Origin of the sequence: Streptomyces glaucosporus (assembly GCF_039533345.1) — a bacterium.
In the GTDB taxonomy this organism is placed as follows: domain Bacteria; phylum Actinomycetota; class Actinomycetes; order Streptomycetales; family Streptomycetaceae; genus Streptomyces; species Streptomyces glaucosporus.
Window position 1 is genome coordinate 280,692 of record NZ_BAAATJ010000004.1, and the last position, 56,508, is coordinate 337,199.

Sequence of the window (56,508 nt, forward strand, 5' to 3'; positions counted from 1 at the left end):
AGGGGGCGGCCCACACGGGAGAACCACGCACGGGCGCCCCCGCGGTCCACCGCCCCCGCACCAACCTGCCGGCGCCCGTCACCGATCTGATCGGCCGCTCCGACTCCGTCGACGCGTTGCGCGCCCGCGTACGCGCGAGCCGCCTGGTCACGCTGACCGGTCCCGGCGGCGTGGGCAAGACCCGCCTGGCCGCGGAGGTCGCGGCCCGGCTCGCCCCCGAGCACCGGGACGGGGTGTGGCTGGTGGAACTGGCGAACCAGGCACTGGCGGGACCGTCCGGCGACGAGCTGGCCGAGCTGGTGGCCGCGACACTCGGCGTACGCGACGACGCCGGCTCCGGCCCCCCGACCGGCGGCCGGCCGTACACCCTGCCGGACAGGCTCACCGACGCGCTGCGCGGCCGCCGTCTGTTACTCGTCCTGGACAACTGCGAGCACGTGATCGAGGCGGCGGCGGACCTCGCCCGGGCGCTGCTGCGGCACGCCCCGGGCGTCCACATCCTCGCCACCAGCCAGGAGCCGCTGGGCGTCGCCGGTGAACAGGTGTGGCCCGTCCCGCCGTTGGACCTGCCCGATCCGGCCGCGCCGACCGCGGTCCTGGCCCGCTCCAGCGCGGTGCGGCTGTTCCTTGCCCGCACTCGGGCGGCTCTTCCGGCCTTCGAGCTGACCGACGACAACGCCTGGGCGGTGGCCGCGGTCTGCCGCCGTCTCGACGGGATCCCGCTCGCCCTGGAGCTGGCCTCGGCCCGCGTCCGCGTCCTGGGCGTACACGAGCTGGCCGAGCGCCTCGACGACCGGTTCCGGCTGCTCACCACCGGCCGGCGGGGCGCGCCCGCCCGCCAGCAGACCCTGCGCGCGATGATCGACTGGAGCTGGGAGCTGCTGACGGCGGCCGAGCGGACGGTGCTGCGGCGGCTCGCCGTCCACGCGGACGGCTGCTCACTGGAGGCTGCCGAGGCCGTCTGCGCCGGGGACGGCGTCAAGCCGCCGGAGGTGCTGGACCTGCTCGCGCGTCTCGTCGACCGTTCCCTGGTGTCCGTCACGCACGAGGCGTACGGGCCGCGCTACCGGCTCCTCGAATCGGTGGCCGCGTACTGCCTGGAGCGGCTGCGGGCCGAAGAGCACGACCGGGTGCGGCGCGCCCACGCCCACTACTACGCGTCCCTGGCCGAGCGCGCCGACTCCTTCCTGCGCGGCGAGCGGCAGCAGCAGTGGCTGCGCCGCCTGGACGCGGAGACGGCGAACGTGCGCGCCGCGCTCGACGGCGCCGCCGCCGACGGCGACGGCCGCCTGATGCTGCGCCTCACCCGGGCGATGGTCTGGTACTGGTTCCTGCGCGGTCGGCTCGGCGAGGCTCGGCGCTCCCTCACCCGGGCCCTGGACACGGCAGGTGCCCTCGCCCCCCATCGGGCCGCCCCCACCGACGTCGACCGCGCCCAGGCGATGGCGTGGCGCACCGGGATGAGCCTGCTGTCCGGCGACCCGGACGGGCTCGCGGGCCACAGCCGTTACGCGCTCACCCTGTACGAGGACATCCCTGACCCGCGGGAGCGCACCAGAGTCGGCTGGTTCCTGGGCTTCGCCGTCACCCGGTTCGGCGACCAGGGCGTCGGCGAGGAGCTGCTGGACCGCGTACTCGCCGAGTCCCGCGCGCTGGGGGACCGATGGGGCATCGCCGCGGCTCTGGGCACGCGCGGCATGCAGACGTACGTACGCGGGGACCTCGGCTCGTCACGCCGGGTCGGCGAGGAGAGTCTCGCGCTGTTCCGTGAGATCGGCGACCGGTGGGGGCAGCTCCAGGCGATGGCGGTACTGGGGCGGGTCGCCGAGATCGAGGGCGACTACGCGGAGGCGGGCCGACTGCACCGCGAAGGACTGCGCGTCGCCGAGGAGCTGAGCCTGTGGACGGACGTCTCCGTGCGCCTGTCCGAGCTGGGCCGGATGGCGCTGCTGGCCGGGGACCACTCCCGGGCCGACGAACTGCACGAACGCGGCCGGCGCCTGGCCGTCGAGCAGGGCGACAAGCCCGCCGAGGAGTACGCCGAGATCGGCCTCGCCCTGAGCGCGCGCCGGCAGGACAGGCTGGACGAGGCGGAAGGCCGTCTGCGCCGCTGGCTGGATTGGAACCGGCAGTTCGACGCGGCGAACGGCGCCGCTCTCATCCTGGCCGAACTCGGCTTCGTCGCCGAGCTGCGCGGCGATGTGGAGGCGGCGCTCGCCTGGCACCGGGAGGGGCTGGCGGCCGCCCGCGCCACCGGCGATCCGCGCGCGGTCGCCTTGGCCTGGGAAGGACTGGCCGGCGCCCGTGCCCTTGCCGGACGGCACGAGCACGCCGCCGTTCTGCTGGGCGCGGCGGCCGCGGCGCGCGCGTCGGTCGGAGCCCCGCTGCCCCACGGCGAGCGGAGCGACGTGGACCGCATCGAGTCCGCGGTGCGCACCGCCCTGGGCGACGCCGCGTTCTCGGCGGCGTACGGGCACGGCGGCACGCTCAGCGCGAACGCGCCGGATCTTTCCCGGCCGACCGTTTCCGAATGAGTCCGGCGCAGGCGCTCGGCAGCCGGTCGCCGGGGCGGCGGAGCGCTGCGGGCGCCGGACGATCCGGTGCCCGACGACCTGTGGGAACGCCCCGCTCCGTTGCCGCCGTCCCGGCCGCCGAGGCAGCGGGACGAACACGTCCGCAGCGAACTCCGCCAACCCACCGCGGAGTCGTTCCACCTCTCCCGGCTCCGCGCACAGGCAGACGCCCACCGCCGGCCGGGATCACCCGACGCACGGTCCGCAGCAGCCGCCGCCCCTCGTCGTCATCGATCTCACGTGCCCGTACACGCCCAGTCACGAGGACAGCGGCGGACACGCGCCGCCCGGGCCCGTACTCCGGAAGGCGTGTCACGACAGGGCGGACGTTGGTTGGTGCGCCACCAGGCTGTTTCACTTCTGCCCGCACACCCTTCGGTACGGCACGTCCGCCAGGTACGCCCGCCACTGCTGTCGCGTCAGCGTCCCCCCTGCTCGGTGGCACGCCGCTTCGGCCACGCGGTCGGGGTCGACGGTGTACCGCTGGAGGGGCACGTGACGGCCGGCTGCGAACAGGGTGCCGCCGTCCGGGGAGAACGCGAGGGACGTGATGCCGTCGCCGGCGGTGGCCAGGCCCGCGCCGAGGGGCCGGCGGGAGGCGACGTCCCACATTCTCAGGGTTCCCTGAGAGCCCGCCGCTGCCAGAACCGTGCCGTCCGGGGAGAAGGCCAGCGCGGTGGGCGACTCCTCCTCCCCGGTCGCCGGGCCGTTCAGGGAGATCCCGCCGGCCAGCGTGCCCAGGGACGTGCGTCGCCGGACGTCCCACAGGGTGATGCGGTCGTTCAGGTCGGCCAATGCCACGGTGTCGCCGTCCGGGCTGAACGCGGCCAGGGCGTGAGCGTCGAGCACCGCCTTCCCCGCGGGGCGCCCGGCCGTGGGGATCAGCGACCCGTCGTCACTCAGGAGTACACGGCCGTCGGCGGAGATCGCGCTGACGAAGCCGGTCTCCGCGGACTCGTCCGGCTGCTGCGAGCCGGTGACGCGGCGCAGTATGCGGCCGTCGTCGGCGTTCCACACGGTGAGATTCGGGTCCATGCCGCCGGAGGTGATCAGTTCGCGGCCGTCGGGACTCAGGGCGAAGTCCCCGAGGCTGTCGGCGGGCAGCCGTACCGTGCTCAGCAGACGGGTGCGGACCGTGTCCCAGACCGCGAAGCGCACGGAGTCCGTCCCGTCCTCGCTCTGCCCCGGGGTGAAGGCCAGGCGGCGTCCGTCCGCGCTCAGCGCCAGGCCCGGTGTGGTCCAAGGGTGGTCCTCCCGGACGGCCGGAATGCCGGGTATCTCCGACCGCAGCCGTCCGGTGCCGGTGTCGTACAGGGCCAGGCGCCCGCTCCGGCCGCCCCGGTTCCCCAGGACGGCCAAAGTGCCGCCGTCGGCGCTGAGCACCGCTTCGCCGGCCGCGTCCCGGTGCCACGGGGGGCGCACCACCCGGCTGATGTCGACGGTGCGGACGACGCCGGTGTCGCGCGTCCCCCGCGCGATGTAGCGGAGCACACCCGCCCGCAGGTCGAAGGCGAGCTGCTCCGGTACGTGGTCGTCCAGCTCGTGGCGCAGGAGGGGGGCACCGGACCGGTCGGGGTTCCACAGCAGGAGCGCGCCGTCGCTCACGCCCGCGACGAACCGGCCGTCCTCGCTGAACACATGCCGGTCCATGGCCACGTCGTCGATTCCGGCCAGCTGCTTGCCCGTCGCGGCGTGCCAGCGGCGCAGGCCGTCGGAACCGGAGACGGCAAGGACGCGTCCGTCCGGCGTGAACTCCAGGCTGTCGTCCGGCCCGCACACGGGCCGACCGGACCAGTCGGCGCTCCGGCCGCGCTGCGTGCGCAGATCCCACAGACGCAGCCCCTTGGACGTGCACACGGCGAGCGTCCGGTTGTCCGGGGCGATGTCGTGGGCGGCCGTGTCCCCGTCGGGCAGGGTCCTGTCGAACAGGCGCCGTCCCCCGGGAACGTCCCACGCCCGGAGCCGGTCCCCGTCCTGCGAGGTCCATGCGCGTCCGCTGGAGCTGAAGCCGCGGACGACCACGGTGCCGGTGACCGCGCCGGACCCGGACGACGGTTCGCCGGAGTCCGGGACGGGCTGGTCCGGCAGGAGGGCCGCTTCCCCGCCCTCCCACGAGAGGTCGGCGACCCACGGCCCGAGGAAGCGCTCCGCGAGGACGTCCCACAGACGCAGGCGTTCCCCCTCGATGTCGTGGACGATCAGATACCGGCCGTCGGGACTCGCGGTGGGCACGGGCTCCTCGCCGGGCGGTGACCGGTGGCCGCTGATCCGGCGGCGGGTGGCCAGGTCCCACCGGGTGGTCCCGTCGGGCCCGTCGACGCTGGTGAGCGTACGGCCGTCCGCGCTCAGCACATATCCGTCGACCGCGCCGGCGCGACGGGGGGCGAATGGGGGATGCTCGTTCCGGCCCACGGCGCCGAGGAGCGCCGAGCGGGTCTCCGGCCCGGGGTTCAGCCGCCAGGCCGCCACCGCGAGCCGGAGGGCGAGCACCGGGTCGGAGGAGCGCAGGGTGTCGGCGGCGGTCGCGGCGCGGCCGGCGGCGGCCTCCAGCCGGCGGCGGTCGGAGGTGCGGTTCTGCTGCCAGGCGACGACTCCCGCGACCAGGGCGAGCACGAGCAGCAGAGAAACGGAGGCCACCCATCCCCTCAGGCGCCGTCGTTCGCGGGCGAGGGCGGAGCGGCTGGCGGTGAGGAACTCCTTTTCGGCCGGGGTGAGATCGGCGGCGGTGTCCGTGCCGGTGAAGATCTCCTCGGCCCGCGCCAGTCGCGCGCCCCGGTACAGAGCCCCGGGATCCCGGTTCAGCCCCCGCCACGCGAGGGCCGCCTCGGTGAGCTGCCGCAGGACGTGCAGTCGGTGCCGGTCCTCCTCGATCCAGCCGTGCAGCCGGGGCCAGGAGGTGATGAGCGCCTCGTGTGCGAGCTGGACGGTGTCACCGTCCAGGGTGACGAGCCGTGCCCGTGCCAGCCGGTCGAGGACGGCGTCGGTCTGCTCCGGGGAGTCCGGCCCCGCTGTGCGCAGCTCCGCGCGGTCCACGGGACGGGAGGTGTCCGCGGTCCCCTCGCCCGGCGCGATCAGCCGCAGCAGGATGCGCCGTACCGTGGCGGCCTGTTCGGGGGCGAGTCCGCCGTACAGCTCCTCTGCCGTCTGTGCGACGGCGCCTTGTACACCGCCGGCCGCCTCGTACGCCCGTAGCGTCAGCATGCGGCCAGACCGTCGGCGCCAGGTCTCCAGCAGTGCGTGCGACAGCAGGGGCAGTCCGCCCGGTTCGTCCGCCACCTCGTCCAGGAGCCGGGCGGTCAGCGCCCGTTCGACGGTCAGTCCCCGTACGGTGGCGGGCCGCACGATCACTTCGCGCAGTTCCTCCCGGCTCGGCGGCCCCACCGGTATGCCGGCTTCCCGTACGACCCGGACCAGTCCGGGGTGTTCCAGGCAGCGGCCGTAGAAGTCCGCGCGGACGCCGAGGACGACCCGCAGTCTGCCGGCCGGTTCGCGGGAGGTGAGCAGCAGGTCGATGAACTCGGCGCGTTCGGCCGGGTCCGGGCAGAGGGTGAACACTTCCTCGAACTGGTCCACGAGCACGAGGGTGTCCCCGGGCTCCTCGGCGGGCCGCAGCCGCTCCGCGTGGGTCCGCACCGGATGCGCGCCGGGTGTCAGGATGCGGAGCGCGGCGAGCGGCGTGTCCGGCCCGGCACCCTCCCGTAGACGCGGGACCAGCCCGGCCCGCAGCAAGGAGGACTTGCCGCTGCCGGAAGGGCCGAGCACCACCGCGCAGCGGTGGGTGCGCACCAGCTCGACCAGGCTCTCCACAAGCTGGTCACGCCCGAAGAACACCTCCGCGTCCCGCGGTTCGAACCGCATCAGCCCCCGGTACGGCGACTCCTCGGCATCGGCGTCCCCCCTCGGCGCGGCCGCCGTTTCCTCGGCGACGGCCCGCCAGCGTTTCTCCCAGTCGTCCGGGTCGCCGCCGCACGCCGCCGCGTAGGCGAGGGTGACCGCCAGCGTCGGCAGCCTCTCCCCCGCGGCCGCCTGTGACAGCGCGGGGGCCGAGTACCCGGTCCGCCGGGCCATCGCGCGGTACGTCGGCAGACCCGCCTCGGCGCGCAACGTCCGTAAGTCCGCCGCGAACCGCTGCACCGGACCCGCGTCCGGGTCCAGCGGCTTCTCCTTGCGCCCCACCCCGTGTCCTCCGTTCCCCCCCACCCGCCCCCGGCGGTGCTCCGGCAACACAGCCCGGCGCAGCCACCGTAGAACCCGCCCCGTGGCGGGTAAAGCGGCTCCCCGCGCCCGACGAATTGTTCACCTGCACAAATGCGGGCTGCTTATCAATGCCCGGCCCGCTGGACTCGGTGTCGAGCGGCACCGCGACGGCGCCGCCCACTCCGATCACGCGATCACGCGCTCGGGATGGACCCAGACCTTCCGACCCGAAAGGGACACGCACATGACCAAGACGAAACGTCGTCTCGTCCCCGCCGCCCTTGCCGGCGCGCTCCTCCTGGGCGGAGCCGCTCCAGCCACCGCGGTGCCGGCGACACCGGCCCCGGTGAGCGGCCGGACCGTTCCCGTCCCGGCAGTGAGCAGCCTCGGTCCGAACACCATCCAGGCCAAGCCGGCGCCGCTCCCCGACGCCGGCCCGCAGGCGGCTGCCGCCGCAGCCGGCCTGGGAACGGCCGCCGGTGACAAGGCGGTCATCAACGGCCCCGTGTTCAACGATCCGCTGTCCGGGCCGGGAAGCGGGACGCCGTCCTCCGGTCAGTCCGCGGTCCTCGACCAGCTGGTGAAGCTGATCGACGCGGTACCGGCCGGCGGTACCATCCGTCTGGCACTGCACGAGTTCAAGGCAGACACCACTCAGGTCGTACCCGCCGTGGTGAACCGGCTGATCGCCGCTCACCAGCGCGGCGTGTCGGTGAAAATCATCCTCAACAGCACGGCCAAGAACGAGCCGGTGCGGCAGCGCCTGGCCGAGCAGCTGGGTGAGGAGGACACCGGCCGGTCCTGGGTGCTGGGCTGCGGCACCGGGCGAGGCTGCCTGGCCAGGAACTACCTGCACGCCAAGTTCAGCACCTTCTCCAAGGTCATCTGGCCCGACGGCAGCTCGAACGAGAACGTGGTCTTCCAGTCCTCGTCCAACCTGACCGACTGGTACCTGTTCAACTCCTACAACGACGCCTACACGCTCTCCGACGCGGAGATGTACGCCGCCTACAACCGGTTCTTCGAGGACCTGCGCAAGGGACGCACCCTGCCCGTGAATCCCGGGTACGGGTGGACCACGCCCACCGGCTCCACCTACCGGGCGCTGTTCCACCCACGCCAGAAGGCCGGCGCGGATCCCATGGTGAACACGCTGCGCTCGGTGAAGTGCTCCTACACCGAGAACGGGCAGCGGAAGCAGACCGACGTCCGTATCGCCATGCTCCACTTCAACCAGAACCGTGCGGCCGTGGCCGAGGAACTCCTGCGTCTGCGCGGGCAGGGCTGCTGGATCGACATAGTCCATGCCGAAGGCGGCGTCGACGCGACTGTCGCGTCCATTCTCGACCGGGCCGCCTCCAACGGACAGCGCATCCAGCGACGTTCCTGCCGCATCACCACCAGTGGACGCGACATCATCCCGCACACCAAGGCCATGATGATCGACGGCGCCTACGACGACGACACCATCCCGCGCGTCTACACCGGAAGCGCCAACTTCACACACCTGGAGAACTCCGACGACTCCCAGCTGCGCATCATGGGCCGTGACGCACACAGTGCGTACCTGAGCTGGTTCTACAAGCTCCGGTCGGCCTGCGGCGGCTGACACACCCGGCGGCGCACCGCTGCCGGCACCGAGGCCCTCGCGGACGGCGACGGCCTCGGTGCCGGACGCCCGGAGCCCGCCGACCACGGGTTTCCAAGGGAGCCGCGCCGGGGTGTACCGCCCGCGCTGTCAGGGGAATGGACACCGAGACCGGAGGAGGGGGCAGGAGGCACAGCCCCGCCGGAGGCGGAGCAGGGGAACGCAGGAGGTCCCTGCCCCCTGGAGTCGGTTCGAGAAGGAAAACCGGAGAAACGATGGTGGACACCGAGGAGACGGACGGCTTACCCGATGAAGGGCCGGGCCAGACCGCGCACGGGCGTACGGACCGCCCGCCGGAGACACCGCCGGCCGCGGAGTCACAGGAACAGAAGGGCGGGTTCTGGGAGAAGCAGCAGAAGATCTTGGAGTTCGCCGGGGGGACGGTGGCCCTCATCGGCGGAATCGTCGGGTTGGTCTTCGTGCTGTGGCCCGATGCCCAGCCCGAACCCGAGCCGGACCCGTCCCCCGTCGAGTTGGTCGACTCCGACGTCGACCGCGAGGAGAACGTCGCCGCCGACGTCGTGTTCGACGGCCAGGTGACCAACCGCTTCCAGGACCGTGCGTCGGTCGTCAGCGCCACGCTGAGAAACAGCGGGGACAACCCCGTCCTCATCACACACGCCGAGGTGCGCATCACCGCACTGCACGTCGTGGACTGTGGCTACGGAGCCGGAGCAACCGACATCAAGGCACGATATGACATCAAGGTGCCGGACGGAGCGACCAAGGGTTCGAAGATCTCCAGAAAGATGAAGTACACCCTTCCCCCTCACACGCAGGAACGTGTGGCATTCACCGTCGGTCCCCGGCGTTACGGGGAAGGCTCAGTACCACGGGTCTACACGTTCACCGTCGCCTTGCACCTGGACGACGGGTCGGAAGTCGTGATTCCAGAGATCAGTTATCTCTCTCCTCTGTCCCTCGCCGAGGAATTCCTCGCGCATGCCGAGCAGGCGATCAACCCCGAGCCGGGGATCGGCGCCGGACTGATGGACCCCTCCTGTGTGTCCCGTCAGGCCAGGTCGCTGGAACAACTGGTCCGCTCAGCCTCCCGCCCATCGCCTGAGCTTCGCGAGTTCAGCAAGGAGCTGTCCGGCATCGCCACCGCCCATGAATGACAGGGCCGGCAGCACACGAGTGAACGCTTCCCGTTCTGTGGTTCCGAGGGTGACGGCGGCTGACAGCGGGATCCTGTGGCGCGGCAGGGCCCCTGGCCGTCGCGGCCGGCGGTCCCGCCCGTCGGCGTCCCGGCACAGGGGCCGCGGGGGCTGGAATGCGAGCTGCCGCTGGTGCCGCTGCCGGGCCACTCAGCGGACACTGACGCTCGCGGCGCGGGGCCTCACCCCGCCAGACGCGCGAGGTCTTCGGCGACGGCGATGCCGAGCGGAACCTCGGTGGGTTTCCCGTTGTGGGTGACGATGACGGCGGTCAGCGGCCTGCCCTCCTCGGCGGCGGCGGTGAACCGCCGGACCGCCTCGGGGACGGTCGTCTCGCGGGACAGGTGCTCGACCCGGTCGATGCCCTCGGAGAACGTGAGCACCTCCTCGACGGGGGCGTCCTCGGCCAGGCCGTCGTGCCGGCGCATCTGGTCGGCCACCCACCGGGCGACGGTGTTCGTCGTCAGCAGCCCGACGTAGGTGGTGCCGTCGTACACCGGCACCTGGGAGAAGTCGTTCTCGTACATCATGTCCAGCACCCGCCGCACGGACTCGCCGGGAGCCGCGGTCACGGGCCGGTCCCGTCGCCTGAGAGCGGCCAGCAGGCGCTTGGGGCGGGTGAGCTCGTCCCGCAGCCGCTGTATGGCCGAGACGGCGGCCTCGGTCGGCTCCGCCAGCGGTTCGCCGTTCAGCCGCCGGCCGTGGGTGAGGGCGTTCCGGAGGTCCGCGAGCGGCAGGAGGTCCTCGTACTGCTGCGGGTGGAGGTGTGCCCGCCGGGTCCGGTACTCGTCGAGCATCGCGCGGAACCCCTGGTGTCCGTCCCGCTCCCCGTACAGGCTGTTCCTGAGGTGCGCCTCGATGTCGTTGAACGCCGCCATGAAACGGTCGTACGGGCGCTGGGACATGGGGAAACCGCCTTCTGCCGTGCTCACCGGCCGCCTCCTGGCGCCGGATGACCGGAGGCTATCCTTCCGGCTGTTTCCGCGGCCCACCGCCCCGGTGGGAACCGGTGCCCGCTGACCGCGGCACCGGGCCGGGCGCCGCCTCGGCGGGGAATGCCACCGGGGCGGTCCTGCTCACGGGACCTGCGGGGAAGGCGTGTGTGCGGGTCGGCGGCCTCGCGCGCGGGAGGCTGCGGACGCGCGAGGCCGCGGCGTCAACCTTCCGGACTCACTTCACGCACGCCCGCGCGCGTCCGCGTGCACGAGCCGCCTCGCGGGTCGTCTCGTCGAACGTGATCGGCGGTCCGCGGGCGGGGCGGACGACGTGTCGTGCGCCCTCCCCGGCCAGCGCAGGCGACGCCGCGCGCCGGCGCCTGCCGCGCCCGTGAGGTATCCGCTCGTCGTCCCGGCCGGGGGCCGGCCCGGGGGGTGCTGCCCCGGGCCGGTTCACCACCGCCACCGTGGCGGACCCGGCCGTCCGGCTCCGCGCGCGGTCGCCCGGACGAGTCCCGGCCGGGGCCGGATCCCGCCTTTCTATCTCCAATCCGTGTTGTTCCTAGAATGGCCGGGTGAAGGACATCGACGCGATCGCGGCGTTGCAGGATCCGGTGCGGCGCCGTCTGTACGAGTACGTGGCGGCGCAGGGCCGTGAGGTCGGCCGCAACGAGGCCGCCGAGGCGGTCGGGGTGGCGCGCACGCTCGCTGCGCACCACCTGGACAGGCTGGTGGAAGCCGGGCTGCTGGAGAGCGGCAGCCGCCGCCTGACGGGCCGCTCGGGGCCGGGGGCGGGCCGCCCGGCCAAGGTGTACACGCGGGCGCGGACCGAGCGGGCGGTGTCGCTGCCCGCCCGCGACTACCGCACCGCCGCCGAACTGCTCGCCGAGGTCGCCGAGCGGGCCGGACTGGACGCCGAGCTCTATGCGGCCGCGCGCCGCCGGGGCGAGGCTCTGCGCGGCTCGGCGGCGCCCTGCGGCGGCCTCGAAGAGGCCGTGGAGATGCTGGCCGCCCGTGGCTACGAACCGCGCCTGGAAGGTGCCGAGGAGGCCGAGGGCGTCGGGGACGATGGGAGCGCCGGGGCGGCGGCATGCGTCGTCCGTATGCGCAACTGCCCCTTTCACGCTGTCTCCGAGCGTTTCCCGCCGCTGGTCTGCGGCATGAATCTCGCGCTGCTGGAGGGGCTGCTCGGTGCGGACGGTCCCGTCCGCGCTCGCATGGACGCCCGTCCGGGGGAGTGCTGCGTGGTGGTCGAGGACTCTAAAAACAATTCTCGTTGACATAGAGAAGCGGGTCGTGCTGGGATGAGGCCATGACCGCGCCCGCGCATGCCGCCCACCTCGCCCAGCTCAACGTCGCCACGCTCCGCCATCCCCTCGACGACCCGTGCATGGCGCCGTTCGTCGAGATGCTCGACCCGGTCAACGCCGCCGCCGACGACGCGCCCGGCTTCGTGTGGCGGCTGGTGGAAGACGGGGCGGCCGACGCCACCGGCCTGCGCCCGGCCGGCGAGGACGTCATCGTCAACCTGACGGTGTGGGAGACCCAGGAGGCCCTGTGGGACTTCACCTACCGCAGCGGACACCTGGAGGTGATGCGGCGGCGCCGCGAATGGTTCGAGCGGCACGTCGAGGCGCACCTGGTGCTGTGGTGGATCCCCGCCGGCCACCTCCCGACCGTCGGCGAGGCCCTGGAGCGGCTGGCGGACCTGCGGGCGCACGGGCCGTCCCCGCGCGCGTTCACCTTCGCCTCCTCCTACACCGCGGCCGAGGCGATGCGGCATCTCCGGGCCCCGTGCTCCGGACAGGATGAACAGGCCGCCCGGAGCACGGGGTTGACGCCAACCGGGGACGCGACGGCGGTGTAGGGCGGGGACGGTCGGTCCAGCCCCGCTCCCGGCGTCCGCACCATGGGTGGGGCGAGGGGACGACGCCCTGGCCGTCCCCTCGCCCCGCGCCGCCCGGTGGACGCTGCCCGAGAACCACCTCCTCGACCCCTCCGTCGCCCATCTGCTCACCGCGTGCCACGAGCCCCCGGACGGGTGCCGGACCGGCGACCTCCCTCGACACGTCCGCCCGCCGTGCGGCCGGCCGTACCGGCACCGGTCAGTCGAAGCCGGCCTCGTCGAACGAGCAGCCCCCGCGTTCCCCGGGGAGCAGGGAGAGCCGGGACACGAGCCGGGGAGCCCGCCGGAGGTACTGCCGGTAGCCGGACGCGCGGAACCTCAGGTCGAAAGCGTGCCCCTGGACGTGCCACAGCGGCAGGTCCCGGTGTTCGTCGTCCGGCTCCAGCCGGTGGAGGGCGTCGATCCGCAGGTCCGGTACCTCACCCTTGAACCCGAGGTCCCCCTCCAGGTCCCAGACGCCTTCGAAGACGAGCGTCGCCGGGGAGATCCAGAAGCTGAAGTACTTCTCGTCCGGAGCGGGATGGACCCACCGGACGATGTAGTCGAGGTCGAGCAGCAGGCGCGGCAGGACGTCGTCGGTCTCCTGCACGTACAGGCCGTGGACGGTGTTGTCGTGCCACCCCATCTCCTCGAAGTCGGCGTCGCTCCACACACTCCTCGAAAGCCCCGACTCCGGGTGCGCCCCTTTGCTCACGCCCCTGATCCAACCAGACCCGGACGGGTGCCGGCGCACGGCCGCCGGGATGATCGCGGCGGCGGATCAAAGGAGTTGTCCGCCGATCACCGGGCCTGGACAATCCGACCGGTCGACGGTGGGGAGGGACGGATGGCCGACGTGTTCGCGTGTTCCCGGTGCGGCACCGTGCTGACCGCCCCCGTGTCGAAGGTCGCGCTCCCCGTCCACGCCCACCACGGGTACGGGCACGAACTGCTTCCCCCGCTGATGGAACCGGGAACGTACGCGATCGACCCGGAGCCCTCCGGGCCGCCGTGGCGGCCGTGGAGCGAGATCGCGCCGGAGGAGGCGGAAGCCCGCGGGGTGTTCGCGCCGGTCCACGCCCTGTCCTTCGGAGCGCCGGGAGCGATCGTCGTAGCGCCGGGCGACGTCCGCGGCACCGTCGTGATCCCGGAGCGGTGCGACGGCTACTGCACGGGTCTGGACGGGCGGGACGGCCCGAACCTGGCGTGCGCGCGGTGCGGGCGGCCGGTGGCGACCCGCATCGACGACTGCTCGCTCTGGCAGGCGGTGTGGCTCGTCCCGGACGCCGTACGCCGCCTCCCCACCGGCGGTCCCGCTCCCCGGACGGCCGACTGGGAGGCGCTGGCGGAGGAGTACGAGGGCACACCGCCCATCGAGCCGCCGGGGAGGTGGAGCCCGCTGTGGGAGGCGGCGGTCGGGGAGGCGCTGGCCCACCTGCTCGCCGCCTCGGGGGGCGCGCCCGTGGCCGTTCCCGGCGGCCTCGCCGCGGACACGTTCGGCCGCGCGCTCGACGCGCTGCTCCCGCCCGGGCCGGCGGCCCGCGGAGCGGTCCTGGCCGGACCCGGTCTGCCCGCCTCCGGCCCGGCCGCCGACATCGTCCTGGTTCCGCGGCATCCGCGGACGGGGGAGGCGTGGCGACCGCCGGGCGGCACGGGGAGTCCCCCGGCCGTGCCGCTAGCCGCCTACGTGTGGGTGCACCTGGCCTTCCAGCACGAACGGTCGTTGCTTCCCGTGACCGGCCGGCTGCCCGACGGAGTCCTCCGCGACGATCCGCTGCCGATGCACCCGTGGGGGCCGTTCCGGCCCGACTCGGGGGTGTTCCTCGCCACGCTGGCACGGCTGCCCGCCGTCCGCCGGCCGTGGCTGCGCAGGATCCACGACCGCGTGACGAGCCACCCGTACACTCACCCGTTCTGAGGGCTGTCGCAGCGGCCGCGAGCGGAGCCGACGGCGGGGAAGCGGGAGGAGAACCCGGCGGGGGCGTCGAACGACCCGCGCGGTGACGTGCCGCGGGCGCTTCGACTGCCGAAGGCCGCGAGGCCGGCCCGGGAAAGTCGCCCGCGGGCCCCGCGGCATCCTCCCCGTCCCCCGAACTCGTAACACGGTCTTGCGAGTCGTCGTCGGCGAGGTGCGAGCTTCCCCCACAGCCGCGGGACCGCCGGACCTACCATGGCGGCATGGCCCTCGACCTGTACGCAGGCATCCCCGTCAGCGACTACGCGGTGGCGCTGGCCTGGTACGAACGACTGCTGGGTTCCCCGCCGACCTACATCGCGAGCGACACGGAGGCCGTGTGGGAACTCGCGGAACACCGGTCGGTGTTCATCGAACACCGGCCCGAGCACAGCGGTCACGCCATGCACACCGTCTTCGTCGACGACTTCGACGCCCGCGTCGCCCGGATCGCCGATCGGGGACTGGAGCCCACCAAGCGCGAGACCTACCCGAACGGCGTGCGCAAAGCCGTCTACCGCGACCCGGACGGAAACGAGATCGGGTTCGGCGGGGCCCCGCTCTGACCGCGACCGGCTTGCGCGGTGGCCCGCGGTCGCCCGGTCCAAGTCCGCCATGAGCCCACCGGGCACTCGCGCGCGGGCCGCCTTCAGGCGTCCCCGGCGGACGAGGGAGCAGGCGAGGGAGACGAGGGCGTCGTGCGGGTCGGGGCGGCTCTCCCGGCGGAACGGCCAGGCGCTCGGAGTGGTGCGGCAGCGAGAGGGTCTGCCCGGCGACGTGGTGGGGCTCGCCCAGGCCCTGGACGGTCGGGGCACCCCTGCGGGAGAGCACCGGCACGGCGCCGCGCCGGACTCGCGGTACGACGGCCCCCGCACCCGCAACGCCTGGGACGCGTCCTCCCCGGGAAACACGGAAGGCAAGGAGAGCGCTCTCCTTGCCACTCTCAACTTATAGCGCACCGGGGGGCTTGCCACAAGGCCCCCGTCAGGGCGGAGAATCGGCGGCCGATGCCCGACAACCTGCGGAAACGAGGGCGCGAGGTGTGCGTGCGGTGGTCGACGTGTGGGGAAGCGGCGGTGCGGTGGTCCCGGGAGGCGGCGCGATGAACGAGCAGTACGTGGTGGATCTCGAAGAGGCCGCCGGGGCCCGGGTCGCGGTCGTCGGCGGCAAGGCGGCGCACCTGGGCGAGCTGTCACGGATCGAGGGGATCCGGGTGCCGGCCGGCTTCTGCGTGACGACGGACGCCTTCCGGCGGGTCGTGGCGCACGTGCCGTCGATCGACGAGCAGCTCGACGAGCTGGCGCGGGTCGACCCGGACGACCGGGAGACGATCCGCACGCTCGGCGCGCGGCTCCGCCGTGCCGTCGAGGGAGCCGCCGTCCCGGGCGACGTCGCGGAGGCGATCACCTCCGCCCTCGCCCGGTTCGGCGAGCGGGCCGCCTGCGCCGTCCGCTCCAGCGCGACGGCGGAGGACCTGCCGACGGCCTCCTTCGCCGGCCAGCAGGACACCTACCTGAACGTCGTGGGGCCGGCGGCGGTCCTGGAGCACGTGAGCCGGTGCTGGGCCTCGCTGTTCACCGAACGGGCCGTCGCCTACCGGCTCAGGAAAGGCATCGACCACCGCACCGTCCGCATGGCCGTGGTCGTGCAGCGGATGGTCTTCCCGGAGGCGTCCGGCATCCTGTTCACGGCCGACCCCGTCACGGGCCACCGGAAGACCGCCACCGTGGACGCCGGGTTCGGCCTCGGCGAGGCCCTGGTCTCCGGACTGGTGAACCCGGACGTCTTCACGGTGCGGGACGGCGAGATCGTCGACAAGAAGATCGCCGTCAAGCAGCGCGCCGTCCACGCCCTGCCGGCCGGCGGCACGCGGGACGTCGCCGTCGACGCGCGGCGGCAGGAACAGCCGGCGCTGACGGACGCCCAGGTCGTGCGGCTCGTACGGCTCGGGCGGCGGATCGAAGCGCACTTCGGCCGCCCCCAGGACATCGAATGGTGCCTGGACGGCGACGACTTCCACATCGTGCAGAGCCGGCCCATCACCACGCTGTTCCCCGTCCCCGAGGCCGACGACCAGGAGAACCGCGTCTACGTCTCCGTCGGACACCAGCAGATGATGACCGACGCCATGAAGCCCCTCGGCCTCTCACTGTGGCGGATGACGGCCATGGTCCCGATGCAGGAGGCCGGCGGGCGGCTGTTCGTGGACGTCACCCCGCGCCTGGCCGCACCCGCGAGCCGCGCCGCCCTCCTGGACATGATGGGGCGGAGCGACCCGCTGATCGCGGACGCGCTGCGGACGCTCCTCGACCGCGGCGACTTCGTCCCGTCGCTCCCCGACACGGGACCCGGCGGGCCACCGGCCGGCGGCGCCCCCGCCCCGATCGACACCGATCCGGCCCTCGTCACCGAACTGGTCGAGCGCAGCGAGGCGTCCGTCGCCGCGCTGGAGCGCGACATCCGCACGAAGACCGGACCGGAGCTGTTCGACTTCCTGCTGGAGGCCTTCGAGGACCACAAACGCGTCCTCGGCGATCCGCTGAGCATGCAGGTGATCACGGCGGGCATGGAGGCCACCTGGTGGCTCAACGACCGCTTGCGGGACTGGCTGGGGGAGAAGAACGCGGCCGACACGCTCACGCTGTCCGCCCCCGGCAACGTCACCTCACAGATGGGACTGGCGCTGATGGACGTCGCGGACGCCGTCCGCCCGCATCCGGAGGCGGTGGCGTTCCTGCAGGGCGTCGAGGACGACGACTTCCTCGACGACCTGGCGAAACTCCCGGGCGGACCCGAAGCGCGCGACGCCATCGAGGCCTACCTCGACCGCTACGGGATGCGCTGCGTCGGCGAGATCGACATCACGCGACCGCGCTGGCGGGAACAGCCCGCCGCCCTCGTGCCCGCGATCCTCGACAACGTCCGGAACTTCCCGCCGGGCGCCGCCGCACGGCGTTTCGAGGAGGGCCGGCGGAAGGCGCTGCGGAAGGAACAGGACGTACTGTCCCGCCTGCGGGCCCTGCCGGACGGGGAGCGGAAGGCCGACGAGACCAAGCGGATGATCGACCGGGTGCGCACCTTCATCGGATACCGGGAGTACCCGAAGTACGGCATCGTCAGCCGCTACTTCGTCTACAAGCGGGCCCTGCTCGCCGAGGCCGAACGGCTCGTGCGGGCCGGCGTGCTCGCCGAGCAGGAGGACGCCTTCTACCTCACCTTCCAAGAACTGCACGAGGCCGCGCGCTCGCACCGGGCGGACGCCGAGCTGATCCGGCGGCGCAAGGACGCGTTCCGTGCGCACCAGGCGCTGACCCCGCCCCGGGTGCTCACCTCGGACGGTGAGGCCGTCAACGGGGCGTACCGGCGCGACGACGCACCGGCCGGCGCCCTGCCGGGCCTGCCGGTCTCCGCCGGGACCGTCGAAGGGCGGGCCCGCGTGGTCCTGGACATGGCGCGGGCCGATCTCCAAGAGGGCGACATCCTGGTCACGGCCTACACGGACCCGAGCTGGTCGCCGCTGTTCGTCGGGATCGCGGGCCTGGTGACGGAGGTGGGCGGCCTGATGACCCATGGCGCGGTCATCGCCCGGGAGTACGGCCTGCCGGCGGTCGTGGGCGTGGAACAGGCCACCCGCCTGATCCAGGACGGCCGGCGGATCCGCGTCCACGGCGCCGACGGCTACATCGAGCTGCTCCCCTGACCGGCGGCGCCCCTCCGCGGTGCCGGCTGCCGGCGACGAGGTCAGCCGGCGAACCGGCCGGAACTCCGCGCGTCCACCGTGCCCCGCACGAATCGCCGAAGGTGCGCACGCACGGCGTCGGGCCGCTCCAGCCAGGGTTCGTGCCCAGCACCCTCGATCCGCGTCAGCGGAAGACCGAGCCGGAGCGCGAGTGATTCGAGAACTGCCATGGGGCGGGGATCGCCGGCCCCGCCGAGCAGCTCCGTTCGCGTCGGCAGGCACGCGCGCAACTCGGCGAGATGCTCGTCGAGGGGGTCTGCCCGCCCGTCCTTGCCGAGTTCACCGTTCATGGCCCAGTTGACGGGGCGCCGCCGCCGGGCGCTCTGCGCGGCCCAGTGCCACCCGCGTTCGGGATCGGCGTGGTCGGTGAACCACGCCAGCGTGAGCAGCTCGACCTCCTGCTCCTCTGTGCGGTCCGGTAACTCCTCCAATTCGCGCAGCCGCTCCTGCTGTGCCGCGGACATGCGGCGATCGCGCTCCGCCCGGTACCCGGTGCGCCAGTCACCGATGAACGGCCCGCACATCAGCAGCACCGCGGCGACTCGGTCAGGGTGCGTCAGGCAGAACCGGCTCGCCAGGTCGGCGCCGTAGGAGTGCCCGATCAGTACGGCCTTGGACACGTCCCATGCGTCGAGCAGCTCGGCGAGATCGTCGACGTGCCGGGTGAGGGAATGGCACCCCTGCCACGGGGACCGGCCCGTGCCACGCTGGTCGTACCGGTACACGGGCGCGAGGTCCGCGACCATGGCAGCGACATCGCCCAGGTAGTCCGGCAGACCCGGGCCGCCGTGGAGCATGACCACGGGCGGCTGCCGATTCCCGTCCCCCAGTGCTGTCCAGTGCAACCGGGCCTCGTCCGTCATCGACACAAGGCCCTGCGTCTCCATCGAGGTCACCGCAGACAACCTACCGGTCCCACCGAGGGCTTTCACGGGTTCGGCTGCTTCGTGTAGTTGTAGACGGTGGCCCGGGAGACGCCGAGTCGGTCGGCGATGAGTTGTGCGGAGTTCCGGGTCGCGAAGAAGCCCTCGCTGTGCAGCCGACGTACCAGTTCGCGTTTCTGGTCACGGTTGAGGCCACGCGGGGTGCTGGAGCGCTGCGCCGCGAAGGAGTCGATGGCCGAGCGGAGTTCGCGTTCGCCGCGGCCGCGCGGCGTCCCCAGCGTCTCACCCTGGTGCTCGACGTCCGTGGCGACGAGGTTGGCCAGGGTCAGGGCCAGCGGGGACAGCGTGCTGACGTCCAGGTTCAGGCACAGGGCCGCGATGTAACGTCCCTGGGCGTTCCTGATGCCGATCGAGGTGCTCTTGGCCGGGCGTCCGTCGGGGAACCGGTTGCTGTAGTTCTGGATGACACTGGGGTGGTCGGGGTCGGCGATGCGGCGCAGGCCCAGTTCGGTGGCGGGGTCGCCGACCTGCCGTCCGGACAGGTTGTTCTCGATGACGCGGACGGCGTTGTCGGGCCGGCGCAGATCGTGCAGGACGACCTCGCACAGCCCCGGGAACATGCGCCCGACGGCGACAGCGATGCGCTCGGCTTCCCGTACGAGGTGCTCGTCTTCCGGCGCGAGGTGCTCGTCTTCCGGTACGGCGGGCTGATCGGCGGGTTCCCCGTTCGGTCGGCCGGTGGAGTGGGTCATCGCGCGCTGCCCGGTTCCTGGGCGCCGTCACCGTGCCCGGCGAACACCGCGGCCATCTTCTCGGCGGACTTCAGTCCCGCACCGGTGAGCACGACCACGGTCGTCTCGTCCGGAGCGATCTCTCCGGTCGCGATGAAGTGATCGAGGGTTGCCGCGGCGACGCTGCTGGTCGGCTCGGCGTACAGGCCGCGCGCGCTCAGGGCGCGGACCGCGGCGTGGATCTCCGACTCGGGGACGGCGTAGGCGGCGCCGTCGGAGCGGCGGATGGCCTCCACCGCCTCGGGCAGCCGGACCGGGTGGGCGATGGACGCGCCCTCGGCGATCGTCGGCATCCGCTCGCCGCGGCCGGCCGGGCCGATGCCGTTGAACGTGTCGGCGATGGTCGCCCAGTGCTCGGGCTGCCCGACGAACAGGCGCGGGCGCCTGTCGATCTGGCCGGCGCCGAGCAGTTCGCCGAACGCGAGGTCGCATCCGATGACGTTGCTGCCGGCCCCGGCCACGAGGACGACGTTGTCGGGCGCGGTGAAACCGAGGGATTCCCACATTTCGTAGGCGATGGTCTTGGTGCCCTGGATGAACATGGGGTGCCAGTTGTGGCTGGCGTAGGGGATCCGCTCCGACTGCCGGATCGCCTCGTCCGAGACCTCGTCGCGGGTGCCGCCCACGAGCTCGATCTCGGCTCCGTGGGCGCGGACCTGGAGGATCTTGGCCGCCGAGGTGGCGGCGGGAACGATGATCTTGGCGCGGACACCGGCAGCGGCGGCGTAGGCGGCCACCGCGGAACCGCCGTTGCCCGAACTGTCCTCCAGTACGCGGTCGGCGCCGTGCGCCACGAGGTGGGACATCATCACCGATACGCCCCGGTCCTTGAAGCTGGAGGTCGGGTTGAACCACTCCAGCTTGAAGTGGACGCGCCGGCCGGCCCAGTCGACCGGGACCATCGGCGTACACCCTTCGCCCAGGCTCACCCGGCGGGCGGCCGGAACGGGCAGGACCGCGTGGTAGCGCCACAGGGACCGTTCGGCGGTGTCGATCTGCTCGGGACGCAGGCCCGGCAGCGCACTGACGGCGAGGGGACTGCCGTCCTCGCCCCGCCAGCGGGGGTCGTCCAGGGAGTAGCGCTTTCCGGACCGGTCGTACAGGTGGGGGGTGGCGACGGCTGAGTGCTGTTCGGCGGCCATGGGCGGCTCCGGCTTCCGCTCGCTCGACGTGCTGCCGTGTCGCTGGGTCTCGCGGCCCGGCGGGCACCCTGCCGTCCCACCTTAGATGTCTTGTCCAGATGTGAACAATGGGTCTAAGTATTCCTCGGTGCGCCGCACCGCGCACGACCGGGAGCCGGCCGGGCCCGCGAGGCCCGGCAGGGCGATCCAGGCCGGGACGGTGAGCAGCTCCGACCGCGCCGGCTGCGGGCCTCCCGTTGGGCACCGGCCACCGGCACCGGCTCGGCCGGCGGCGTCGATGCGCAGCCCGAGGACTCGAAGCGGATCGCCGGAGCCGTCGCCGTCGGCGAGTCGCCACGATCATCGACTCCCGGTCCGTGGAAGCAGCCTCCACCGTCGCCCTGACAGGCCGCCCTCCGCGACCGCACCGGCCGCCCACGGCACTCGACGAACCCGCGGACCGGAAACGCCCTCTCATCCCCGTGTCCTCGACGACCGTGCGGACGGTGCCGCCGTCACCGGCCCGCAACGCCCGGATGGAGACGAACGATGCGGTGACGGTGTTCTCGGGCATGACGGGGATCCGTCGGCAGCGCCGGCAGCCCCGGTCGTCAACAGCCTGGGCAATAAAACTCAATCGGAGTAACCGATCAACTGTCTTGCTGATAATTCACCGTGACCACGCCCATGCCGATCAGCTCCTGCGTCGTTGTGACGGGTGAACCGGCCGACACGGCCGGAACAGCGGACAGGAGGGAACCAAGTGCAGATGAGCGGTGTGCGGGGTATTGCGGTGATCGCTTCGGTGGTGGGGATGATGCTGGTGGCGCCCGTGGGGACGGCGGCGGCGCATGCCGGTGACAGCGACGCGGGGCCGGGTGGCGTGCTGTCCAACCTGTCCGGCAGGAACTCCTCCGGCCACGCCAACCTCTGCGGGACGGGCAAGGTGGCGCTTTTCAAGGACCGTACCTGCGTGACCGAGGACACCGGTAAGGGCAGCGGCGGCGATCAGGCGGGCCCCAGTGGCGGGATCCTGTCCAACCTGCTGTTCGCCCGTAATGCCTCGGGCCACAGCAACAACTGCGGCAACGAGACGGTCTCGGTGATGAGCCGGACCACGTGCGTCACCGTGGACAGGTCCGGTCACTGACCGGACCTGTCCCGGCGGGGCCGGGGAACCGCGGCGTCGTCCATCGCCCCGGTCCCCGGCCCTTTCCCGGCGAACGGTGAGGGAACGGGGAGCACAGAGGGGGGCCTCCTCGGCGCGACCGGCGACCGGCGCGGTGGCGCCGTTGGCGGGGCGCCGGGCGAGCCGCTGTCGTACGTCCCGAAGACACCGGCACCGCGGCTGGAGCACGTTCGCGGCGCCGGTGTCACGTCGTTCCGGGGGGAAGGCCTGGGCGGCGGTGACGAGGGCGACGTGGTGGTGCCGGCCGCGCCGGGCGCGGCCTTCGAAGTGGGCCGGGCCCGGGCCCGTGTTCGGGCTCGCGGCAGCCGTGCCCGACGCGGCGGCGCGTCCTCGCCCACCGCACCAGGCCGGCTCACGGCGTGCCGGACACCAGTCCGACCCGGTAGGCGAGGACGACGGCCTGGACGCGGTCGCGCAGGCCGAGCTTCGCCAGGATGCGCGACACATAGGTCTTGACGGTCTCGGGCGTGATGAACATCGCCGCGGCGATCTCCGCGTTCGACAGCCCCTCGGCGATCAGCCGGAGCACCTCCAGCTCGCGGGGGGCCAGCGCACGCACGACGGCCTGCCTGGCCGGCAGGGAGGTGTCGGCCGGCCGCAGATGCCGGGCGAAGTGGCCGATGAGGTTGCGGGTGACGGCGGGCGCCAGCAGGGCCTCGCCCCGGGCGACGGTCCGGATGCCGCCCACCAGCTCCGCCGGAGGCGCGTCCTTGAGGAGGAAGCCGCTCGCTCCGGCGCGCAACGCCTCGTAGACATAGGCGTCGACGTTGAACGTGGTGACGACCAGTACCTTCGGCGCGCCCTCCGTATCGGGACCGGCCAGTTGCCGCGTCGCCTGGATGCCGTCGAGCAGGGGCATCCGGATGTCCATCACGACCACGTCGGGACGCAGCCGCCGCGCGGCCCGAACCGCCTCGTGGCCGTTCTCGGCCTCCCCGACGACCTCCATGTCGGGCTGCGCGGAGAAGATGGTGACGTAGCCGGTCCGCACCAGCGCCTGGTCGTCGCAGACGAGCACACGGGTCGGTGGCGGCGCATCGCTCACGGGATCACTCCTGAAGGGGCCTGGACGGAATCGTGGCGCGGACCTCGAACCCGCCCTCGGGCCGGGGACCGGCCTCCAGTTCACCATCGAGCGTCCGCACCCGTGCGCGCAGTCCGGCCAGCCCCCGCCCGCCCGCGGGACCCGGTTTCCGCGCAACCGGTGAGGCGACCGGTCCGCCGGTGGTCACCTTGATCTCGATGTGCTCGTCGCCGTGCCGGAGCAGGACCCGTGTCGGCTCCCCGGCCGCGTGCTTCATGGCGTTGGTGAGCGCCTCCTGCACCACCCGGTACGCGGCCAGCTCCACGTCCACGCTCTGCGGCCGCCGCTCACCCCGCTCGCCGAACTCGACCGGCTGACCCGATCTGCGGGCCTGCTCGACCAGGTCCCCCACCCGTCCCAGGGCGGGTGCCCGGCCGGCAGGCGCCAGGTCCGCGGACGCCGACTCGCCGGTCGCCTCCAGGACGCCGAGCAGGTACCGCAGTTCCGTCAGCGCCCGGCGGCCGGTGTCGCTGACGGCCGTCAGTCCCTCGCCGGCGCGTTCCGGCGCGGACGTGAGCAGGAACTGCGCCGCGTCGGCCTGGACCACCATGGCCGTCACGTGGTGGGTGACCACGTCGTGCAGCTCGCGGGCGATCCGCGCCCGCTCGGCGGCCGTGGCCACCTCGGCGGCCAGCCGCCGCCGCTTCGCCTCTTCCGTCCGCCGCGTGCGCACCGTACTCCCCGCCAGCCAGACCGCGGCCAGAGCCAGACCGAACGCGAGGTAGTCCGGTACCGACTGCGGTGAGCCGAGACGGTCCAGGACGACGGCCAGCACGGTGTAGCCCACACCCGCCACGACGGCCAGACCGTGGCGGAAGCGGACCTGATGGGCCCCGGCGGAGTACAGGGCCAGATACAGCCCCACACTCGCGAACGTCGTCGCGAAGCCCAGCGCCTGGTGCACGGCGAACGCGCCCGCGACGACGGCCAGACAGGCCGCGGGCCACCTGCGGCGGACCGCCAGCGGCAGGGTTTGGGCCAGGACCAGCCCGACGCTCAGCACGCTCGCCGGCCGCTCGGGCAGGTCGCCGATCTGCGCACCGAGGTTGGACAGGGTCGGCACGAAGGCCAGCAGGCTGAGCGTCAGGGCGAGGACGCCGTCCTTGACGGAAGCATCCCGCTCCCGCCACCAGCCGAGCGGCGCCTGCGCCAGCGGGAGACCCCGGAACACCTGACGGGACTTCACTTCCGTTTCCTCCGATCGGCCTGTCTCAGCGGCCCGCGCGCCGGCGGGTCCCGACTCCACCGTTCCGGCGGGCGAGGACGAGCATCGGGACGGCGAGGACCACGCCGATGAGGACGGGCACGATCGACGCCTCCAGGCCGAAGCCGCCGCCGGTCAGGAGGGCGGAGCCGTGGACGTCGACGGTGAACAGACCCTCGGGGGTGTGTCCGGAGACCGGGATGCCGAGCAACTGCTCCGTGGTGTTCCAGGCGAAGTGCAGACCCGCGACGAACCAGATGCTACGCCGCCACAAGAACGCGGCTCCGAGCAGGACGCCCGCCTCCAGAGCGATCGCCAGTCCGCTCCACGCGCTCGCCCCCGGGGTGCCCAGGTGGGCGACACCGAAGAACAGCGAGGTGATCACGATGGCGGCCCGGCTGCCCCACAGCTGCTCCAGGGCTTGCAGGGCAAGACCGCGGAACAGCAACTCCTCGGTGACCGCGGCGCCGATCTGCACCACGACCGCGGTCCAGACGACCGGCAGGAAGCCGTCTCCCGCCCAGGAGAACGCGTAGCCTCCGAACGCCGTGATCAGGAGGGCGGAGACGAGGATGAAACCCAGTCCGATCCCGCCGCCCAGCAGCGCCTCCCGGCCGGCCCCGAACCGGGCGATCTCCGGCGTGGCGCGTCGTGCGACACGGCGCATGACCAGCCAGTACACGGCCACCGCGGCGGCCGCGCCCAGCACCGGTACCGGGCCGGGGCCGGTCGCCGTCAGGCCCGAGACCAGGCCGACACCGACCATCCCCGTCAGCATCCAGCCGAGCGGGGAACGCGCGATCCGGCCGGAACGGCCGCCGCGTCCGTCGCGGTCCTTGTCCAGGCCGGAGCCTGCGTCGTGCTGTGTGACGGACGTCGTGCCCATGGCGGCCCCCTGTACTGGCCGCACCCGCGGCGACCTGAGGACCACGCTAGGAATCCGCCGGCGTCCGCGAATCACCCGCGCGCGGACAGCTCCTGTAGCTCTCACGGGGGATGCGCCACTTGCCCCGCCCGCTCGGCCCGTTCCGCTACGGCTCCAACCGGCCGTAGGGGTTCACATGCGTCCGGAACAGTGGGGCGGGGTCCGCCGGTCCGCGCCGGTGAGGCGGGCCCGCCGCTTCTCCCCGGACGGAATGTCCCGGAGCGGTGAGCGCTCGGTTCCTCGACGTCCGTTTGGTTCGCGGTCCAGGTGCCGCACCGGTTCGGGGTGGCTTCGCCGGTGAGGCGGCGGCTCACGAGGTCGATCACCGCGAGGTGGATCACGGTCTCGGAGCGGTGCGGGTGGGACCGGTGGCCGCGGGCCAGGCGGTGGTGGCGCATGAGCCGGCCGACCGCGTGACGAACGGCTGCATGCCGCATCGAGTGCCGGGCGCGGGATCGGCGGCGTTCCGGACGGATGCCGCCCCTACGGTCCCACGTGCAGGTGCGCGGCCCAGAGGGAGGGTGTGCGCGGGAAACGGTCGCGCAGGTCGCGGACGGCTCCGTGCAGGGCGTCGGCGGCGCGGTCCGGATCGAGGACGTTGCCGGGGCCGCGCAACCCCGCGTAGAAGGTTTCGGCGACCCTGGCGGCGAGCGCGTCGTCGATCGCCCACCGCGTGCCCACCACATGCGGGAAGCCCGCGAGGTGAAAGGCGCCCGTCAGGTGGATCGCCTCGTCGATGAGGTCGCTCCGGTCGTTGACGGCGGTCGAGCACGCGGACAGGTACGCGAGGCGCGCCCGGCTGAGTTTGAGGGGGGTGAGGCTTCGTACGGTGAGCAGCCTCTCCGGGTGGTCGTGCAGCAGCAGACCACTGCGTGAGGGGTCCGCCGGGTCGGTGGTCCCGTGGCAGGCGAAGTGCGCTATCGAGCAGCCCGGCAGGAGGTCGAGGACATGGGCGGCGGTCGGCAGCGCATCGGGCCGCGCGGCCGGGTCGGCCGGTTCCACGAGTGTGACGGCGTCGGGCAGGTGCGCGGCCACCGCCGCCGCCTCTTCCTGGGCGTGCCACAGCCGCTCGGTCTCCGGCAGGCCGGGTGTGGTGGGCATGGCCACGATGAGGGAGCCGCCGTTCACGCGGCCGCCGGTGCCCGCGCGTCGTGCGTGCCTCAAGGACCGCACGGTCGGCGCGTACGACGAGACGACCCGGTCCAGAACCGTGTGGCCACGGCCTGCCAGGGGCCCCGTGTGGTGCCCGGCGGCATGCAGCGGCAGCAGACCGAGCAGCCCTCCGGTCACCCACCACACGCGGGGCGGCGAACCGCCCTTCCTCCTCGGCGTGAGCAGGGGGGCGAGAGCGTCCAGTACGGGCTTGGCCGCCGCTGTCCACAGCCACTGCAGGATGTCGTGCAGTGCCTGCTGGGCGGCGACGCGGTCACCGGTGGGTGCCATCGCCCGCGCCAGCTCCCGCTGAAAAGCGCGTACCGCGCCGCTCACGGCGCCGCGTGTGAGGCCGGGCAGCGCGAGCGAGGTGATTCCGTTCTCCGTGAGCAGCAGTGCGTCGCTGCGGTGGGAGCCCACGTTGAACACGACGACCGGCCCGTGGTGGGCTTCGGCCAGCAGTTCCTCCGCGGTGGGCGGCAACGCGAACGACTCGAAGTGGCGGCAGGCCCTGATACGGGACAGCACGTCGTCGAAGCGCCTGGCGAGTTCCACGCGGTCGTAGTGCTCCCGTCCCTCGGCGCGGGATGCCGTGAGCGGTTGGCCCGGTGCCGTGTCGAGGTCGAGAAGGTCGCGCACGGCCCTGAACTCGTCCGCGAGCTTCCGGTGGCGGACTTCGAGATCGGTCAGCTCGCTCCGCGTGTCCAGCGCCCTGCTCAACAGGACGGCACGCCCCGCCTCGAGCAGGCGCAGGGCCCTCATCGCACGTGCGGTCGCGGTGCCGGCCGGGTCGGCCAGAGCGAAGGCCGCGGCGTCGGTGGCCAGTCCGCCCACCCGGGACACGGCATGCTGTGCGTCGTCCCGGCCGAGCTGGCGTGGTGTCATCCGGGGGAGCAGCAGGACGGCGGTTTCCAGCAGATCGGCCGCCTGCCCGGGAGCCCGCGTGCCGGTCAGCCGCGCCGCGAGCCGGGCGGCATCCACCCGCTCGGTGGGCCCGGCCGTCGCGGTGCCCAGGACCTCGGCGTAGGCGGCCAGCGCCCGTCTGCGGTCCCGGTCCCGTCCGGAAAGCCGGAAACGGAGATCCCACACCGGTGCCAGAGCGGCCAGTGCGATGCTCCGGTCGCTGCCCTGTGCGGCCCGCAGCGAGGCGCGCCCGGTGCCGACGGCGTCGTCCAGGAAGGACGGCTCCTGGGTCGTCTCGTGAAGGATGCGCAGCATCTGGGTGAGGTTTCCCAGGGAACCACACCGGCCGGGGTGGTCAGGCGGGAGGTGCTCGACGCCCTCCCGCTGCCTGTCGATGGCGGCCTCCAACTCGCGCCGTTCGCCGGTCACGTCGAAAACCGTCAGATGGGCCGAGGCGAGGTTCATCAGGTACATCCACCGCTTGGAGCGGCCGGCCGCCGCGGCGGCCGCCGCGTCCGCCACCGCCAGGGCCTCCTTCACGTCACCGGTCCTCTTCGTTCGCTCGTGGCGTCGCAGGAGGTGAAGGCCGAGATTGGACAGGAAACCGGGGCGGTCGGGATGGGAGGGGCCCGCGGCGCTGATCGCCTTCCGGGCTGCGTCGACCGCGTGGTCGAGGTCGGCGAGCATCGCGTCACGCCGGTAGCGGCAGGCGTACGCATGGCCGAGATTGGCCAGGATGACCGGCAGCTTGGGATCACCGGTGCGGGCCGTGGCGTACGCCTCCCGCGCTGCCTCGATCGCCTGGTCCAGGTCCGTGGACCTGCCCGTCTGTTCCCAGCGGATGCGCAGGGCCACGGAGAGGTTGGACAGTTTGGCCGCCCTTCTGGAGGGGACGTCGTCGGTGCAGTCGACGGCTCTGCGGTGCATGTCGACCGCGGCGTTCAGGTCCTCGATGCGGCGGAACCGTTCGAAGCGCATCCGCAGGGCTTCCCCCAGGTTGGACAGCCCCGTGCCGTCGGAGTCCCGGGGCGGCATGTTCTTCACCGCCCTCCAGCCCGCCTCCACCGCGGCCAGAAGGTCACCGGCATCACCGGTGAGTCCGTAACGCCAGGTGAGGGCCAGGCAGAGGTTCTCGTTCAGCTCGCCGGCCCACTCACGGGGGAGGCCCTTCTCCCGCAGCACCCCGCGCGCGTGCGAGATGGACATCTCCAGGTCGTCCCGCTCGCCCAGCCGCTCGTACCGGCCGATCAGCGCCGCGGCCAGCACGCTCCGGACCAGGAGGATCCCTTCCGGTTCGCCGCCTTCCTCCAGCGCCGTCCGGCAGGCGTTCACGAGTTCCGTCGGGTCGGTGCCGGGGCGGGTCCAGTACCGGTGGAGGAGGAGCGACACGACCTGCTCCCTCGCCCTGCCGCGCTCCGGGTGTCCTCCGGGGAGGAGTTCGGCGTGCAGACGCCACTGCGCCAGGGCCTCGTCGACATCGCCCCGATGCGTTCCCAGGCGGGCACGCTGGGACAACGCGCCGGCCAACTGGTACCGCGCGACGGCCATGGCCGACGTGCCCTCGGTGCACAGGTCCACGGCGCGCCGGGCGTGGCCCACCGCCTGGTCCAGGTCCGCCGCGCGGCCGCTGACATGGAAGTGCCACAGGTACAGCCCGGCCAGGTTGGTGAGGCACGCGGCCCGGACCGGGTCGGTGGAGGCGGTCGCGAGAACACGGCGCCAGAGGTTGGCCACGGCGGGGAACAACGCCTCCGCACCGGCCACTTCGGCCACCAGCCGGCTCAGAGCGGCTGCCATGGGAATCGCTCGTTCCGCCGAGACGGAAGGGGAGGACGCGGAACGGCCCGGGTCGCCCCACCGCAGCAACGGGGCCAGCAGCTGCTTGGCGACATCCAGGTCCTCGCCGCCCGGCACGCCGGAGGCCGCCCGGGCCCCGTGACGTTGAAGGTGCAGGACGGCCAGTACGACGAGCCTCTCCGGAAAGCCCCCGGTGCTTCCCGCGAACGGCAGCGACCGGGCCAGTGCCGCGGCTTCCTCCGCCGCGGCGGGCTCCAGCAGGAGACCCCTCTCGCCGGTCGCCTCCACGCGGGCCAGTCTCGCCTGCACCGCCGCCAGCGGACACTCCTCGTGCGTGCCCATGCCCCCACCCCCTGGAAGTTTCCAAGAAGCATGCGCGTCACGGACGGATGCGACAAACCCCTCACGCTGTCGGTCAGGGGGCTGCTACCGTTCCCGGCCATGGATGTGGGGGGAGAACACGCCATGGCCTACGCCAGGCACACCGGACAACGGCTGCGGGCAGCAATCGGGTACGTGTGCGGCAACACGCCGTACATCCGGCAGACGCTCCTCGAGGCCGGGAACGCACGGGCGTTGGACGTCGCTCTGGAAGCGATACGGTCCGCGGCCGACCCGGAACCCGCGCTGACGGCTCTGCACGAGGCCCTGCTGGCTGCCGGTGACGCCCGAGGCATCATGCCGACGGCCCGTGGCCTGCGGCCTGCCGGCGCCAACGCGCATCTGCCTCCGCTCGCGGTCTATGTGTGCCCCACTGACCGCTGCAGCCGACACAGCCGCGCGGAACACGACGACCCTCCGCGCTGCACCCTGAGCGGTGAGCCGCTGCGCCTGACACGGCTGTGACATGGACACGTTTCTCCGCCAGCTCGGACAGAAACTTGCCGAGCAGTGGCTGAGCCTGCTCGTCCTTCCGGGGGCGCTCCATCTCGCCGTGGCAGCGACCGCTCGTGTTCTGGGACATCGGCATGCCCTGGATCCCGCGTGGCTCGCCACGCGCATCACCGAGTGGGCCGGGTCGTCCGCGGCGGCCCGCTCCGGAGGGCAGGTACTCCTCCTCGCCGCGGTTCTGGCGGGTGCCGCAGCCGTGGGGCTGGCCGCGCGTGCCCTGGGGGCCGGCCTGGAGGGCGCCGTCCTGGCCGCCGACTGGCGCGCGTGGCCGTTCGCCGCCCGGCACTGGGCGGCCCGCAGGACCAACCGGCGACGTCAGCGGTGGATCCGCCGCGCCCAGCGCTACGAGGCCGCGTGTGACGACGCGGCGGCCCGACTCGCCGCAGGGGATCCTCCCGACCCGGCTCCCCGTATCTCCGCCTATCAGGCGCTGTTGGCGATCGCCCCCGACCTGCCGGACCGGCCGACCTGGACCGGTGACCGCATCCACGCGACCGCCACCCGTCTGCAACGCGAGTACCACCTCGAACTCGCCGTCCTGTGGCCGCACCTGTGGTTCGTCCTGCCCGAACACGCCCGAGGAGAGCTCACAGCCGCCCGGCAGGAACTGAGCAGGGCGACCGTACTCGGGGGATGGGCCCTGCTCTATGCGCCGCTCGCCTGGTGGTGGTGGCCCGCGGCGCCGCTGGCCCTCGGCATCGCGCTGACCGCCCGCCGCCGCACCCGGGCAGCGGCGGACACCTATGCGGAACTCATCGAAGCGCTCGTACGCCTGTACACCGGCGAACTCACCGTCCAGCTCGGCATCGCCGAGGCCGCGGGCCGGCTGACTCCGGCACATGGGGACGCCCTCACCGCGAGTCTCTCCCCGCTGCCCCCCGACACCCGGATTCCGGACGACCGTCACCCCCTGCCGTGACCGCCGGTGACCGAGTCAGGTGCGCAGGCGGACCAGCGGGCCTGCCGGCCATGGGAGGGGCGCTTCCGCGGACAGCAGCCGCCGGGCGGCTTCCAGAGCTCCGTCCCGCACACGGGCAGTGATGGGGAAACGGCGCGCAGGCGCAGGTCGCGTTCGGGGCCCACTGGATCCGGCCCGGGGCGCGGCCCGTGTCCGTAGTGGGTCAGGCGGGCGTGCCCCGGGGCCCACTCGAAGTCTTCGGGTGACCTCGACGGCGGGGACGGTTTTCCGGCCGTCTTCGGGGCCCGTCCGGAGCGGTACATCGTTCGGAGGGACGACGGTCCGGTCCATGAGCATCTTCAGCGTGGTCACCGAACGGGTGATGGTGTCGGCGTCCGCGACGCGCAGGATTCCTGTGCCGTTGAGGGGGGGCATTCGACGCCTCAACCCGTTGGCGCAGGAGCCTCGTCGGCCGCCTGCCCTGCCGCACTCGACCTGCCCCGGGCCCTGGCCGAGCGGGTCACCCTGCTCATCGTCACCCGCGAGGGCGACCGCCGCTGCAAGCCCCCGCCGCACCAGGGGCCAGGGTGCGGGCCGGCGAAGGGCCGGCGGCATGGACGGTCCCCGGAGGCAATGGCCGGGGACTCCCCCGAGCATCCGATCACACGCGGCCGTCGACACGCGGCCGTCGACACGCAGCGTCACCTCGTCACAGAAGCCGGGCCGGGACCTGGTTTCGGGGGACAACCGTTCCACGGGGGTGCCGGCGGGTTCGGGAGGTGCCGACGGGTCTCTTGCCGGGACCGCGCCGGGACGCTCTGGGGGCGGTGTGGCGGCCGTTTCGCGGATGCGCTCCGCCGTCATCCGCCGGTCGTACCCCTCCTCGGCCGCCGGACGTAGCCGGGTTCAGCCTCCAGAGCGATCCTCGACGCCTCCCCGCCTGGGATCTTCATGACCGAACGGACCGAACAGCGGTTCACCAGATCCAAGGACCGAGGATGCAGTCGCTCCAGCACGCCGGAGAACCCGGCACTGCCCGCCTTGAACGGTTCCGCGAAGCATGGCGGGCGGCCCACGAGCCCGTTGCAGGGGTGTCGCGCCGGGTGCGTCTCGTTGCCTACGCCATTCCGTTGATCGTCCTTCCTTCCAGTGTCTGGCGGCTCCCGGTCGCGTTCGGCGACGGTCTCGGTCCCGGTGAGCGGGTGTACGTCGTCTTCCTGTCCGTCCTGTCCGAAGCCTTCGCGTTCACCGCGATCGGCCTGATCGCCCACTGGGGCGAAGTGTTCCCGCGCTGGGTTCCGTTCCTGCGCGGCCGCCGGGTGCCGAGGCGGGCGGTGGTCCTTCCGGCCGGTGTCGGGGCGACGGTCCTCACCCTCCTGTTCACCCTTCTGTTCACCGCCTCCGAGATCAGGGGCACCACCATCTGGGGTGGCGACCCGTCGGCCGACGCGCCCGGCCAGGCAAGCGGCTGGGAAGCCGCCTGGTTCTACTTCTGCTACGTACCGCTGACCCTGTGGGGGCCGCTGCTGGCCGTGCTGACCGTCGCGTACTGGAAGCGCCGTTCCACGGCCGGGAGAGCACTCGCGGGGACATGAGAGTGCCGCCGTCCACCCGCACTCACCCTGGTGATCAGCCCCGGGTGAGCCCTGCCGGGAACTGGTGAGGGAATATCCGCTCGGACGCTCCCCGGCCCAGGAAGGCCACCACCGCGAGCGGATCGGCGGTTCAAGCCGGTTGACCGGCCTGCGCCGGGCACCCGGCGGGCGGAACGCGCACCGCCGCGAGGAGGAGGCCGTGCCCGGGGACCGAAGCCGCGGTCGTCCGCCCCGGTACCGGGACCTTTTCCGGACCGACGAGATCCGACAGGTCGGCGTCCACCCGCTGGGACGACGGCTGTACGAGACGATGCTGTACTGGGAGACCGCCGACCGGGATCCGTCGCCTGACGACTCCGTGCTGGAGTGGACCGTGCTCTGGAAGCCGCTCCCGAAGGTGGTGTTCTCGACCACGCCGTCGGCGGTGCAGGGCCATGCCCGCCAGGCCTCCGGAGGCCTGGCGGAGGAGGTCGAGCGGTGGCGAGCCGAGCCGGGGGAGGGCGACATCGCGGTCGGCGGCGCGACTCTCGCCGCCGAGGCGGTCGCGTCGGACCTGATCGACGAGTACCGGACCATGGTCCATCCGGTGCTGGTCGGCGGTGGCATTCCGTTCTTTGCCCGACGCGAGAGCCGGATGGCTCTCGAACTCGTCGAGACCCGCACCTTCGGCTCGGGGGTCGTCCACCTCCGCCACCGCGTGGCGTCGCGGGACCGTCACCGGCTTCCCGAGGGCGCGCGGGCTCAGCCCGGTGAACGAGGCCGTCCAGGACGGCTCCGACGCCGTGATCACAAGGCGAACAGGGCGGCATGGAACCGCGTTCATTCCCGGCGTGCGCGGCAGAGGTGGCTCGGCTGCTGGGCGTCGAAGACGTCGCCGTGCAGCCGGACGGCCGGCTGCCACCGACTCCACCGCCGCTACGAGCGCAGGGCCGTACACTTCCTCGCCCTCACGAGCATCGTCTGCACCCTCATCTGCTACCGCAGACTCACCAAATGAGATGACTTCCAGGGAGCCAGAAATGATCGGAATGATGGACACGGGAACGAAGATCGCCTTGGCGGTCACTGTTGTCGTGGCGATTGGCGCCGTAGTTGCCGCAGCCAGGTGGCTCAAGCGTCGTTGAGCAGCCTGTTCCCCTCACCACCGCCTATCTGTTGGTGCGTCTCCAGCCATCCCGAACGCCGGGCCGGGCAGGATGTTCCTGCCCGGCCCCTGCCGGATGTGGTGATCGGCCTTCTGCACCCGCCGCCTTCCGCCCGCGCCGACGGATCCGTCGACGGCACCGGGACGCCGCTCATTACCTCCTGCGCCTTCACCCGCTCGTCCGGCAACTCGGCCTGGCGCTCCCGGCTCACCCCTGCCACCCGCCTCGGCGCGCTCCCCGAAGCCACCCTGGCCGCCATCGCCGCAGCAGGCACTGCCGTTGCCTCGGCACGCGGCCGCCGCATATGGTGACTGCGCTTCGGACAGTGGCCAGAACGGCAACCCCTGGAGCATCGACCAACTGGACTCACCCGGCGTCAACCCCGGCGGCCACTTCTGCGTGGACGCCGGCCTGAAGCCCGATCCCGAGTTCAGCGACTGAGGAGCACCCCGTGTCCTGATCACCCCGTGGATCGTCCTGACGATCGTGTGGGCGGTGCTCCCCTTCGTTTTCCTCGGCAGAGGTCCTCGCGGCCCGCGAGGCCGGCGTCCCCGGGAGGATCTCACCCGGCTGGTCGCCCGCGCGCCGGGCGAGGCGTACTTCCAAGACGGCGGCAGCCGCGCGGCAGGCCTGGAAGCACACATGTGGGACGTCGACTACATCGAGTTCCGCTTCCGGCCACACGGCACTCGGCCAGCTCGAGCACGGAGGGAACGGGACCCCCTCAGTGACTCCGCATGCCTGTCACACAGGTGTCACGCTGCTCAGGAAACCAGCTCCGACCTCGCCGTACAAACCGTTCCGGGGAGGGCGGAGCTCAGCGTGACAGGGCGCGGGACGTAGACGATCCCGCGTGGAGCCGCACGGTCATCCGCCGAGAGTCGGCCTGGGTGCCGCCGATGCCGCGGCGGGCGAGATGGGATCAGCGGAACGACACGATCCCTCAGATCATCAGGCACAAGGTCATCCGAGGCCTGTGGAACTCTGCCGTCCGCCAGCCCAACCGCCAAGCCCCTGAACCAACCTCGTTCTGAAATGATCAGTAAGGTTCGGGAGCATGACGCCGTTCAAACGTCCTATAAGCGATTTGCCAGGTGATCCGCGACTCTTGGAGCTGGAGTACCGGCTCACACACGATGTGAGTTCAGCGGAGGACCATGACGGCCTCGATGAGTGGACGGTGTCCATACGAGCGAAACGGTTCAGGAACAGAACCGTCGGCGGCGTCATCGGCTCCATGACACTTTTCCGCTTGCGCCAGGACACCCGATTCGGCTCTCACCCCTGGGCCGATGCGGAAGCCTACGACGAGGCCCTCTTCAATCTGGTCCTTGGCATCTACGACCTCGGCAACGGTGGCTACCGGCAGGCTTTTCGCGACACCATGGTGTCGTGCGACGGAGACCTGCTGGTCCTCTCCGACGTCCGACTGGACCAGGCATGGCGTGGCTTCGGGCTTGGGCCGATACTCGCCTCTCAGGCGATCTGGACTCTGGTTGACGGGTGCAGCGCCGTCGCCGTCGAAACGACGGTCAGCGAGCTCCCGGAGGACCGGCGCTCACTGTCCCAGGAAGAGTGGACCCAGGCGAACGGGAAGATCACGGCACTGTGGGAGAGCATCGGCTTCCGGCGCCGCAGCAATCCACTTGGCCATCTTCTGGACCCGAGGACAGCGGAAGCCCGCGACCTGCGCAACGAGCAGCGCAGAAGATTCGACGCGCTCGCACATGCCTACCACACGGACCCCAGCCACTGACTCGACAGCCGAGACCCCACACCCGGCCCTCTGCCCGGCCGCCGGGCCGCGCCGGAGTGCGAGTAGTCCCGCAGCGGGTCGGGTGGCAGTCCAGTCACGCAGTCGCCGGAGCATGAGGGCGGCTCGTACCTGGTCCTCACCCCGAGGGCCTGGAGCACCGCAAGCCCGAAGCGCCGGAATCCCCGCCGTCCCATGGGCCGCATTCGTGGAGCTGGAGATCCGGGCCACTTGCAAAGCCTGGCACGCCACTCGTGCCGCCGGCGTGTTCAGCCTGCTCGGCGGTGGCCACATGGACGTCGGTCGCAGCGGCTGTTCTGTGAGCGGGCTCCTTCGCCATCCGTACGAGCACTGGTCGGCGAACTGCACCCATCACGAGTGCCCCTACACGGGCAACCACGTCTACGCGGTGAAAGCCCTCCTCCAGAGGACGTCCGAAGCGAGGGCGTTGTACCGCCTGGGGGCCCCGGAGTGGCTGGGATCCGCCGTTGCTCGACCGGCACCGCTGTCCACGTGGTGGGCCGTCTCGCTGAACCGCCAGATGATGGGGATCATCGAGGATCTCGGCACCTGAGGGGACCCCAGTCCGCTGATGCCGACACGTCAGGCGGACTCGGTGCACGCTTCGCATCATGGGCCCCGAGTCCGACGGCGTCGACGCGGCTGTACCGCCGTCCCGGGCCGCGTCCTCATCAGGTCGATCACGGGGGACCGGCAACGTCGGCAAACAGCCCGAGGCCCCTGGAGGACGGTTCGTTGCCGTTCGATGCCGGTCAGCGCTGTCCGCAACTGTCGATGTCGGCCTCTGATGTCAGCCGACCGTCTCCCCCTTGACGGATCCGCCGTCACTTCCTCCGGGAGCAACAGCCCGAACCTGGGCTTCCTGCGCCTTCTCGATCGAAGGCATCCTCCGCCTGGCCCAACGAGGAGCCGCCGCGGCGACGATGGCGAGGAGAAGCAGCGCTCCCCCTGAGCCGCCCAAGACGAGCACCGCGAACGCCGTGCCTCACGTCTCCACGCTCTACCCCTCCTTGGGCTCCCAACAGCGTGCTGCTGTCGTGACAGACGTCTGACGGCTGGGCGGAGCCGCGTCCTGCCGGCCTACGTGTGGTCCTGCCGTGACGGGGCCGGCTCGGTGCGAGCCACTTCGGCATCGTACTGGCTCGCCTCGAAGTGGGACTCCGGCGGCGGAGGAGCAGGGGCGAAGGGAACCTCCCAGTCCGCCCGCTGCACGACCTCCCCGAACCGCTGCACGGCCACGGACAGCGAGCCGCAGCAGCCGCCGGTGCACTCGGGCTCCCCGGGCTCCGGGCGAGTGCGCCAAGGCGTTCGGCGCCCACGGAGCGGTCCAGGGCCTCGCCTCGGTCGCCGGCCCGGTGCTGGGCGGGCTGCTCGTCGACGCCGACCTGTTCGGTCTGGGCTGGCGCACGATCTTCTGGGTCAACGTGCCCGTCTCGACCCTGGCGCTCGTCATCGGCGCGAAGGTGCTGCCGGAGTCCCGCTTCGCCTTGACCGCGCAGTTGGACCTGCCGGGCGCTTCTCGCGGCCACGGGCATCCTTCTCCTGCTGCTGCCGATCGTCCAGACCGAGACCTGGGGGTGGACCTGGGGCAGCCACGCCCTCCTGGCGGTCGGGACCGTCGTGCTCGCGGTCTTCCTCGCCTACGAGCACCGCCTCACCGGACTCGGAGCCGAACCTGTCTTCCACCCCGCTCTGCTGAGGATCCGCGCCCACTGTGCGTCGGTCGACGGCACGCCCAGACCAACGGCCGACTGACCCAAGCGAAACGGAGGAACTCCCAGCGGGTGTCGTCGCGGATCATCCAGCGGGTCCGCAGGCGGCGGAAGCAGTGCCGGTGGGTGAACGCGCGCTCCACGACCGGGCACCCGGCGCCCGGGCCGGAGCCGTGTTCGGTGCCGCGGCGAGCGATCAGTGGCTTCGAGGTCACGGACCAGGCCGCCCAGCATCATGTCCGGGCCAGAAGCCTGACGGCTCCGAAATCGGAGTGCGGGAGAGCCATCGCGCTGCGATACTGCGCCGATGATCAACGTGCCTACCGCTGTGCTGGATTCGTTGCACGGGCTCGCGTTCGGCGACGCCTTCGGCGACCGCTGGTTCGGCATCCTGCGCAGGCACGGTCCGGCAGCCCTGGAGGCGCGGACGCTGCCCCCGGAACCGCTGTGGCGGTGGAGTGACGACACCGCTCAAGCGCTGGTTCTCGTCCGGGAACTCGTCGAGGGCGGGGGCATCGTCGACCAGGACCGTCTGGCCCTGCGCCTCGCGGCGGCCTACGCCGAGGACACGCACCGCGGCTATGGAGCCTCGATGCATGACGTACTGCGCCGGATCGGTGCGGGCGAGCCCTGGCAGGAGGTGGTCGCCGGACAGTTCGGCGGCCAGGGCTCCTGGGGCAACGGCGCGGCCATGCGAGTCGCCCCGCTCGGTGCCTGGCACGGCGCCGACCTCGACATGGCCGCCGAGCAGGCCGCCCGCCAGGGCGCGGTCTCGCACCACCACCCGGAGGCGGTCATCGGAGCGGTGGCGGTCGCCCTGGCCGCGGCGCTGGCGACCCGCAGCCGGGGCGGCCCCGCCCCGGCCAGATCGGACTTCCTTCAGGCGGTCGCCGAACGGCTCCCCGACAGCGACGTCCGGTCGGGAGTGCGGATCGCGGCCCGGATGCCGGAGCGCACCTCGGTTCGGCACGCCGCGGAGGTTCTGGGCTCCGGCTACCGGATGTCAGGGCCCGACACCGTCCCGTACGCCCTGTGGTGTGCGGCGGGGCACCTCGACGACCTGCACGAGGGCCTGTGGGTCACGGTCGCCGGGCGCGGCGACATCGACACCACCTGCGCCATCGCGGGCGGGGTCATCGCCGCCCGCACCGGCGTCGCCGCCCTTCCTCCCGCATGGCACGCAGCCTGCGAACCGCTGCCCCCGCTCGTGGCACAGTAAGGAGGGCCAGCACAACGCTTGGACGCGTCGGCAGGTGATCACGCAGCGGGCCGGCTTGAGGAACGCTTCGCGGGTGTCGTCGCGCCGGTTGCCGCCGGTGAGCGTGACGGCCGGCGGGGCGCCGTGCGCGTCGGTGATCACATGGTGCTTCGAACCCGGTCTGGCACGGTCGACCGGACTCGGGCCCGTCTTGGGCCGCCCCGACGCGCCCGCCGGTGCGAGCCGTCGATCACCGCCCTGGACCAGTCCGGCTTCCCGGCCCGGTGCGGCTCGGTCGGCAGCACCCGGTGAAGCCGGTCCCACACGCCGGCCTCGTCCCAGTCCCGCGATCGGCGCCGGCACGTCATCCCCGGACCGAAGCCGGGTTCCTGCGGCAGCCACTCCCGCTGGACGCCGGTATGCGGCACGAACAAGATCCCCTGCGGACACCTGCGGTCATCCAGCGGCAGCCGGCCCGGATTCCGGGGGCGCCCGGCCCGCACCGGCACCCTTTTTCAAGAGATGACCTCGATTGGTGTTGTGCGGCGGCCGGGGTGGCCGGGCCGGGGCCACGGGATGAGTCCGGCGGCCCCGGCCCTGTGCGGTCAGCGAGGGTCGTTCAGGCGGCTGCTGATGCGTTCGTGGAGTTCGTGGGGCAGGTGGATGGCCCATCGGCCGGCGGCCTCGGCGGCCAGGTCGCGGCTCCAGCGCCAGCTGTTGCGTGCCGCCGTGCGCACGTCCTGGTCGCGGGCGGCGGCCGTGGTGGCGGTGTAGCGGTGGCGGTCGGTGTCGGGCAGGTCCTGTTCGAGCGCGCGGCTGGGGGTGAGCCAGTGGGCGGTGCTGTTGCGCAACAGGCGGCAGAGCTGGAGTTGCTGGGGTGCGATGACGGTGTGCAGCAGGGCGTGGGCGCGGGCGATCTCGCCGCGGGCCAGGACGTGGGCGAGCATGAGGGTTCAGTTGGTCAGCTCGTTGGTGAGCTGCTGGGCGGTGGTCACCGGTTCGGGGGGCTGGAAGGTGGCCAGCTGCCGGGCGGCCTGGGTGAGCCGGCCGGTGCGGTCGAGCAGGACGGCGTCGTCGGGGCGGGGCAGGTGGACCATGCCTCGCCAGGTGGGGACTTCGTCGATGCCGGGACCGGCGGGGGTGAGGTGGAACTCGCCGCGCATCAGGTCGTCGAAGACGACGGCGAGGATGCCGTACATGTTGGTGTAGGCGAGCTGGAGCGGTGCGAGCCGTGCCAGGAAGGCCGGGCCGTCGAAGTCGGCGAGGTGGTCGTCATGGATGTAGAAGTATGCCTCGATGTCGGAATGGGCGTCGGCCTCGCCGACGGTCCATGAGCCGTAGAGCAGTACGCCCTCCAGCCGGGTGTCGGCGTGGGCGAGCTGTCGCAGGCGTGCGATGCGGTCGTCCAGGGCGGAACGGGCAGGGTGAACGGACATGGTCTGGTCGTGTCTCCTGAGGTGGGCGTGCGGGCACGCTGACGAAGCCCGGCACCTGCCGGGCGGATGTCTGTGGACCGTCGCGGCCCGCTCAGGAGAAGTCGCCCATGGGCGGGATCATAGGGGGTGGCTCAGCCGCCGCGCCGGTGGTGGCGGATCGGGGTGGCCGCGATGCCGGTGAAGGCCGGGACGTGCTCGGCCCTGCGCTCGTGGCGGAGGCGCAGGCGACGGTGCCCGGACGGACCGAAGCCCGGCGGCAGCCGCCGCCATGTACAGCCTGTCGTGGCCACGAACACCACGGCCGCCAGCGCTTGCCGGTCCCCATACCGACGCCGGCCCCCACCCCGCGGCCTCACCGGAGCGGCCGGCACCACCCGCTGGAACAACTCCCACAACGCGTCCGGCGCCAGACGCCCCACCATCGCCGTCACGGCACCCAAACTAACGATCACGCCAGTTGAGACGCCCTCTCAGGCGAGGTGCCGGGAGAAGAACCTCAGGGTGCTGTCCAGCTCGAATGCGGGCATGTCCCCGTGTCTGCCGGGGTTGGCGTGAAGCGTCTTGCCGGTCGAGGCGGCAGGGCCTGCCGCTGAGCCAGCCGCAGGTTGTTGAGGTAGGTCGCCAGGTAACCGACGAACGCCAGCGTGACGGTCACGATCAAGGTGGCCATGACAGGCGATCGTAGAGGGAGGTACGGGTGCGCCCTGTGCTCCGGCGGCCCGGGGCGACTGTCGGGCGGGGCCGGTCGGTGCTCTCCCTCCGTTGCGGGCTACCGTCCGGTGTTCAGGCGGTCCGGCCGACCGGCCGCAGCGGGCATCCGGTGCCGACGCGTGTTTCGAGGTCGGTTCGCAGGGCGGCGAGTTCGGCCATGCGCGCGTCGATGACCTTGATCTTCTCCTCGAACAGCGCGGACAGTGCCTCGGCGGTGTCCGGCGCGTCCTTCAGTTCCTCGCCGTGCCGGGCGATCTCGGCCAGTGAGAAGCCGAGTGTCTGCGCGGTGCGGACGTAGTACAGCCAGGTCACCGCCTCCGGCGGGAAGTCGCGGTAGCCGTTGGCCAGCCGTCGGCTGGTGACGAGGCCGACCTTCTCGTAGAAGCGGATGGTGTCCTTGGTCATGCCCGTCTGCGCGGCCAGTTCCCCGATGCGCATGCCTCTCCGTCCGGTTCCGTGGACTTGACCTTGGAGAGTACTCCACTGTTTACCGTGAGGCGCGTCGTTGTCCGAGACCGGCAGGAGCCTTGTTGTGATCCGTTTTCTCGCCCCGTCCCGTCCCGCCTACCTTCGCGTCGTGCGTGCGAGCGCCTGGTACGACATGGTCGTCACGGCGGGATTCGCGACACCGTGGACCTATGCCCTGCTGCACCGTGCGATGTCGTGGCTGGGTGAGGAGTTCGGACTGGGAGCTTTCCCCGCCCTCGACCCGATGCAGACCCTGTACGCGAACCTGATGGGGTCGGTCATCGTCGTTTGGGCGCTCCTGCGGATCGTCGGGCCGTTGCCGGTACACGGGCTGTTCGACGGCGCCGCGCGTGCGCTGTTCGCCATGTGGCAGGTCCATGCACTGGCCCACGGTGCCACGCGACTGCTGTGGGGCTTCCTCGTCGTGGAGGTGGCGTTCGGTGTCGCCCAGGTGCTGCCGTGGTGGCGGGCGCGTACCGGTGTCACGGACGAGGCCGGCCGCGGTCGGGGGGAGCACGGTGTCCCCTCCGGGGGGCCGTCGTTCCCGCCCGCACGGTGACCGCGGGACGGGCCGGCGGCACGTGACGGCATCCATGGCCAGGGCAAGATCCTCCTGGACCTCGCCCTGGCGGCCGGCCTGGCGCCGACTGGCTTATCCGTGAGAACGGGCTCTGGCTCGACTTGTGTGAAGCGGTGGCGCTGCGTGCTTGTTGCGAGAGGATGGGGTGCTGATCCGCCACGATTCTGGGATACGGGATCTGTTCCACCGCTATCGCGCTCCTGCGCGCCGCTACCTGAAGCTCGGCGGAGCGGTACTTCGTATGCCGCGCGAGGAGGCGGATCCGGTTCGAGGTCAGGTGCGGCCGGGGCCCGGCCCGTCTGTGTGCAGTTGGTGAGCCGGTTTGATGCCGCAGCCCAGGCCGTCACCGTTCGCCCGGCCCGCTCGAAGGAATCCGGAAAACCGCACCCCCGGCGATGCGATGGTGAAAGAATTCACGTCATCCTGATTCTGATGTGCTCTACACGGATCCTGTTGTCCGCGCCGGTGCGGAAGTCGCAGTCGACCCGCGCATGATCCGACCGGCCCTCACCGTCGAGTTCCATCGTCAACTTGATCCACACGATATCCCCTGCCGAGACGCCCAGGCTCTTTGAGAACACTCTGTGCTCGTCCGCTCTGTAGGCGGCATGGGAACTGTGCCGATTCTCGTCGATGATGGTGTATGTTTCCCGGCCATCCCAATAGTGCTGGTAAAGGTCGAAGTGCATTTTCAGCTTGAGATGGGCGTGTGTGCTCGTATAAAAATGATCGTGCGCACTGACCGCAACCACCCCCTGAAAATCGACGTGTGGCTCCACGGTGAGGTCCCCCGCGTGAGAGGGATAGTAGTAGAACCAGAGTGTGCACTCCTGTTTCCGGCTGCCGGCTGTTGCCTGCCAGCCCCACGCGCCACCGCTTCCCGTGTCATGAAATTCTGAGTTGAACTCACCGAGGGCAAGATTGAACCCGCATTTTTCGGAGTTGCCCCAGCCTTCATGAGCGGGAGGGTACAGTCAGAATTCACCGTGAGATGCGGAGATGCGATCGAGCAAGATCCGATCCGGGCGACTCCCTTTTCTTGAAGGAGGGATCTTCAGGAGCTCCTCGTGAGCCCGCCTGAGTTCATCCGCCTCGATTCCGGACTCCCGCTCGAGCGCCCGTAGGTTGAATCCGGCCTTCTTGAGCTGCTCCCTGACCTCTTCGTCGGAACGCTTGAGACCGCTCAAGATGCGAGATTGGCGTTCCAGCTCCTGATCTTCTCGTTTCCAGCGAGCTTCGTCCTCCTCGCGGAACCTGCGCAACCGTTCCTGGTGTTGCTCTGGCATTTCCTGGGCCTTTCACGCGTAGGCTGCTGAGCCGGTTTCAGGCCGATCGTAGGGCGCCGCGGCCGACGGCGCCTTCAGGAATGTGCCACTTGGTTGAACCGGAGCACTGGGGCTGGCGATTGCCGGGCCGCAGACCGACCCCGGCAGGCGGTCGCAGGGCAGGCGCTCGCGCACTGCGCGCGTCCGCAGGGACAGGGCGGTGGTCCAGGAGGCCGCGCACCTGCCCCGGCGCCCGGCTCGTTGCGCACCTGACGTGGAAGCGGTACGGACCTGCGGTCCGGCCCGAGTGATCAGGCGCTGTAGGCCCGGGACCTACCGGCCACCCTCCTCGGCCATCGGCCTCACCTCGCCTTGCCCGGTGTTCTGGGCGGGCACGGTCCTGTTCGGCCCTGTGATCACGCCGCTTTCCCGCGGTGAAGCCGCCGGGCGGTGACAGACGGCCGGTTTTGGGGCAGGTCCGTGCGGGGCGTGGCCGGAACCGGGCTCGCCGGGTCAGGACCGGTCGGTCGGCGGCGCGGTGACGGAGTCCGCGCCGTGCGTGGACTGGATACGGGCCGGAGGAACCGGGTCGCTCCCGACGACGCCGACCGCCGTCTCGGCGGCGAGCACGCGCCTGAGCCCAGCCACCATGCGGATCGCCGTCATCGAGCGGTCCGCTCGCCGTCTGCCCCCTGGCGGTCGGCAGGGACGGTCCGAGCCACCGCCGCCGGACGCACCCGCAGCGCCGGCGGAGCCGCCGCCCCCGCCACGACGAACAGGATGCCCAGCACGAGCCACCCCTCCCGCGGGCGGTCGCCGAGGCAGAGCATCGCTATCAGCACCGGCGCCACCGCGGTCGCGGCACCGCGCCCCAGGGAGAAGAAGCCCTGGTACTGGCCGTGCATGCCCTCCGGGGCAAGTGAGAAGCTCAGCCCGAACGAGCCGGCCGACAGCCACAGTTCGCCGAAGGTGAGGGCGGCCGCGAACAGGAGCAGCAGTACCGTCGCGGACCAGCCGCTCATCCCGCCTGTGAACGCCACCAGCGCGCATGCGGCGAACAGGGCGATTCCCGCGTTGCGGCACATCCGGGCGGCCCGGCTGTCGTCATCGGCGCCACGGCTGAACCGTATCTGCAAGCAGATCACCATCACCGTGTTGACGGCGACGATGCCCGACACCAGCACCGGCGGCGCCTCGGTGTGCTGGAGCACCCACAGCGGTACGGCGAACGACAGCACCTGCGCCTGGAGGGACAGCACACCGCAGATCAGGGTGACGGCGGCGTACCGGCGGTCGCGCAGGACCTGCCACCCGGAACCGGTGTGCGCTGCCGGCGCGGCCGGCCGGGTCCCGCGCGCCCTCAGCCACCACAGCGGCACCGCCGCTCCCGGGTAGGTCAGTGCCGTGCACCACAGCAGGGCCATGTACCCGGCCTCGGTGTCGGCCTGGATGACCAGCGCCGAGGCCGCCGCGCCGATGGTGATGCCGATGTTGGTCACCACCCGGAGGTAGGCCCGCAACCGTACCCGTTCGGCGCCCTCCCCGACCGTGGCGACCAGCGCGCCGCGGGCCGCGGTGCTGCCCTGCTCGGCGAGGAGGAAGACCACGATCAAGGCCAGGAACGCCGGGAAGGTACGGACGAAGGCCAACGCGGCCATCGTGGCGAACTGGACGCCGAGCAGAACGGTGTACGTCCGCCGGGGGCCGAACCGGTCCGCCAGCCTGCCCAGCGGTACGGCACCGGCCAGCCCCACGATCCCGGCCGCAGTGAGGCCGGAGGCGACCTGGTGCACGGGCAGTCCGGCGACCCGGGTGAAGAACAGGGTGCTGGTAGTCAGGTAGAGCCCGCTGCCGACCGTTTTGACCAGCCAGGACACGGCGAGAAGTCGGGGATCGCCGGGGTCGGGCAGGCAGGCGGCGAGCAGGGCGCGCGCCCGGCCCTGAGCGGGTGCGGTCATGCCGTGGTCCCTGCCATCTCGTGCAGCCGCGCGATGAACGCCTCCGCGGCCGACTCGTCCTCGGCCGTGAAGTACGCCTCCAGGTGTCCCGGGCCGGCGCACTCCTCGGGTGTCAGCACCTCCAGTACTCCGGGCAGGGCCAGTACGCGCCCGCGAAGGCCGGGCAGTGCGGGCAGCCGGGTACGTCCGATGGTCCCCGGGTGTGGTGCGCGGTCCGGCCGGCTGGGCCGTTCGCCGGTAGAGACGCGGACGAACTCCTCCCACAGGTCCACCCCGAAGGCGTGCCACCACATCCGGGAGATGCCCACGCCGCCCGGTCGTACGGCCACCTCCCCGATGACCGGTCCCGCCTGGGTGCGGAACACCTCCAGGTGCGTGACCCCGGCCGACAGGCCGAGCGCGGCGACCACCCGGCGATGCAGGTCCAGGACCTCCCTCGAGAACGGGTCCGTCTGGTCGGCGACGTACCCGCTTTTCAAGTTCGGTGAGACGCGCAGCGGCGGGAGGAAGTAGCGGGAGACGGCTGCGCGGGCCACCTCTCCGTCGTGGACGACGCCGTCGCAGTGGTACTCGTGCGTGAACCGCACCAGACGCTCCACCTGGACCGGCATCCGCTTGTCCGCGAGGTCGGCGAAGCCGGCGGCCCGGTGCCGTTCGGTGAACTCCTCGGGGGAGTCGACGCGGTGGGTGCACTTCGAGGCGGCGCCGAACACCGGCTTGATCACGACGGGCCAGCCGGTCCGCTCCGCCGCCCGGGGCACCTCGTCGACCGTGGCGGCCTGGGCGTAGTCCGTCACGGGGAGACCGGCGGCGCGCAGCCTGTCCTTCATCGCCCGCTTGTGGGCGCCCCACAGGGACTGGTCGAAGCCCGGCCCGGGCACCCCGAGCAGGACGCGCACCAACCCCGCCGCCACCACGCTCTTCTCCGTGGCCGCGACGACGTGGTCGACCGGTCCGTGCGCGGCGAGTTCGTACGCCGCCTGCTCGACCTGCGTCAGGTCGGCGAAGCTGTCGACGTACGCCACCTCGTGGTCGCGGTACAGGCTGGCGTACACCTTGCGGGTGATGACGCGGACGGCCACGTCGGGGCGGCGGGCCAGGGCTTCGAGTACCTCGGGCTTGTCCGAGTTGAGCAGGAGTACCTGCCGGGTCACTTGATCTCCGTAGGTGGTGAGGCGTGGTGGTAGGTGACGGTGGCGGCCGCCTCGTCGACGACGGCCCAGGCGGGGGAGGGGCCGCGGTCCGGGGCGCAGCCGGTGACGGAGCCCACGTTGATCACGTAGCGGCCGTCCGGGGCGAGCGGGACCGGCTCCCCGAATCGGATGGGCAGGCTTTCCACCCGCGACGGGCCGGTGCCGTCGGGCCGCAGTCGGTACAGCGCACTGCGGTGGTGGTGCCCGTGCACCAGCGCCCGCCCGGGGAAGTCCGCATCGGCCGGGCACCACAGCCCCGGCTCCAGTTCGCGCCAGGGCAACGGGTGGCCGTGGCAGTACAGGGCGAAGTCGGTGCGGTGCTCCAGCGGGGCGTCGAGCAGCGGGCGGGTCCAGTCGGGCAGGTGGTGGTCGGGCACGAGGGCGCGGATCCGCTCCTCCTGGTTGCCCCGCACCAGCCGTACGCCGTCCAGGAGCAGGGCGAGCTCGGGGTCCGGGTCGAAGACGTCGGTGAGCCGGCCGCCGAACTCGTACCCTGCGACCTCCCTTTTGCCGACGCGGCACTCGAAGACGTCGCCGAGGCAGACCACGCGGTCCACCCCCTGCTCACGGATGCCGTCGAGGACGGCACGCAGCCGCGCGGTGCCCCCGTGGACGTCGGTCACGACGGCGTGGCGCACCGCGCTCACCCGCTCGTCTCGATCCGCACCCGGTCCGCCAGCGCCTCGCAGACACCGGCGGCGTCGGCCGCGTCCGTGCCGTCGGCGATGACGTATCCGGCGCGGTCCTGCGAACTGCGCACCGGGCGGACCCGGTCGCCGACCCCGACGTCCAGCCGGATCTCGGCGGTGGTGCCGTCGGTGTCGGGCAGGGTGATGTTCCGGACGGTCCCGGGCGGCGGGGTGAGGAAGCGGATGGCCGCTCCCCGGCGGGCGACGGGCGGTTCGGCGGGTGGCCGGAGCAGACCGAGGGGGCAGCCTGCGGTGAGGGCCACCACGTCCAGCCCGTAGGCGCGACGCAGCAGATCGCGGATCTTGTCGCCGCCGATGCGGTTGTGCGACTCGAGGATCCGGGGGCCCTTCCGGGTGACCTTGACCTCGGTGTGGGCGGGGCCCTCCGTCAGGCCCACGGCGTCCAGGAAGGCCTGGACGAGCGCGGCGGTCTCCGCCAGCACGGGCGGGGGCAGGGCGCTCGGCTGGGTGTGCCCGGTCTCCACGAACGCGGTGCCGACCAGCTTGTCGGTCACCGCGAGCACGGTGTGCTCCCCGTCGTACGAGAAGCTCTCCACGCTGATCTCGGGCCCGTCGAGGTACTCCTCGGCGATGGGCCGGAGCCCGCCCGCCGCCTCGAACGCCCGCCAGACGTCCTCGGCGTCCTGCGGCCCGGCCACTTCGAAGACGGCCCGACTGCCGGTGCCCGCCGCCGGCTTGAGGATCACCGGCCCGCCGGTCGTGCGGCAGAACGCGGCGAGGTCGGCCGGGTCGCGCGGGGCGGTGGTGGCCACGGGGCCGATGCCGCGGGCGTTGAGGAGTTCCCGCATGCGCCGCTTGTCCTGCAACAGCCCCACGGTGTGCAGGGAGTTGCCGGGCAGGCCGAGCCGCTCGGCGACCGCGGCCGCCGGCAGCAGCCCCCGTTCGGTGAGCGACAGGACGCGCGCGAAGGGGCGTTCGGCGTGCAGCGGCGCCAGGGCCGCGTGCAGGGCTCCGGTGTCCGCCAGGGGGGCCGCCAGCGCCGTGCCGGCCTCCGCGGCCACCGGTGGCGGCGGCTGCGCCGCGTCGTGCACGAAGACGGTGTCGATGCCCAGGGCGCGGGCAGCGCGCACCAGTTGCGGGGTGCCCGCGAGCACCGCGATACGCGGTGTCGCGGGCACCTGCTGCCCGAAGGTCATGCCACGGGCTCCGGCTGTGCCTCCCCGGCGGTCCCCGCCCCGGGCGCCACCGCCTCCGGGTCGCCGAAGCGCTCCTTGAGGTAGGCGATGATGTCGGCGTTCTCCCGCAGCTTGCCCGGGATGACCGTGGCGCCGTCCACCAGGGCCGGGATGAACTTGCTGCCCGTGGTGCGGATCAGCTCGTGCCGCTCCTCACGAGGCTTGGGCACGTTGATGTTGATGTAGGAGACCTGGAGCTTGGTGAGCAGTTCGCGCACCGGCTTGCAGTCCGGGCAGGTCTCCCGCTGGAACAGGACGAGCATCAGCGGCCCTCCTCGTGGAACGTACGGATGATCTCGCCGACGCCGGAGCCCGGCGTGAACGTGTGGCCGAGTTCGAGCAGGGCCATCTCCAGGGCGCCGAAGATGCCGCTCAGGTCGAGGGCGTCGGCCGCGCCCACGTGCCCGACCCGGATGAGCTTGCCCTTGAGGTGTGCCTGGCCCCCGGTCATCGTGACACCGTACGAGGTGGACAGCGTCTTCAGCAGTTGACCGGTGTCGATGCCCTCGGGCGCGAGCGCCGAGGTGATGACGTGGCTGCGCCGGTGCGGGGCCTGGACGAAGGTGCTGAACCCGAGCTTCAGCAGCCCGCGCTCAGCTGCCTTGCCCAGTACGGCGTGGCGCCTGCGGAAGGCCTCCATGCCCTCCTCGTCGAGCATCTTCAGCGACTCGTGCAGGGCGAGCAGCAGGGACACCGCGGGGGACGAGGACGACATCGGGTAGAAGTGGCGCAGCCGCTCGAAGGACCAGTAGTAGTTCGGTCCGGTGGAGCGCTCCACGGCCGTCCACGCCTTGTCGGACAGGGCGACGAAGGCGAGCCCCGGCGGAAGCATGAAGCCCTTGTGGGAGGCGGCGAGGACGACGTCCAGGCCCCAGGCGTCCATCTCCAGCGGGTGCACCAGCAGACCGCTGATGGCGTCGACGACCACGACCACGTCGGTGTCGCGGAAGATCCGCCCGATCGCCTCGACGTCGTTGAGGGCGCCGGTGGAGGTCTCGCTGTAGACGGCGAACACGCCCTTGATCCCCGGGTGTTCGCGGTAGGCGGCCGCCACCCGCTCGGGGTCGGCGCTGGTGCCCCAGTCGCTCTCGACGGCGTGGACGACGAGGCCGTACGAGGTGCAGATCGCCTGGAAGCGTTCGCCGAAGTAGCCGTTGGAGACGACGAGGACCTCGTCGCCGGCCGAGAAGCAGTTGGCGACCGCTGCCTCCATCGCGCCGGTCCCGGAGGAGGCGATGGTGTACACCGGGGCGTTGGTGCCGAACAGCGGGGGCAGGCCGCCGCTGATCTCGTGGATCAGCTGCTCCATCTCGGTGGATCGGTGGTGGATGATCTCGCGGGCCCCGGCCAGCAGCAGACGCTGCGGGACTTCGGTGGGCCCGGGTGTGGCCAGCCGCAGCTTCACCGGCTGTTCTCCTTAACGGTGTCGGTTTCGGGGGCGGGGGCGGGGGCCGCAGTCCGGGGCGCGTCGACGAAGACGCGGCGGGTGGCGGGCTTCAGGTCGAAGTCGAAGAGCACCACGCGGTGGCTCGGCGACATGGCGAGGCGGCCCTCCCGGAAGGGCACGAGCAGGCTGGTGCCGAGCAGCGACGACTTCAGGTGGGAGAAGCCGTTGGGGTCGGCGGTGGTCAGCTCGTGCAGATAGCGGCCGCCGTCGGCGGGGGACTCGGGGGCGATCCGCTCCAGGGTCCGCAGCAGGTCCTGCACGGCGCCCGGCTCGTAGCGCATCACGGTGAGCCCGATGGTGCTGCCGTGCGCGAACACCCCGGCCAGCCCGTCGCCCGTGCCGTGCTCCTGGAGCGCGGCGGCGATCCGGTCGGTGAGGTCGTAGTGGGAGTTGAGGCCGGTGCTCTCCACCGTCAGTTCGATCACCGGGCCACCTCCGCGGGCCCGGCGATCGCCGCCGGCGTGTTCTCCGCCGTCAGGTCGCCGGGGCCGGTCAGCGTCCAGGCGGGCACCCCGGCCAGGTTGTCCGTGATGCGCTTGACCCGCGCGGTGTGGGCGGCGCGGCCGTCGTCGAGGTAGTGGTGCCAGCCGGCGTTGGCGCCGTCGAAGGCCGACTCCACGTTGGCGCGCAGCACCTCGGCGCGGGCCTCACGGCTGCCGGCCAGCGGCTCGACGACGGTGCGCTCGCCGGGGCCGATGGCCGGGTGCAGGATCGCCGCGACGGGCACCCGCACTCCGACCGGGGCGCTGGGGAAGCGCTCACGGAACGGCAGCGGGTCCACCGCGAACTTGCCCACCGGGGAGAACGCGTGGCCCTCGGCGGGCACGTAGTCGTCGCCGATGCCCGCGATCTCCCGGAGCCCGGGGTACTTGGCGACGGTGCCGTAGCCGAGGTGCGGGTAGTCGGGCCAGCCGGCCGCGACGACCGAGCCGTCCGGCAGTTCGTACAGCACGGTCTTGTCGCCGCTGAGCACCTGGTAGCCGAAGTGCTCCACCAGCTCCAGGAGCACCGTGCTCTTGCCGGCCCCCTTCGCACCGGTGATCAGGACGGCCTCGCCGTCGCGGTAGGCGGCGGTGGCGTGCAGCACCGCGGCGCCGGTGTTCTCCTGGTGCTTCAGCACCAGGTCGCGCACCAGCTCGACGAGGTCCATGTGCCCGCCGGCGCCGAGCGTCACCTCGATCACGCGGGCGGCGCGGTCGAAGAGGAAACGCGTGCCGGTCTTGGTGCACTCCAGGTACTCCCGGCCGTCCACCTCGGCGCGCCGGGCCGGAACGGTGAAGAACTCGCTGGCGCTCTTGCGGAGGTAGATGTCCTCTTGCACGGTCCCGGCCGGCGGCGCGAGGCGCTCGGGGTCCGGGGCGTGCACGCGCAGTGCGGCGACCGGCTCGCGGCCGGTCTCGTCGGGCTTGGCCTCCTCGGCGGTCAGGTGCGTGGCGAGGAAGGCCAGCGCGTCCTCGACGCCGGCGCCGGGCGCCACCTCCAGGTCGAGCCGGGTGCCGTGGAAGTCCAGCCACAGGGCGGTGGGACGGGTGGTCACTGTGCGGCCTCCGCGAGTTCGCGTCCCAGGGACTCGTAGCGGTCCTGCTGCTCCAGCATCTGGGGCATGCGCTGCAGGTCGAAGATCTCCTTGAGCGGGGCGAGTTCGGGCTCCACGTTCAGCGTGGTGCCGTCCCGCATGATCCGGGTGAGGGTCTCCCGCATGGCCCGGATCGAGCTGCGCAGCGCCTGGTTGGCGTAGATCGCCATGGCGAAGCCGCGCTGCTCCAGTTCCTCGACGGTGACCTGGTTGTAGGTGGTCGGGACGACGATCACCGGGAGGTCGCCGCGGTAGGCCTCGCGGAAGGCGAAGACCTCCTCGGGGTCCTTGCGCTTGGAGTGGATGAGCAGGGCGTCCGCCCCGGCCCGCTCGTAGACCTCGGCCCGGCGCAGCGCCTCGGGCATGCCCTGCCCGGAGATCAGCGCCTCCAGGCGGGCCACCACGAGCATCTCGGTGCGGGTCTCGGCGGCGGCCCGGATCTTGCCCGCGAAGTCGTGGAGCGGGGCGAGGTCCTGGTTGCCCTCGATGAAGCTGTTGAGCTTGGGGAACTGCTTGTCCTCGATGCACACGCCGGCCACGCCGCGCGCCTCGTAGGAGCGCACCATGTGGATGACGTTGTTGACGTTGCCGAACCCGGAGTCGCAGTCCGCGAGGACGGGGATGTCCACCGCGGAGGCGAGGTCGGCCGCCGCCTTGAGGCACTCGCCCATGGCGAGGATGTTGGCGTCGGGCACTCCGGCCGCGGCGGAGATCTCCAGTCCGCTGGACCAGACGACGTCGAAGCCGGCCTCCTCGGCGAGCCGTGCGCTGAGCGGGCTGTGCGAGCCCATGGCACGTGCCAGCCGCGGGGCGGCGAGTGCCGCGCGCAGCCGTTGTGCCGCACTGGCCGGTGCTTCGTTCCGTTCCTGCTGAGACGGGAGTATCCCGGTCATGCGTCCCCTCCGCTGGTGTGTTCGGTCCGTCCGGCGAGCTTCCGGCACACGTCCTCGACCGTCTCGTCGAGGACCTTGCGCGGCCGGGCCGCGCCGATCCTGCGTCCGACCTCCCACGGGTCGAGCCCGTGGCGGGCGCTGATCTTCTCGATGCGGTCCTGGAAGTAGAAGTGGTGGTCGTTGATCCCGGCCGCGATCTCCGCCCGGCGCACGGTCATGGGGCGCGGCAGCACCTGCTCGGCCACGTACTCGGCGGCCTCGCAGACCAGGGGCAGATCGGCGTGGGTGTCGTACTTGGGCCACGCGGTGAGGAAGGCCGCGGCCTGCTCGGTGGCAAGGTTCCCCGCGCCCCGGGCCATGGCGCACAGCGAGGCGTCCAGCCAGCTCACGCCCGCGTCCAGGCCGGCCACGGCGTTGGCCGCGGCCAGGCCCAGGTTGTTGTGGGCGTGGATGCCGAGCGGTGTCGGCAGCCGCTCGGCCAGCAGCTCGATCCGCCGGCGGACGTCGTCCGGGGTGAGCGCGCCGAAGGAGTCGGCGATGTAGAAGACGTCCGGTGCCTCCTCGGCCACGACCGCGGCGACCTCGGCCAGCTGTTCCAGGGTGGTGTAGCTGACGGCCATCAGGTTGACGCCGACCTTGAGGCCGAGCGCCCGTACGGCACGGACGTACTCCGGGACCCCGCCGATGTTCCACGGGTAGGCGGCGACGCGCACCATGGACACCGGGCTGTCGGGCAGGTCGTCCATGGCCCGTACCGGGCACACGGTGGGGACGACCATCACGGCCAGCTCGGCGTGCGAGACGGCCGGCAGCGCCGCGAGGTACTCGGGCGTGCAGTGCGCCGAGGGGCCCGCCGTGGTGCTGGCCTTGCTCCCGGAACCGCCGCGGTAGCCGACCTCGATGACGTCGACGCGGGCGGCGTCCAGGGTGCTCACGATGGTGTGGACGTCGGTGGAGGTGAACTGCCAGTCGTTCTGGTTCCCGCCGTCGCGCAGGGTGCAGTCGAGCAGGGTGGGTTTCACGCGGCTCCTTCCAGGTGCGCCGCCGGGTCGGCGAGTTGGGCGCGGAAGCGCTCCACCAGCTGCTGCGGCGTCTGCTCCACGCGCTTTCCGGCGGGGTGGCTGCGCGGCTTGCAGCGGATCCGCACCAGCGTGGGTGTGCCGGTCAGGTCCAGGGCGGCCAGCCGGTCGAGGTCGTCCACGGTGTGGGCGGCGGCGTAACCGGCCGCGAGGGCCATGGCCGCCGGGTCGCCGAGGGCGACGGTGCGCTGGCCGCCGGTGCTCTCGTGGGCGCCGTTGTCGAGGACGACGTGGACAAGGTTCGGCCGGTGCTCGGCGATCATCGGCAGACAGCCCGGGTTCATGGCGAACGAGCCGTCGCCGTCCAGCACCAGCACCCTGCGGTCCGGGTGGGCCAGGGCGATGCCGAGCCCGATCGGCGCGGCCATGCCCATGGAACCGACGAGGTAGAAGTGGTTGGCGCGATCGCGGATGTTGTACACGTCGCGTGTGATGTAGCCGCAGGTGGTCACCGTCAGGGCGGTGGACTCGCGCTCCAGCAGCGCGCCCAGGGCGTCACGGATGTCCAGCAACGCTCAGATCCCTTCCCGGACGATCAGCACGGCGGTGCTCCGGCCGGAGTCGTACTGTTTGAGGAACGCCTCCGCCGAGTCCTCGGGGTGCTCGTTGTCCAGCACGGTCCAGGGAATCCCGAACACGTCGAGCAGCCGGGTGAGTTCCCGTCCGATGACGTCGTGTTCCACGGCGTCGTTGCCGTCGTGGCCGCGCCAGCTCACCACGATCGGCAGGTGGACGTCGTAGATGAGGTTGAACGAGGTGAGGACGTTGAGCGAGTAGCCGAGGCCGGAGTTCTGCATGAGGACGATGGGCCTGGCCCCCGCCACGGCGAGACCGGAGGCCACTCCGAGGGCGCTGTCCTCACGTGGCGCGGGAATGTAGACGGCCGGAAATCCGGGGTCCTCCAGCAATCGGAAGAACCCTTTGAGCAGGGAACACGGTACGCCGGTGAAGTGTGAATGACCTCGGGTCAAGAAGGCGTTGAGCAAGGTTTCCGCGACGCTGGCCCCGGATTCCGCTGTTAATGAAGATTCAGGCAGCACGCATGCCCTTTCCTTTGCGAAGCACGGACGTCATCACGCCCGGCGCGGATCGTCTCCGGGCGCATGGTGGTGTGGATCTTGCGTGACGCCCAAGTGAACCCGCAATGGCATTCCAGGATGCGGACAGGTGAATTTCGCGGATCGAAGTCGGGCATATGCCGAATTTATTGGCCTTATGAGCGGCCGTTAAGCGGCCGATCTTCCGGACCGCAATGGCCGAATATCGATGTTTGAAGCAGGGAACCGTGGAGCCGTGATTCCGTTTCCCGGCCGTCTCCGGACCTCTTTCATCCTGTGCCGCTGGGGTGGAACGGCTGGTCAGCGAGGGGCGACGGGACAGGGCCCCTCGTCGTCGGCGTGGTGGTCCCACCCAGCACACCGGCGACCGGAGGGACCCTGCCGGTTCCGTATCGAGCCGTGCTCGACGTCCCGTACGAGCCGGTCGAGCACGTCCCTGGCCCGTCTGCGTCCGAAGGCGTGGACGGCACTCGCGCGGCGGAAGCCGGGTTGCTTCCAGCAGACCCTGCTCGCCCCGGCCCGTCCCCGGAAGAACGAGACGTTCGCCCAGCTCGGCGCCGGCTCCGGCGTCTCGGGGACCACCCGCCTGACGCTGCGCCGACGAGGTCCTGGACACCCTCGCCTCGTGGGCGCCCGGCCTGCACGAGACCCTGACCGGACTGGGCGAGGGCGACGTCGCCGCCCTCGGGGAGGATCGTTCCGCACAGGACGAGAAGCAGGGCCCGGCCCCGCCCGCTCTTGCGGACCACCGGGAAACTTCAATACTCGCCTTGTGGACTGGTACGAGCAGGCTCGGGCGGCGGAACAGCTCCAGGACTGGGACGCGGCGATCGCGTTGGTGAGCGCCCACGCCGAGTGCTATTCCAGCGATCCGGACATGCACGACAACCATCTGTGGCACATGGATCTGCTTGCCCGCGCGGAACGGATCCCGGAACTTACGGAGCGCGCTCTTACGGATGTCCACGCACGTCGAAGACTCAACAGGTCGCTTCGAGAGCGGGGTATGGAGGCGGCGCTGCGTGCTCGTGCCGAAGACGGTGACCGTGACGCCCTGTACGTCCTTGCCCGACTGCTGTGTGGGACGAGTCGGGTGGAAGAAGCCCGGCAAGTGGTCCAGGACATCGGCCCGGAGGACCGGTACGCACAGCAGCTTGTGATCAAGGGGTACTGGTCGTAGGCGTCCGGCTATGGCTTTCTGGCGAAGTTGCCGGTGTCCACCTCGGTGAGGAGACCGATTTCGACCAGGCGCTTCAGTGCCGCGCGGGTGCCTTCGACGTTCTTCGGCAGTAGTTCGTGGCCGAGGGCCTCGCAGACGTCGCGGGCCCGTAGCGGTTCGGTGGCCTCGTTGAAGACGGCGAGCATACGGGGGTGGTCCGGGTGCTCGGGCAGGTCCGGCGGGGCGACCGGGAGCCGGTCCGCGAGTGCGGTGACGGTCTTCCGTGCGATCGCGAGGTGTTCGAGGTGGATCTCGGCCTCCCGCAGGCGGTTTTGCACATCGCCGGTCCGGGCGCGGAGGCCATCGGCCAGGGCCCGGGCGGCGTCCTGCTGGATGCCGAGCGCATCGAGCAGAGGTTGGATGTTCACACGGCCACCGCCTGTGGTTCACGCCAGGTGGGGATAGTTGCGCCGGTGAGGCGGCGGGCCATGATTCCGAGGTCCTCGCCGCCGAGACCTTCCCGTGGCTCACCACCGCACCCGGCCCCTTCTACGACGGCACCCCGCTCCTCGACAAGGGCCTCATCGGAAGCCTCGACACACCCGGCCGCCGGCGCGACAGCCACCACGAGGCGATCGCCGAAGTCCCCACCCTCCCCGGCGAGACCGGCCTGGAGAAGCGGATGAGGGAGCTCAGCCACCTCGATCTCACCCGCTTCGTGAACACCTTCCCCGACCGCAAGGACCGCATGATCATGACCGTCGGACCGGAGGTCCGCACGGACGCTCAGCGCCTCGTCTCGTACCTGGTCAGGATCACGCCGCAGGGAAGCGTCCGCGTTTCCACCAGGTTCAGGTTCACCCAGCTGTCCAGCGCGGTGAAGAACGGCGTGCCGCCGCCCACCAGGACCGGCGCGGTGGCCAGCACGTACTCGTCGATCAGCCCGGCCCGCATGGCCGCCCCGGCGAGCGTCGCGCCGCCGATGTCCATCGGGCCGCCGTCCTCGGCCTTGAGCCGGGTGATCTCGGCGACCGCGTCGCCGGTGACCAGACGGGTGTTCCAGCCGACCTTGTCGATCGTCGAGGAGAACACCACCTTCGGCATGCCCCGCCAGCGGCGCGCGAACTCGGTCTCCGCCGGGGTGGCGTTGGGCTGCTGGTCGCCGGTCGGCCAGTAGGAGCTCATCGTCTGCCACAGCTTGCGTCCGTACAGCGACAGGTCGGTCGCCTGCAACCGGTCGGACCAGAACTGGAACAGTTCGTCGCTCGGCACGCTCCAGCCGATGTCGTCGCCGGGCGCGGCGATGTAGCCGTCCAGGGTCAGATTCATGCCGTAGATCAGTTTCCGCATGGCACCAGCCTTCCGCGAGTCGGTCCCACACGTACAGACCGGCGCGGCGCGGGAAACTCGTCGGTGCGCGATCTGGGTTCAGGTGTAGTCCTCGTGCTC

The 56,508-nt window shown here is 71.9% G+C and carries 48 protein-coding genes and 9 pseudogenes (1 of these 57 cut by a window edge); 24 read left to right on the forward strand and 33 right to left on the reverse strand.

The window, feature by feature from the left end; all coding sequences use genetic code 11:
- Positions 1 to 2,534 carry the 3' portion of an AfsR/SARP family transcriptional regulator gene (locus ABD358_RS07370; protein WP_344630040.1) on the forward strand. The gene continues 808 nt to the left of window position 1, outside the view, so the window shows 2,534 of its 3,342 coding nt (coding positions 809–3,342); its start codon lies off the left edge, out of view; it ends in the stop codon at positions 2,532 to 2,534.
- A 393-nt stretch (positions 2,535 to 2,927) separates the two neighbouring features.
- Here the strand turns inward: ABD358_RS07370 and ABD358_RS07375 are convergent, their stop codons facing one another.
- Complete coding sequence (locus tag ABD358_RS07375) at positions 2,928 to 6,749, reverse strand: nSTAND1 domain-containing NTPase (protein WP_344630041.1); 3,822 nt, start codon at positions 6,747 to 6,749, stop codon at positions 2,928 to 2,930.
- 397 nt (positions 6,750 to 7,146) lie between these two features.
- Here ABD358_RS07375 and ABD358_RS07380 point away from each other — a divergent pair, with 397 nt between their 5' ends.
- Positions 7,147 to 8,379, forward strand: coding sequence for a phospholipase D-like domain-containing protein (locus ABD358_RS07380; protein WP_344630042.1), 1,233 nt, complete (start codon positions 7,147 to 7,149; stop codon positions 8,377 to 8,379).
- A gap of 254 nt (positions 8,380 to 8,633) precedes the next feature.
- Entirely contained in the window at positions 8,634 to 9,536 is a 903-nt protein-coding gene (locus ABD358_RS07385; RefSeq protein ID WP_344630043.1) for a hypothetical protein, read from the forward strand.
- 221 nt (positions 9,537 to 9,757) lie between these two features.
- Here the strand turns inward: ABD358_RS07385 and ABD358_RS07390 are convergent, their stop codons facing one another.
- Complete coding sequence (locus ABD358_RS07390) at positions 9,758 to 10,507, reverse strand: CBS domain-containing protein (protein WP_344630044.1); 750 nt, start codon at positions 10,505 to 10,507, stop codon at positions 9,758 to 9,760.
- 578 nt (positions 10,508 to 11,085) lie between these two features.
- Here ABD358_RS07390 and ABD358_RS07395 point away from each other — a divergent pair.
- Positions 11,086 to 11,790 carry a helix-turn-helix transcriptional regulator gene (locus ABD358_RS07395; RefSeq protein ID WP_344630045.1) on the forward strand — a complete coding sequence of 235 codons (705 nt, stop codon included), beginning with the start codon at positions 11,086 to 11,088 and terminating at the stop codon, positions 11,788 to 11,790.
- A gap of 32 nt (positions 11,791 to 11,822) precedes the next feature.
- The gene (locus tag ABD358_RS07400) at positions 11,823 to 12,377 is read left to right on the forward strand and encodes a DUF3291 domain-containing protein (protein WP_344630046.1); all 555 of its coding nucleotides are present in this window, start codon (positions 11,823 to 11,825) and stop codon (positions 12,375 to 12,377) included.
- A gap of 238 nt (positions 12,378 to 12,615) precedes the next feature.
- Here the strand turns inward: ABD358_RS07400 and ABD358_RS07405 are convergent, their stop codons facing one another.
- A complete protein-coding gene (locus ABD358_RS07405) occupies positions 12,616 to 13,110 on the reverse strand; it encodes a hypothetical protein (protein ID WP_344630047.1) in 495 nt (164 codons plus the stop codon).
- Positions 13,111 to 13,242: 132 nt separating this feature from the next.
- Between ABD358_RS07405 and ABD358_RS07410 the strand changes: the two genes are divergently transcribed.
- From ABD358_RS07410 to rph, 3 genes are all read left to right on the forward strand, one after another.
- Positions 13,243 to 14,313, forward strand: coding sequence for a hypothetical protein (locus tag ABD358_RS07410; RefSeq protein ID WP_344630048.1), 1,071 nt, complete (start codon positions 13,243 to 13,245; stop codon positions 14,311 to 14,313).
- Positions 14,314 to 14,573: 260 nt separating this feature from the next.
- On the forward strand, positions 14,574 to 14,915 hold the full coding sequence (locus ABD358_RS07415; RefSeq protein ID WP_344630049.1) for a VOC family protein: 342 nt from the start codon (positions 14,574 to 14,576) through the stop codon (positions 14,913 to 14,915).
- Positions 14,916 to 15,451: 536 nt separating this feature from the next.
- Positions 15,452 to 18,049 (forward strand): rifamycin-inactivating phosphotransferase, encoded by a 2,598-nt coding sequence (rph, locus tag ABD358_RS07420; RefSeq protein WP_344630050.1) that lies wholly within the window; start codon positions 15,452 to 15,454, stop codon positions 18,047 to 18,049.
- Between the two features lie 41 nt (positions 18,050 to 18,090).
- Here rph and ABD358_RS07425 read toward each other — a convergent pair whose 3' ends face one another.
- From ABD358_RS07425 to ABD358_RS07435, 3 genes are read right to left on the reverse strand one after another with little or no spacing between them, the layout of a single operon-like run.
- Positions 18,091 to 18,975, reverse strand: a complete 885-nt coding sequence (locus ABD358_RS07425) for an alpha/beta fold hydrolase (RefSeq protein ID WP_344630116.1) — start codon at positions 18,973 to 18,975, stop codon at positions 18,091 to 18,093.
- 41 nt (positions 18,976 to 19,016) lie between these two features.
- The gene (locus ABD358_RS07430) at positions 19,017 to 19,724 is read right to left on the reverse strand and encodes a helix-turn-helix transcriptional regulator (protein WP_344630051.1); all 708 of its coding nucleotides are present in this window, start codon (positions 19,722 to 19,724) and stop codon (positions 19,017 to 19,019) included.
- Positions 19,721 to 20,905 carry a threonine synthase gene (locus tag ABD358_RS07435; RefSeq protein WP_344630052.1) on the reverse strand — a complete coding sequence of 395 codons (1,185 nt, stop codon included), beginning with the start codon at positions 20,903 to 20,905 and terminating at the stop codon, positions 19,721 to 19,723. Before ABD358_RS07435 ends, ABD358_RS07430 begins: the two co-directional genes overlap by 4 nt.
- Positions 20,906 to 21,653: 748 nt before the next feature.
- Here ABD358_RS07435 and ABD358_RS07440 point away from each other — a divergent pair.
- Positions 21,654 to 22,034, forward strand: coding sequence for a hypothetical protein (locus tag ABD358_RS07440; protein ID WP_344630117.1), 381 nt, complete (start codon positions 21,654 to 21,656; stop codon positions 22,032 to 22,034).
- A gap of 391 nt (positions 22,035 to 22,425) precedes the next feature.
- Here the strand turns inward: ABD358_RS07440 and ABD358_RS07445 are convergent, their stop codons facing one another.
- The 4 genes from ABD358_RS07445 to ABD358_RS07465 all read right to left on the reverse strand — a co-directional run bounded on the left by ABD358_RS07445 (position 22,426) and on the right by ABD358_RS07465 (position 29,480).
- Entirely contained in the window at positions 22,426 to 23,118 is a 693-nt protein-coding gene (locus tag ABD358_RS07445; protein WP_344630053.1) for a response regulator, read from the reverse strand.
- A 4-nt stretch (positions 23,119 to 23,122) separates the two neighbouring features.
- Positions 23,123 to 24,343, reverse strand: coding sequence for a histidine kinase (locus ABD358_RS07450; protein WP_344630054.1), 1,221 nt, complete (start codon positions 24,341 to 24,343; stop codon positions 23,123 to 23,125).
- Positions 24,344 to 24,368: 25 nt separating this feature from the next.
- Positions 24,369 to 25,247, reverse strand: coding sequence for a CPBP family intramembrane glutamic endopeptidase (locus tag ABD358_RS07455; RefSeq protein ID WP_344630055.1), 879 nt, complete (start codon positions 25,245 to 25,247; stop codon positions 24,369 to 24,371).
- Positions 25,248 to 25,769: 522 nt separating this feature from the next.
- Complete coding sequence (locus ABD358_RS07465; protein ID WP_344630056.1) at positions 25,770 to 29,480, reverse strand: CHAT domain-containing protein; 3,711 nt, start codon at positions 29,478 to 29,480, stop codon at positions 25,770 to 25,772.
- Positions 29,481 to 29,603: 123 nt separating this feature from the next.
- On the opposite strand from ABD358_RS07465, the gene ABD358_RS07470 reads away from it, so the two are divergent.
- From ABD358_RS07470 to ABD358_RS07510, 10 genes and pseudogenes are all read left to right on the forward strand, one after another.
- Positions 29,604 to 29,984 carry a hypothetical protein gene (locus ABD358_RS07470; RefSeq protein ID WP_344630057.1) on the forward strand — a complete coding sequence of 127 codons (381 nt, stop codon included), beginning with the start codon at positions 29,604 to 29,606 and terminating at the stop codon, positions 29,982 to 29,984.
- A gap of 1 nt (position 29,985) precedes the next feature.
- A complete protein-coding gene (locus tag ABD358_RS07475; protein WP_344630058.1) occupies positions 29,986 to 30,948 on the forward strand; it encodes a hypothetical protein in 963 nt (320 codons plus the stop codon).
- 474 nt (positions 30,949 to 31,422) lie between these two features.
- Positions 31,423 to 31,501, forward strand: a pseudogene (locus ABD358_RS07480) (IS5/IS1182 family transposase); the annotation flags it as partial.
- Positions 31,502 to 31,925: 424 nt separating this feature from the next.
- The gene (locus ABD358_RS07485) at positions 31,926 to 32,522 is read left to right on the forward strand and encodes a hypothetical protein (protein WP_344630059.1); all 597 of its coding nucleotides are present in this window, start codon (positions 31,926 to 31,928) and stop codon (positions 32,520 to 32,522) included.
- A gap of 247 nt (positions 32,523 to 32,769) precedes the next feature.
- Positions 32,770 to 33,225: pseudogene (locus tag ABD358_RS07490) on the forward strand (dihydrofolate reductase family protein); the annotation flags it as partial.
- Positions 33,226 to 33,946: 721 nt separating this feature from the next.
- A complete protein-coding gene (locus ABD358_RS07495) occupies positions 33,947 to 34,108 on the forward strand; it encodes a hypothetical protein (protein ID WP_344630060.1) in 162 nt (53 codons plus the stop codon).
- Between the two features lie 667 nt (positions 34,109 to 34,775).
- Positions 34,776 to 35,423: a hypothetical protein gene (locus tag ABD358_RS07500; RefSeq protein ID WP_344630061.1), complete on the forward strand. Its 648-nt coding sequence runs from the start codon at positions 34,776 to 34,778 to the stop codon at positions 35,421 to 35,423.
- Between the two features lie 205 nt (positions 35,424 to 35,628).
- Positions 35,629 to 35,994 (forward strand): hypothetical protein, encoded by a 366-nt coding sequence (locus ABD358_RS07505; protein WP_344630062.1) that lies wholly within the window; start codon positions 35,629 to 35,631, stop codon positions 35,992 to 35,994.
- Between the two features lie 544 nt (positions 35,995 to 36,538).
- Positions 36,539 to 36,895, forward strand: a pseudogene (locus ABD358_RS28405) (hypothetical protein); the annotation flags it as partial.
- A gap of 166 nt (positions 36,896 to 37,061) precedes the next feature.
- Positions 37,062 to 37,196 (forward strand): hypothetical protein, encoded by a 135-nt coding sequence (locus tag ABD358_RS07510; protein WP_344630124.1) that lies wholly within the window; start codon positions 37,062 to 37,064, stop codon positions 37,194 to 37,196.
- 46 nt (positions 37,197 to 37,242) lie between these two features.
- Here ABD358_RS07510 and ABD358_RS07515 read toward each other — a convergent pair.
- Positions 37,243 to 37,359, reverse strand: a pseudogene (locus ABD358_RS07515) (IS5/IS1182 family transposase); the annotation flags it as partial.
- 101 nt (positions 37,360 to 37,460) lie between these two features.
- On the opposite strand from ABD358_RS07515, the gene ABD358_RS07520 reads away from it, so the two are divergent.
- A complete protein-coding gene (locus ABD358_RS07520) occupies positions 37,461 to 38,372 on the forward strand; it encodes an ADP-ribosylglycohydrolase family protein (protein WP_344630063.1) in 912 nt (303 codons plus the stop codon).
- A 69-nt stretch (positions 38,373 to 38,441) separates the two neighbouring features.
- On the opposite strand, the pseudogene ABD358_RS07525 reads toward ABD358_RS07520, so the two are convergent.
- The 5 genes and pseudogenes from ABD358_RS07525 to ABD358_RS07545 form a co-directional block, all read right to left on the reverse strand.
- Positions 38,442 to 38,860, reverse strand: a pseudogene (locus tag ABD358_RS07525) (transposase); the annotation flags it as partial.
- A 96-nt stretch (positions 38,861 to 38,956) separates the two neighbouring features.
- A pseudogene (locus ABD358_RS07530) lies at positions 38,957 to 39,787 on the reverse strand (nucleotidyltransferase domain-containing protein).
- A gap of 131 nt (positions 39,788 to 39,918) precedes the next feature.
- The gene (locus ABD358_RS07535; protein WP_344630118.1) at positions 39,919 to 40,209 is read right to left on the reverse strand and encodes a transposase; all 291 of its coding nucleotides are present in this window, start codon (positions 40,207 to 40,209) and stop codon (positions 39,919 to 39,921) included.
- Between the two features lie 48 nt (positions 40,210 to 40,257).
- A pseudogene (locus ABD358_RS07540) lies at positions 40,258 to 40,362 on the reverse strand (alpha/beta hydrolase); the annotation flags it as partial.
- 208 nt (positions 40,363 to 40,570) lie between these two features.
- Complete coding sequence (locus ABD358_RS07545; protein ID WP_344630064.1) at positions 40,571 to 40,936, reverse strand: MerR family transcriptional regulator; 366 nt, start codon at positions 40,934 to 40,936, stop codon at positions 40,571 to 40,573.
- A gap of 94 nt (positions 40,937 to 41,030) precedes the next feature.
- Here ABD358_RS07545 and ABD358_RS07550 point away from each other — a divergent pair, with 94 nt between their 5' ends.
- Positions 41,031 to 41,525: a hypothetical protein gene (locus ABD358_RS07550; RefSeq protein WP_344630065.1), complete on the forward strand. Its 495-nt coding sequence runs from the start codon at positions 41,031 to 41,033 to the stop codon at positions 41,523 to 41,525.
- Between the two features lie 434 nt (positions 41,526 to 41,959).
- Here the strand turns inward: ABD358_RS07550 and ABD358_RS07555 are convergent, their stop codons facing one another.
- From ABD358_RS07555 to ABD358_RS07625, 15 genes are all read right to left on the reverse strand, one after another.
- The gene (locus tag ABD358_RS07555; RefSeq protein ID WP_344630066.1) at positions 41,960 to 42,325 is read right to left on the reverse strand and encodes a hypothetical protein; all 366 of its coding nucleotides are present in this window, start codon (positions 42,323 to 42,325) and stop codon (positions 41,960 to 41,962) included.
- 195 nt (positions 42,326 to 42,520) lie between these two features.
- Positions 42,521 to 42,832: a hypothetical protein gene (locus ABD358_RS07560; RefSeq protein WP_344630067.1), complete on the reverse strand. Its 312-nt coding sequence runs from the start codon at positions 42,830 to 42,832 to the stop codon at positions 42,521 to 42,523.
- A gap of 492 nt (positions 42,833 to 43,324) precedes the next feature.
- Positions 43,325 to 43,477, reverse strand: a complete 153-nt coding sequence (locus tag ABD358_RS07565) for a hypothetical protein (protein WP_344630068.1) — start codon at positions 43,475 to 43,477, stop codon at positions 43,325 to 43,327.
- The gene (locus ABD358_RS07570) at positions 43,474 to 44,769 is read right to left on the reverse strand and encodes an MFS transporter (RefSeq protein ID WP_344630069.1); all 1,296 of its coding nucleotides are present in this window, start codon (positions 44,767 to 44,769) and stop codon (positions 43,474 to 43,476) included. Before ABD358_RS07570 ends, ABD358_RS07565 begins: the two co-directional genes overlap by 4 nt.
- Complete coding sequence (locus tag ABD358_RS07575; RefSeq protein ID WP_344630070.1) at positions 44,766 to 45,923, reverse strand: ATP-grasp domain-containing protein; 1,158 nt, start codon at positions 45,921 to 45,923, stop codon at positions 44,766 to 44,768. The genes ABD358_RS07570 and ABD358_RS07575 overlap by 4 nt, the downstream gene beginning before the upstream one ends.
- Positions 45,920 to 46,609 carry a metallophosphoesterase family protein gene (locus tag ABD358_RS07580; protein ID WP_344630071.1) on the reverse strand — a complete coding sequence of 230 codons (690 nt, stop codon included), beginning with the start codon at positions 46,607 to 46,609 and terminating at the stop codon, positions 45,920 to 45,922. The genes ABD358_RS07575 and ABD358_RS07580 overlap by 4 nt, the downstream gene beginning before the upstream one ends.
- Positions 46,606 to 47,808, reverse strand: a complete 1,203-nt coding sequence (locus ABD358_RS07585; protein ID WP_344630072.1) for an ATP-grasp domain-containing protein — start codon at positions 47,806 to 47,808, stop codon at positions 46,606 to 46,608. The genes ABD358_RS07580 and ABD358_RS07585 overlap by 4 nt, the downstream gene beginning before the upstream one ends.
- Positions 47,805 to 48,110, reverse strand: coding sequence for a glutaredoxin domain-containing protein (locus ABD358_RS07590; protein ID WP_344630073.1), 306 nt, complete (start codon positions 48,108 to 48,110; stop codon positions 47,805 to 47,807). Before ABD358_RS07590 ends, ABD358_RS07585 begins: the two co-directional genes overlap by 4 nt.
- Entirely contained in the window at positions 48,110 to 49,252 is a 1,143-nt protein-coding gene (locus ABD358_RS07595; protein ID WP_344630074.1) for a pyridoxal-phosphate-dependent aminotransferase family protein, read from the reverse strand. The genes ABD358_RS07590 and ABD358_RS07595 overlap by 1 nt, the downstream gene beginning before the upstream one ends.
- Complete coding sequence (locus tag ABD358_RS07600; protein ID WP_344630075.1) at positions 49,249 to 49,719, reverse strand: YjbQ family protein; 471 nt, start codon at positions 49,717 to 49,719, stop codon at positions 49,249 to 49,251. Before ABD358_RS07600 ends, ABD358_RS07595 begins: the two co-directional genes overlap by 4 nt.
- The gene (locus ABD358_RS07605; protein ID WP_344630076.1) at positions 49,716 to 50,831 is read right to left on the reverse strand and encodes a phosphoenolpyruvate carboxykinase (ATP); all 1,116 of its coding nucleotides are present in this window, start codon (positions 50,829 to 50,831) and stop codon (positions 49,716 to 49,718) included. Before ABD358_RS07605 ends, ABD358_RS07600 begins: the two co-directional genes overlap by 4 nt.
- Positions 50,828 to 51,763: an isocitrate lyase/phosphoenolpyruvate mutase family protein gene (locus tag ABD358_RS07610; protein ID WP_344630077.1), complete on the reverse strand. Its 936-nt coding sequence runs from the start codon at positions 51,761 to 51,763 to the stop codon at positions 50,828 to 50,830. Before ABD358_RS07610 ends, ABD358_RS07605 begins: the two co-directional genes overlap by 4 nt.
- Positions 51,760 to 52,785, reverse strand: coding sequence for a beta/alpha barrel domain-containing protein (locus ABD358_RS07615; protein ID WP_344630078.1), 1,026 nt, complete (start codon positions 52,783 to 52,785; stop codon positions 51,760 to 51,762). Before ABD358_RS07615 ends, ABD358_RS07610 begins: the two co-directional genes overlap by 4 nt.
- Positions 52,782 to 53,354, reverse strand: a complete 573-nt coding sequence (locus ABD358_RS07620; RefSeq protein ID WP_344630079.1) for a thiamine pyrophosphate-dependent enzyme — start codon at positions 53,352 to 53,354, stop codon at positions 52,782 to 52,784. The genes ABD358_RS07615 and ABD358_RS07620 overlap by 4 nt, the downstream gene beginning before the upstream one ends.
- Before the next feature lie 3 nt (positions 53,355 to 53,357).
- Positions 53,358 to 53,750 carry a hypothetical protein gene (locus ABD358_RS07625; protein ID WP_344630080.1) on the reverse strand — a complete coding sequence of 131 codons (393 nt, stop codon included), beginning with the start codon at positions 53,748 to 53,750 and terminating at the stop codon, positions 53,358 to 53,360.
- Between the two features lie 489 nt (positions 53,751 to 54,239).
- Between ABD358_RS07625 and ABD358_RS07630 the strand changes: the two are divergent.
- Positions 54,240 to 54,574 (forward strand): annotated as a pseudogene (locus ABD358_RS07630) (IS5/IS1182 family transposase); the annotation flags it as partial.
- Positions 54,575 to 54,672: 98 nt separating this feature from the next.
- Positions 54,673 to 55,080, forward strand: coding sequence for a hypothetical protein (locus tag ABD358_RS07635; protein ID WP_344630081.1), 408 nt, complete (start codon positions 54,673 to 54,675; stop codon positions 55,078 to 55,080).
- An 8-nt stretch (positions 55,081 to 55,088) separates the two neighbouring features.
- On the opposite strand, the gene ABD358_RS07640 is transcribed toward ABD358_RS07635, so the two are convergent.
- Positions 55,089 to 55,487: a hypothetical protein gene (locus ABD358_RS07640; RefSeq protein WP_344630082.1), complete on the reverse strand. Its 399-nt coding sequence runs from the start codon at positions 55,485 to 55,487 to the stop codon at positions 55,089 to 55,091.
- An 11-nt stretch (positions 55,488 to 55,498) separates the two neighbouring features.
- Here ABD358_RS07640 and ABD358_RS07645 point away from each other — a divergent pair.
- Positions 55,499 to 55,825: pseudogene (locus ABD358_RS07645) on the forward strand (asparagine synthase-related protein); the annotation flags it as partial.
- A 20-nt stretch (positions 55,826 to 55,845) separates the two neighbouring features.
- Here the strand turns inward: ABD358_RS07645 and ABD358_RS07650 are convergent.
- Positions 55,846 to 56,409 (reverse strand): dihydrofolate reductase family protein, encoded by a 564-nt coding sequence (locus tag ABD358_RS07650; RefSeq protein ID WP_344630083.1) that lies wholly within the window; start codon positions 56,407 to 56,409, stop codon positions 55,846 to 55,848.
- Positions 56,410 to 56,508: the final 99 nt, after the last annotated feature.

Excerpts from the sequence above, each read along its gene's own strand:
- ABD358_RS07430 (WP_344630051.1), bottom strand. The coding sequence starts at position 19,724 with ATGACCCACTCCACCGGCCGACCGAACGGGGAACCCGCCGATCAGCCC.
- ABD358_RS07440 (WP_344630117.1), top strand. The coding sequence starts at position 21,654 with ATGAGCGGTGTGCGGGGTATTGCGGTGATCGCTTCGGTGGTGGGGATG.
- ABD358_RS07410 (WP_344630048.1), top strand. The coding sequence starts at position 13,243 with ATGGCCGACGTGTTCGCGTGTTCCCGGTGCGGCACCGTGCTGACCGCC.
- ABD358_RS07400 (WP_344630046.1), top strand. The coding sequence starts at position 11,823 with ATGACCGCGCCCGCGCATGCCGCCCACCTCGCCCAGCTCAACGTCGCC.
- ABD358_RS07545 (WP_344630064.1), bottom strand. The coding sequence starts at position 40,936 with ATGCGCATCGGGGAACTGGCCGCGCAGACGGGCATGACCAAGGACACC.
- ABD358_RS07470 (WP_344630057.1), top strand. The coding sequence starts at position 29,604 with ATGGCCTACGCCAGGCACACCGGACAACGGCTGCGGGCAGCAATCGGG.
- ABD358_RS07590 (WP_344630073.1), bottom strand. The coding sequence starts at position 48,110 with ATGCTCGTCCTGTTCCAGCGGGAGACCTGCCCGGACTGCAAGCCGGTG.
- ABD358_RS07415 (WP_344630049.1), top strand. The coding sequence starts at position 14,574 with ATGGCCCTCGACCTGTACGCAGGCATCCCCGTCAGCGACTACGCGGTG.
- ABD358_RS07565 (WP_344630068.1), bottom strand. The coding sequence starts at position 43,477 with ATGACGGCGATCCGCATGGTGGCTGGGCTCAGGCGCGTGCTCGCCGCC.
- ABD358_RS07485 (WP_344630059.1), top strand. The coding sequence starts at position 31,926 with ATGCAGTCGCTCCAGCACGCCGGAGAACCCGGCACTGCCCGCCTTGAA.
- ABD358_RS07650 (WP_344630083.1), bottom strand. The coding sequence starts at position 56,409 with ATGCGGAAACTGATCTACGGCATGAATCTGACCCTGGACGGCTACATC.
- ABD358_RS07455 (WP_344630055.1), bottom strand. The coding sequence starts at position 25,247 with ATGGGCACGACGTCCGTCACACAGCACGACGCAGGCTCCGGCCTGGAC.
- ABD358_RS07425 (WP_344630116.1), bottom strand. The coding sequence starts at position 18,975 with ATGGAGACGCAGGGCCTTGTGTCGATGACGGACGAGGCCCGGTTGCAC.
- ABD358_RS07475 (WP_344630058.1), top strand. The coding sequence starts at position 29,986 with ATGGACACGTTTCTCCGCCAGCTCGGACAGAAACTTGCCGAGCAGTGG.
- ABD358_RS07385 (WP_344630043.1), top strand. The coding sequence starts at position 8,634 with ATGGTGGACACCGAGGAGACGGACGGCTTACCCGATGAAGGGCCGGGC.
- ABD358_RS07570 (WP_344630069.1), bottom strand. The coding sequence starts at position 44,769 with ATGACCGCACCCGCTCAGGGCCGGGCGCGCGCCCTGCTCGCCGCCTGC.
- ABD358_RS07560 (WP_344630067.1), bottom strand. The coding sequence starts at position 42,832 with ATGCCAGAGCAACACCAGGAACGGTTGCGCAGGTTCCGCGAGGAGGAC.
- ABD358_RS07465 (WP_344630056.1), bottom strand. The coding sequence starts at position 29,480 with ATGGGCACGCACGAGGAGTGTCCGCTGGCGGCGGTGCAGGCGAGACTG.
- ABD358_RS07610 (WP_344630077.1), bottom strand. The coding sequence starts at position 51,763 with ATGACCGGGATACTCCCGTCTCAGCAGGAACGGAACGAAGCACCGGCC.
- ABD358_RS07435 (WP_344630052.1), bottom strand. The coding sequence starts at position 20,905 with ATGGCCGCCGAACAGCACTCAGCCGTCGCCACCCCCCACCTGTACGAC.
- ABD358_RS07520 (WP_344630063.1), top strand. The coding sequence starts at position 37,461 with ATGATCAACGTGCCTACCGCTGTGCTGGATTCGTTGCACGGGCTCGCG.
- ABD358_RS07535 (WP_344630118.1), bottom strand. The coding sequence starts at position 40,209 with ATGGTGGGGCGTCTGGCGCCGGACGCGTTGTGGGAGTTGTTCCAGCGG.
- rph (WP_344630050.1), top strand. The coding sequence starts at position 15,452 with ATGAACGAGCAGTACGTGGTGGATCTCGAAGAGGCCGCCGGGGCCCGG.
- ABD358_RS07585 (WP_344630072.1), bottom strand. The coding sequence starts at position 47,808 with ATGACCTTCGGGCAGCAGGTGCCCGCGACACCGCGTATCGCGGTGCTC.